Annotated in this window: 53 protein-coding genes (1 of these 53 cut by a window edge); 15 read left to right on the plus strand and 38 right to left on the minus strand. The window is 64.3% G+C overall.

The window, feature by feature from the left end; genetic code table 11:
- Window positions 1–137 precede the first annotated feature (137 nt).
- The 9 genes from ACSVIE_RS13130 to argC form a co-directional block, all read right to left on the minus strand.
- The gene (locus ACSVIE_RS13130; protein ID WP_442424134.1) at window positions 138–881 is read right to left on the minus strand and encodes a maleylpyruvate isomerase family mycothiol-dependent enzyme; all 744 of its coding nucleotides are present in this window, start codon (window positions 879–881) and stop codon (window positions 138–140) included.
- A gap of 80 nt (window positions 882–961) precedes the next feature.
- Window positions 962–2,377, minus strand: coding sequence for an argininosuccinate lyase (argH, locus tag ACSVIE_RS13135; protein ID WP_442424135.1), 1,416 nt, complete (start codon window positions 2,375–2,377; stop codon window positions 962–964).
- Window positions 2,377–3,582 (minus strand): argininosuccinate synthase, encoded by a 1,206-nt coding sequence (locus tag ACSVIE_RS13140; protein ID WP_144663087.1) that lies wholly within the window; start codon window positions 3,580–3,582, stop codon window positions 2,377–2,379. The genes argH and ACSVIE_RS13140 overlap by 1 nt, the downstream gene beginning before the upstream one ends.
- A gap of 51 nt (window positions 3,583–3,633) precedes the next feature.
- Window positions 3,634–4,173 (minus strand): arginine repressor, encoded by a 540-nt coding sequence (locus ACSVIE_RS13145; protein WP_442424136.1) that lies wholly within the window; start codon window positions 4,171–4,173, stop codon window positions 3,634–3,636.
- Window positions 4,173–5,180, minus strand: a complete 1,008-nt coding sequence (gene argF / locus ACSVIE_RS13150; RefSeq protein ID WP_442424137.1) for an ornithine carbamoyltransferase — start codon at window positions 5,178–5,180, stop codon at window positions 4,173–4,175. Before argF ends, ACSVIE_RS13145 begins: the two co-directional genes overlap by 1 nt.
- Window positions 5,177–6,445, minus strand: a complete 1,269-nt coding sequence (locus tag ACSVIE_RS13155) for an acetylornithine transaminase (RefSeq protein WP_442424138.1) — start codon at window positions 6,443–6,445, stop codon at window positions 5,177–5,179. The genes argF and ACSVIE_RS13155 overlap by 4 nt, the downstream gene beginning before the upstream one ends.
- Window positions 6,442–7,383, minus strand: coding sequence for an acetylglutamate kinase (gene argB / locus ACSVIE_RS13160; protein ID WP_426006910.1), 942 nt, complete (start codon window positions 7,381–7,383; stop codon window positions 6,442–6,444). The genes ACSVIE_RS13155 and argB overlap by 4 nt, the downstream gene beginning before the upstream one ends.
- 9 nt (window positions 7,384–7,392) lie before the next feature.
- Complete coding sequence (argJ, locus tag ACSVIE_RS13165; protein ID WP_442424139.1) at window positions 7,393–8,559, minus strand: bifunctional glutamate N-acetyltransferase/amino-acid acetyltransferase ArgJ; 1,167 nt, start codon at window positions 8,557–8,559, stop codon at window positions 7,393–7,395.
- A complete protein-coding gene (gene argC, locus ACSVIE_RS13170) occupies window positions 8,556–9,587 on the minus strand; it encodes an N-acetyl-gamma-glutamyl-phosphate reductase (RefSeq protein ID WP_426006908.1) in 1,032 nt (343 codons plus the stop codon). The genes argJ and argC overlap by 4 nt, the downstream gene beginning before the upstream one ends.
- Window positions 9,588–9,751: 164 nt before the next feature.
- Here argC and ACSVIE_RS13175 point away from each other — a divergent pair, with 164 nt between their 5' ends.
- The 4 genes from ACSVIE_RS13175 to ACSVIE_RS13190 all read left to right on the plus strand — a co-directional run bounded on the left by ACSVIE_RS13175 (window position 9,752) and on the right by ACSVIE_RS13190 (window position 17,384).
- Window positions 9,752–10,840 (plus strand): fatty acid desaturase family protein, encoded by a 1,089-nt coding sequence (locus ACSVIE_RS13175; RefSeq protein WP_442424140.1) that lies wholly within the window; start codon window positions 9,752–9,754, stop codon window positions 10,838–10,840.
- Between the two features lie 85 nt (window positions 10,841–10,925).
- On the plus strand, window positions 10,926–11,891 hold the full coding sequence (locus tag ACSVIE_RS13180; RefSeq protein WP_442424141.1) for a quinone oxidoreductase family protein: 966 nt from the start codon (window positions 10,926–10,928) through the stop codon (window positions 11,889–11,891).
- Window positions 11,892–12,022: 131 nt separating this feature from the next.
- Window positions 12,023–15,988: a Pls/PosA family non-ribosomal peptide synthetase gene (locus ACSVIE_RS13185; RefSeq protein ID WP_442424142.1), complete on the plus strand. Its 3,966-nt coding sequence runs from the start codon at window positions 12,023–12,025 to the stop codon at window positions 15,986–15,988.
- Between the two features lie 64 nt (window positions 15,989–16,052).
- A complete protein-coding gene (locus ACSVIE_RS13190; protein ID WP_442424143.1) occupies window positions 16,053–17,384 on the plus strand; it encodes a M1 family metallopeptidase in 1,332 nt (443 codons plus the stop codon).
- Here ACSVIE_RS13190 and ACSVIE_RS13195 read toward each other — a convergent pair.
- On the minus strand, window positions 17,323–18,054 hold the full coding sequence (locus tag ACSVIE_RS13195) for a 4'-phosphopantetheinyl transferase family protein (RefSeq protein WP_442424144.1): 732 nt from the start codon (window positions 18,052–18,054) through the stop codon (window positions 17,323–17,325). The genes ACSVIE_RS13190 and ACSVIE_RS13195 overlap by 62 nt on opposite strands.
- Before the next feature lie 214 nt (window positions 18,055–18,268).
- Here ACSVIE_RS13195 and ACSVIE_RS13200 point away from each other — a divergent pair, with 214 nt between their 5' ends.
- The 3 genes from ACSVIE_RS13200 (at window position 18,269) to ACSVIE_RS13210 (ending at window position 23,032) form a co-directional block, all read left to right on the plus strand.
- Window positions 18,269–20,293 carry a CDP-glycerol glycerophosphotransferase family protein gene (locus tag ACSVIE_RS13200; RefSeq protein WP_442424145.1) on the plus strand — a complete coding sequence of 675 codons (2,025 nt, stop codon included), beginning with the start codon at window positions 18,269–18,271 and terminating at the stop codon, window positions 20,291–20,293.
- A gap of 143 nt (window positions 20,294–20,436) precedes the next feature.
- Window positions 20,437–22,188: a hypothetical protein gene (locus ACSVIE_RS13205; protein WP_442424146.1), complete on the plus strand. Its 1,752-nt coding sequence runs from the start codon at window positions 20,437–20,439 to the stop codon at window positions 22,186–22,188.
- The gene (locus ACSVIE_RS13210) at window positions 22,178–23,032 is read left to right on the plus strand and encodes an acyltransferase (protein ID WP_426006898.1); all 855 of its coding nucleotides are present in this window, start codon (window positions 22,178–22,180) and stop codon (window positions 23,030–23,032) included. Before ACSVIE_RS13205 ends, ACSVIE_RS13210 begins: the two co-directional genes overlap by 11 nt.
- 65 nt (window positions 23,033–23,097) lie before the next feature.
- Here ACSVIE_RS13210 and pheT read toward each other — a convergent pair whose 3' ends face one another.
- A complete protein-coding gene (gene pheT, locus ACSVIE_RS13215) occupies window positions 23,098–25,641 on the minus strand; it encodes a phenylalanine--tRNA ligase subunit beta (RefSeq protein ID WP_442424147.1) in 2,544 nt (847 codons plus the stop codon).
- A gap of 2 nt (window positions 25,642–25,643) precedes the next feature.
- Entirely contained in the window at window positions 25,644–26,705 is a 1,062-nt protein-coding gene (gene pheS, locus ACSVIE_RS13220) for a phenylalanine--tRNA ligase subunit alpha (protein WP_426006895.1), read from the minus strand.
- Between the two features lie 185 nt (window positions 26,706–26,890).
- On the opposite strand from pheS, the gene ACSVIE_RS13225 reads away from it, so the two are divergent.
- Window positions 26,891–27,334, plus strand: a complete 444-nt coding sequence (locus tag ACSVIE_RS13225) for a hypothetical protein (protein ID WP_426006894.1) — start codon at window positions 26,891–26,893, stop codon at window positions 27,332–27,334.
- Window positions 27,331–27,963 carry an SIMPL domain-containing protein gene (locus tag ACSVIE_RS13230; RefSeq protein ID WP_426006892.1) on the plus strand — a complete coding sequence of 211 codons (633 nt, stop codon included), beginning with the start codon at window positions 27,331–27,333 and terminating at the stop codon, window positions 27,961–27,963. Before ACSVIE_RS13225 ends, ACSVIE_RS13230 begins: the two co-directional genes overlap by 4 nt.
- A gap of 30 nt (window positions 27,964–27,993) precedes the next feature.
- Here the strand turns inward: ACSVIE_RS13230 and pcp are convergent, their stop codons facing one another.
- Entirely contained in the window at window positions 27,994–28,632 is a 639-nt protein-coding gene (gene pcp / locus ACSVIE_RS13235) for a pyroglutamyl-peptidase I (RefSeq protein ID WP_426006891.1), read from the minus strand.
- Window positions 28,633–28,710: 78 nt separating this feature from the next.
- Between pcp and ACSVIE_RS13240 the strand changes: the two genes are divergently transcribed.
- Window positions 28,711–29,814 (plus strand): Rv2578c family radical SAM protein, encoded by a 1,104-nt coding sequence (locus tag ACSVIE_RS13240; RefSeq protein WP_426007513.1) that lies wholly within the window; start codon window positions 28,711–28,713, stop codon window positions 29,812–29,814.
- Here ACSVIE_RS13240 and ACSVIE_RS13245 read toward each other — a convergent pair.
- On the minus strand, window positions 29,785–30,258 hold the full coding sequence (locus tag ACSVIE_RS13245; RefSeq protein WP_426006889.1) for a (deoxy)nucleoside triphosphate pyrophosphohydrolase: 474 nt from the start codon (window positions 30,256–30,258) through the stop codon (window positions 29,785–29,787). The genes ACSVIE_RS13240 and ACSVIE_RS13245 overlap by 30 nt on opposite strands.
- Window positions 30,259–30,387: 129 nt before the next feature.
- Between ACSVIE_RS13245 and ACSVIE_RS13250 the strand changes: the two genes are divergently transcribed.
- A complete protein-coding gene (locus ACSVIE_RS13250) occupies window positions 30,388–31,596 on the plus strand; it encodes an MFS transporter (RefSeq protein WP_442424148.1) in 1,209 nt (402 codons plus the stop codon).
- A 122-nt stretch (window positions 31,597–31,718) separates the two neighbouring features.
- On the opposite strand, the gene ACSVIE_RS13255 is transcribed toward ACSVIE_RS13250, so the two are convergent.
- From ACSVIE_RS13255 to infC, 5 genes are all read right to left on the minus strand, one after another.
- Window positions 31,719–32,636 (minus strand): cation diffusion facilitator family transporter, encoded by a 918-nt coding sequence (locus ACSVIE_RS13255; RefSeq protein WP_426006885.1) that lies wholly within the window; start codon window positions 32,634–32,636, stop codon window positions 31,719–31,721.
- A gap of 100 nt (window positions 32,637–32,736) precedes the next feature.
- Window positions 32,737–33,648, minus strand: a complete 912-nt coding sequence (locus ACSVIE_RS13260; protein WP_426006883.1) for a TrmH family RNA methyltransferase — start codon at window positions 33,646–33,648, stop codon at window positions 32,737–32,739.
- 26 nt (window positions 33,649–33,674) lie between these two features.
- Complete coding sequence (gene rplT, locus ACSVIE_RS13265) at window positions 33,675–34,355, minus strand: 50S ribosomal protein L20, sunset domain variant (protein ID WP_426006881.1); 681 nt, start codon at window positions 34,353–34,355, stop codon at window positions 33,675–33,677.
- A 119-nt stretch (window positions 34,356–34,474) separates the two neighbouring features.
- Window positions 34,475–34,669 (minus strand): 50S ribosomal protein L35, encoded by a 195-nt coding sequence (rpmI, locus tag ACSVIE_RS13270; protein ID WP_347110628.1) that lies wholly within the window; start codon window positions 34,667–34,669, stop codon window positions 34,475–34,477.
- A gap of 117 nt (window positions 34,670–34,786) precedes the next feature.
- Window positions 34,787–35,827: a translation initiation factor IF-3 gene (gene infC / locus ACSVIE_RS13275; RefSeq protein WP_442424149.1), complete on the minus strand. Its 1,041-nt coding sequence runs from the start codon at window positions 35,825–35,827 to the stop codon at window positions 34,787–34,789.
- A 385-nt stretch (window positions 35,828–36,212) separates the two neighbouring features.
- Here infC and ACSVIE_RS13280 point away from each other — a divergent pair, with 385 nt between their 5' ends.
- Window positions 36,213–36,605: a DUF1844 domain-containing protein gene (locus ACSVIE_RS13280; RefSeq protein ID WP_426006877.1), complete on the plus strand. Its 393-nt coding sequence runs from the start codon at window positions 36,213–36,215 to the stop codon at window positions 36,603–36,605.
- A gap of 143 nt (window positions 36,606–36,748) precedes the next feature.
- On the opposite strand, the gene ACSVIE_RS13285 is transcribed toward ACSVIE_RS13280, so the two are convergent.
- The 8 genes from ACSVIE_RS13285 to ACSVIE_RS13320 form a co-directional block, all read right to left on the minus strand.
- On the minus strand, window positions 36,749–38,053 hold the full coding sequence (locus ACSVIE_RS13285; RefSeq protein WP_442424150.1) for an MFS transporter: 1,305 nt from the start codon (window positions 38,051–38,053) through the stop codon (window positions 36,749–36,751).
- 54 nt (window positions 38,054–38,107) lie between these two features.
- Window positions 38,108–39,004: an SseB family protein gene (locus tag ACSVIE_RS13290; protein WP_442424151.1), complete on the minus strand. Its 897-nt coding sequence runs from the start codon at window positions 39,002–39,004 to the stop codon at window positions 38,108–38,110.
- Window positions 39,004–39,747, minus strand: coding sequence for a bifunctional 1-(5-phosphoribosyl)-5-((5-phosphoribosylamino)methylideneamino)imidazole-4-carboxamide isomerase/phosphoribosylanthranilate isomerase PriA (priA, locus tag ACSVIE_RS13295; protein WP_426006873.1), 744 nt, complete (start codon window positions 39,745–39,747; stop codon window positions 39,004–39,006). The genes ACSVIE_RS13290 and priA overlap by 1 nt, the downstream gene beginning before the upstream one ends.
- A 34-nt stretch (window positions 39,748–39,781) precedes the next feature.
- Entirely contained in the window at window positions 39,782–39,940 is a 159-nt protein-coding gene (locus ACSVIE_RS13300) for a hypothetical protein (RefSeq protein WP_442424152.1), read from the minus strand.
- Between the two features lies 1 nt (window position 39,941).
- Window positions 39,942–40,694: an imidazole glycerol phosphate synthase subunit HisH gene (gene hisH / locus ACSVIE_RS13305; protein WP_426006872.1), complete on the minus strand. Its 753-nt coding sequence runs from the start codon at window positions 40,692–40,694 to the stop codon at window positions 39,942–39,944.
- Complete coding sequence (hisB, locus tag ACSVIE_RS13310; protein WP_089594411.1) at window positions 40,691–41,317, minus strand: imidazoleglycerol-phosphate dehydratase HisB; 627 nt, start codon at window positions 41,315–41,317, stop codon at window positions 40,691–40,693. Before hisB ends, hisH begins: the two co-directional genes overlap by 4 nt.
- Before the next feature lie 68 nt (window positions 41,318–41,385).
- Window positions 41,386–42,483 (minus strand): histidinol-phosphate transaminase, encoded by a 1,098-nt coding sequence (locus ACSVIE_RS13315; protein ID WP_442424153.1) that lies wholly within the window; start codon window positions 42,481–42,483, stop codon window positions 41,386–41,388.
- A gap of 57 nt (window positions 42,484–42,540) precedes the next feature.
- Window positions 42,541–42,900, minus strand: a complete 360-nt coding sequence (locus tag ACSVIE_RS13320) for a LysM peptidoglycan-binding domain-containing protein (protein ID WP_426006868.1) — start codon at window positions 42,898–42,900, stop codon at window positions 42,541–42,543.
- A 348-nt stretch (window positions 42,901–43,248) separates the two neighbouring features.
- Here ACSVIE_RS13320 and lexA point away from each other — a divergent pair, with 348 nt between their 5' ends.
- Window positions 43,249–43,995, plus strand: a complete 747-nt coding sequence (lexA, locus tag ACSVIE_RS13325) for a transcriptional repressor LexA (RefSeq protein ID WP_426007512.1) — start codon at window positions 43,249–43,251, stop codon at window positions 43,993–43,995.
- 51 nt (window positions 43,996–44,046) lie between these two features.
- Here the strand turns inward: lexA and ACSVIE_RS13330 are convergent, their stop codons facing one another.
- Window positions 44,047–46,110: an ATP-dependent DNA helicase gene (locus tag ACSVIE_RS13330; RefSeq protein WP_442424154.1), complete on the minus strand. Its 2,064-nt coding sequence runs from the start codon at window positions 46,108–46,110 to the stop codon at window positions 44,047–44,049.
- Window positions 46,103–47,665, minus strand: coding sequence for a GTPase HflX (gene hflX, locus ACSVIE_RS13335; RefSeq protein WP_426006864.1), 1,563 nt, complete (start codon window positions 47,663–47,665; stop codon window positions 46,103–46,105). Before hflX ends, ACSVIE_RS13330 begins: the two co-directional genes overlap by 8 nt.
- Window positions 47,666–48,231: 566 nt before the next feature.
- Between hflX and ACSVIE_RS13340 the strand changes: the two genes are divergently transcribed.
- A complete protein-coding gene (locus ACSVIE_RS13340) occupies window positions 48,232–48,846 on the plus strand; it encodes a class I SAM-dependent methyltransferase (protein ID WP_442424155.1) in 615 nt (204 codons plus the stop codon).
- Here the strand turns inward: ACSVIE_RS13340 and dapF are convergent.
- The 6 genes from dapF to ACSVIE_RS13370 all read right to left on the minus strand — a co-directional run bounded on the left by dapF (window position 48,827) and on the right by ACSVIE_RS13370 (window position 54,413).
- Window positions 48,827–49,795, minus strand: a complete 969-nt coding sequence (gene dapF / locus ACSVIE_RS13345; RefSeq protein ID WP_442424156.1) for a diaminopimelate epimerase — start codon at window positions 49,793–49,795, stop codon at window positions 48,827–48,829. The genes ACSVIE_RS13340 and dapF overlap by 20 nt on opposite strands.
- A 37-nt stretch (window positions 49,796–49,832) precedes the next feature.
- Window positions 49,833–50,756: a tRNA (adenosine(37)-N6)-dimethylallyltransferase MiaA gene (miaA, locus tag ACSVIE_RS13350; protein ID WP_442424157.1), complete on the minus strand. Its 924-nt coding sequence runs from the start codon at window positions 50,754–50,756 to the stop codon at window positions 49,833–49,835.
- Window positions 50,757–50,775: 19 nt separating this feature from the next.
- On the minus strand, window positions 50,776–52,311 hold the full coding sequence (miaB, locus tag ACSVIE_RS13355) for a tRNA (N6-isopentenyl adenosine(37)-C2)-methylthiotransferase MiaB (RefSeq protein WP_442424158.1): 1,536 nt from the start codon (window positions 52,309–52,311) through the stop codon (window positions 50,776–50,778).
- Window positions 52,311–52,853, minus strand: a complete 543-nt coding sequence (locus ACSVIE_RS13360) for a regulatory protein RecX (RefSeq protein WP_426006854.1) — start codon at window positions 52,851–52,853, stop codon at window positions 52,311–52,313. Before ACSVIE_RS13360 ends, miaB begins: the two co-directional genes overlap by 1 nt.
- A complete protein-coding gene (gene recA / locus ACSVIE_RS13365) occupies window positions 52,843–53,883 on the minus strand; it encodes a recombinase RecA (RefSeq protein ID WP_426006852.1) in 1,041 nt (346 codons plus the stop codon). The genes ACSVIE_RS13360 and recA overlap by 11 nt, the downstream gene beginning before the upstream one ends.
- Window positions 53,884–54,188: 305 nt before the next feature.
- A complete protein-coding gene (locus ACSVIE_RS13370) occupies window positions 54,189–54,413 on the minus strand; it encodes a DUF3046 domain-containing protein (protein ID WP_426006850.1) in 225 nt (74 codons plus the stop codon).
- Between the two features lie 42 nt (window positions 54,414–54,455).
- Here ACSVIE_RS13370 and ACSVIE_RS13375 point away from each other — a divergent pair, with 42 nt between their 5' ends.
- Window positions 54,456–55,001, plus strand: a complete 546-nt coding sequence (locus tag ACSVIE_RS13375) for a MarR family winged helix-turn-helix transcriptional regulator (RefSeq protein ID WP_426006849.1) — start codon at window positions 54,456–54,458, stop codon at window positions 54,999–55,001.
- A gap of 131 nt (window positions 55,002–55,132) precedes the next feature.
- Here the strand turns inward: ACSVIE_RS13375 and ACSVIE_RS13380 are convergent, their stop codons facing one another.
- From ACSVIE_RS13380 to pgsA, 3 genes are all read right to left on the minus strand, one after another.
- A complete protein-coding gene (locus ACSVIE_RS13380) occupies window positions 55,133–55,567 on the minus strand; it encodes a helix-turn-helix domain-containing protein (RefSeq protein ID WP_223936578.1) in 435 nt (144 codons plus the stop codon).
- A gap of 139 nt (window positions 55,568–55,706) precedes the next feature.
- Window positions 55,707–56,222, minus strand: a complete 516-nt coding sequence (locus ACSVIE_RS13385; protein WP_426006848.1) for a CinA family protein — start codon at window positions 56,220–56,222, stop codon at window positions 55,707–55,709.
- Window positions 56,219–56,764: the 3' portion of a CDP-diacylglycerol--glycerol-3-phosphate 3-phosphatidyltransferase gene (gene pgsA / locus ACSVIE_RS13390; protein ID WP_426006846.1), read on the minus strand. The gene runs 57 nt beyond the window's last position; only the last 546 of its 603 coding nucleotides appear in the window; the start codon falls outside the window, past its right edge; the stop codon is at window positions 56,219–56,221. Before pgsA ends, ACSVIE_RS13385 begins: the two co-directional genes overlap by 4 nt.

The following is a 56,764-nucleotide window of genomic DNA, read 5'->3' on the forward strand; positions in this document are numbered from 1 at the left end:
GAGAGAGCGTCCGCGGGAAAAGGCCTATCGGTGAGAGAGCGTCCGCGGGAAAAGGCCTATCGGTGAGAGAGCGTCCGCGGGAAAAGGCCTATCGGTGAGAGAGCGTCCGGCAGAAAGGGTGTATCGGTGAGAGAGCGTCAGTGGGTTGGCTGGGCGGGGACGCCGGCCGGCCAGGGCAGGAGTTCAGGCAGGTCCACGCCGTCCGCCGCTGCCGTAGCGCGGAGCGAACCGAGGCTCGGCTCACGGCCTGCGAGCCAGGCAGCAATGTCCGTCAGCATGCCAGTGATGGCAATGGACGTGCCGCCGGAGCCCAAGGTCAGCGGAGGGAGTCCGGTGGGTTGGAGGACGAACCTGTACTCCCCCGGCACACGTGCCTCCAGGAAGCCGAAGAGGTGCTCGCAAAACGGACGGCTCCAGGTCTCCGGTCCAAAGCCCAATCCGAGGTCCGCGGCATGGATGGTGAGTTCCCGCCACAACGCCAGGCCGCCGTCGAGCACGGTTCCGTCCCGGTAGCTGATCCGCGCCTGCCAGTCGCCAGGCTCCAACGCGTCGAAGGCTGCAACAGCCGATTCCACAGCCGTGGTGACAGAGGCAGTATGTTCAGCAAGGCTGTGGCCCGCCGCGAGGTTGATGGCCTTCGTGCGGCCTTCCATGCCGCCGTCGTACAGTTCGATCTGTTCGCCGCGCCGCGCATACTCCAACTGCCGCGCCATGGCATTGGCGATGCCCGTGAGGTGCGCCAGCACATGGCCGCGGGACCAGCCTGGAAGTTCGGAGGGCCCGGTGACGGAGGAATCGTCCATTTTGGCCAAAAGGCGGGTGACGGTGCCGGCGGCTTTGTGAAGCTCTGCGGGCAGCGTCTCAGCTGTGATCGGGGTCATAGCGCCATGCTAACGCAGACATTAAAAAGCTGGGCGGGATGGCACCCGGTGGCACCTTCCCGCCCAGTTTTCGGACCATGCTATGCCGCGTACGTGCGCGCAGCCTCCAGTTCCGCTTCAAGCGCCTGGAGTTGGCGTTCGACGGCGGCCGGTGCCGTTCCGCCCTGCGAGTTGCGGCTGTTGAGCGAACCTTCCGTGCTGAGGACACTGCGGACTTCGGGAGTCAGGTGCTCCGAAATCGTTGCATACTCTTCGTCCGTCAGGTCCCACAACTCCACGCCGCGGCTCTCGGCCTGCTTGACGGCAGCACCGGAGAGCTCGTGGGCCTCCCGGAACGGCACGCCTTGGCGGACAAGCCACTCGGCGATGTCCGTGGCGAGCGCGAATCCCTGCGGAGCCAGCGACTCCAAGCGCTCCCGGTTGAACGTGAGCGTAGCGATCATGCCGGACACCGCCGGGAGCAGCAGCTCCAGGGTGTCGGCGGCGTCGAACACCGGTTCCTTGTCCTCCTGCAGGTCGCGGTTGTACGCGAGCGGCAGCCCCTTGAGCGTTGCCAGCAGGCCGGTCAGGTTGCCGATCAGGCGGCCTGCCTTGCCGCGGGCCAACTCGGCAACATCCGGGTTCTTCTTCTGCGGCATGATCGAGGAGCCCGTGGAGTACGAGTCGTGCAGCGTGACGAAGGAGAACTCCTTGGTCGCCCAGAAAATGACTTCCTCGGAGATCCGGGACAAGTCAACGCCGATCATGGAGCACACCCAGGCGAACTCAGCGAAGACATCGCGGGAGGCGGTGCCATCGATCGAGTTGTGCACGGCTGAGTAGAAACCGAGGTCGGCAGCTACCGCCTCAGGATCCAGTCCCAGCGAGGAACCCGCCAGGGCGCCCGAGCCGTACGGCGAAACTCCGGCACGCTTGTCCCAGTCCTGGAGCCGCTGCACATCGCGCAGCAGTGCCCAGGCGTGGGCCAGCAGGTGGTGGCTCAACAGAACCGGCTGGGCGTGCTGCAGGTGCGTGCGGCCTGGCATGGCCACGCCCTGGTGGGCCTTGGCCTGCTCCACCAGCGCATCGATGGTCGCGAGGACACCCTGGGCGATGATCCGGGCGTGGTCGCGCAGGAACATCCGTCCAAGCGTTGCCACTTGGTCGTTGCGCGAACGCCCGGCGCGGAGCTTGCCGCCGAGTTGAGCACCTGCCCGCTCGATCAGGCCACGTTCCAGCGAACCGTGCACGTCCTCATCACTCTCGGCAGGCTGGTAGGCGCCGCTCGCGACGTCCTCGTCCAGTTGCGTGAGCGCTGCCAACATGCCCTCAAGCTCGGCGTCATCCAGCAGGCCGGCCTTGGCCAGCACGCGGGCGTGCGCCTTGGAGCCGGCGATGTCGTAGCGGGCCAGCCGCCAATCGAAATGCGTGGACTTGCTCAGTGCGGCCAGCGCGTCCGCCGGGCCGCCGGCGAACCGGCCACCCCAGAGCGCACCTTCATTTGTTGCCGACGTCATTACTCGCCTGCAACCCGCAGGTCGCGGCCCGAGGCGACCTTGGAAGACATACCCCAGAGCTCGATGAAGCCGCGGGCCATGGACTGGTCGAAGGTGTCGCCGGTGTCGTAGGTGGCGAGGTCGAAGTCGTACAGCGAGGTGTCGGAACGGCGGCCGTTAACGATGGCCTGGCCACCGTGGAGGACCATGCGGATGTCGCCGGAGACGTACTTCTGGGTGTCCTCGATGAAGGCGTCCAGGGAACGCTTCAGCGGGGAGAACCACTGTCCGTCGTAGACAAGCTCGGCCCAGCGCTGGCCGACCGTTGCCTTGAAGCGGGCCTGCTCTCGCTCGATCGTGACATCTTCGAGGTGCTTGTGCGCGGTGATCAGGGCCATGGCACCGGGAGCTTCGTAGATCTCGCGGGACTTGATGCCCACCAGGCGGTCCTCGACGACGTCGATGCGGCCCACGCCCTGGGCGCCGGCACGGCGGTTCAGTTCCTGGATGGCCTGCAGCGGGGTGACCTTCACGCCGTCGATCGCTACCGGGATACCGGCCTGGAAGGAGATGGTGACTTCATCCGGTGCCGGCGGGAATTCCGGGGTGGCGGTGTAGTCGTAGATGTCCTTGGTGGGTGCGTTCCAGATGTCCTCGAGGTAGCCGGTCTCGACGGCGCGTCCCCAGACGTTCTGGTCGATCGAGTACGGGTTCTTCTTGGTGGTCTCGATCGGCAGTCCCTTTTCCTCGGCGAAGGCGATCGCTTTGTCGCGGGTCAGGGCGAGGTCGCGGACAGGTGCGATGCACTTCAGGTCCGGGCCGAGGGTCTGGATGCCCACTTCGAAGCGGACCTGGTCGTTGCCCTTGCCCGTGCACCCGTGTGCGACAGTAGTGGCGCCGAATTCGCGGGCGGCCTTGACCAGGTGCTTGACGATGACGGGACGGGAGATGGCCGAGACCAGCGGGTAGTGTCCCTGGTAGAGGGCATTCGCCTTGAGGGTGGGCATCGCGTATTCGTTGGCGAACTCGTCGCGGGCATCGGCAACGTAGGCTTCGACGGCGCCACAGCCGAGGGCGCGCTGGCGGATGGTTTCCAGGGACTCGCCGCCCTGTCCGACGTCGACGGCCACAGCGATGACCTCGGCGCCGGTGGCTTCACCGATCCAGCCGATGGCTACGGACGTATCAAGGCCACCGGAGTAGGCCAGAACAATGCGCTCAGTCACGAGAGTGCTCCTTTGGTTGTTGCGTGTTGCGTATCTAATGCTTGAAGAAAATCAGTTGGCTGCGGGGCCGGCTTCCTCGGCCAATTGCAGGAAGCGGGCCGCGAGTTCCGCGCCGCCGCCGGGATCCCGGGAAACCAACATCACGGTGTCATCGCCTGCGATCGTACCCAATACCGACGGCATCACGGAGTGATCGATCGCAAGCGCCAGGAAGTTTGCAGCCCCCGGCGGTGTCCGGAGCACCACAATGTTGCCCGAGGCCTCCGCCGTCACCAGCAGTTCCCCGCACAGCCTGGTGAGCCGGGCATCGAGAATTTCCTGGGTCACACCGCTCTTGGCGTTGCGGTCTCCCCCTTCGCCGGGAACCGCGTAGACGAGCGCGCCGTCCTTGCCACGGACCCTGACGGCCCCAAGTTCCACGAGGTCACGCGACAGCGTGGCCTGGGTGACCTGGACGCCGTCTTCCGCCAGCAGGGCTGCAAGCTCTGCCTGGGAACGGACGGACTCCCCCGTCAGGATCGCGGTGATGCGCGCCTGACGGGCCGTCTTGGTGGCCGGGCTTACACCCGGAACCGAAGGGTTGGTGGACACTAGAACGTGCTCTCGCCGGTTCCCTCGACGGGTGCAAGGCCGTCGACGAAAGCCAGGCCGGACCTGTGCATGAGCCAGGCCATCAGTGCTTTCTGGGCGTGGAGGCGGTTCTCGGCCTCGTCCCAGACGATGGACTGCGGACCGTCGATGACGCCCGCCGAGATCTCGTAGCCGCGGTAGGCCGGGAGGCAGTGGAGCACGACGGCGTCCGGCGCTGCCTGTGCCATGGCGGCCTCATCCACGGAGTACTCGCGGAACAGCTGAAGGCGGGCTTCTTTCTCCGCTTCCTGGCCCATGGACACCCACGTGTCGGTGGCCACGACGTCGGCACCCTTGAGGGCTTCGGCGGCATCGCTGGTGATGAGCACGGAACCACCGGTTTCGGCAGCCCGTTCTTCCGCTGCGGCCACAATGTCAGCGGCCGGAAGGTAGCCCTCCGGACCGGAAATCCGGACGTGCATTCCCGCCGTGACGCCGGCCAACAGGTAGGAGTTCGCCATGTTGTTGGCGGCATCGCCCAGGTAGGCCATGGTCAGTCCGGCGAGTTCGCCCTTGTGCTCCTTGACGGTCAGGAGGTCGGCCAGGAGCTGGCACGGGTGGTAGTCGTCGCACAGCGCGTTGATGACGGGCACCTTGGAGTTCTCCGCCATTGCCACCAGGCCCGAGTGGGCGCCGGTGCGCCACACGATGGTGGACACCATGCGCTCCAGGACCTTTGCGGTGTCCTCCACGGACTCCTTGTGGCCGATCTGGGCTTCACCGGGGTTGATGATGAGCGCGTTGCCGCCCATGTCGGCGATCCCCGTAGCAAATGACACGCGGGTCCGGGTGGAGGTCTTGTCGAAGATGACGGCGACCGTCTGACGCCCTGCGCCCTCCGCGGCGAACGGCTGGACGCTGTACGGGGCAGCCTTCATGCGTACTGCCAGTTCCAGGACCTCAGCCTGCTCGGCCGGAGTGAGGTCTGTGTCTTTCAGGAAGTGCCGGGTGCTGGTGGAAGTTGTCACTGTGCGTCCTTAGCGGTGGTGGCGGTGGCCGTAGCGATCAGGTCAGGCAGGGCTGCCAGGAAACGGTCAGCCTGTTCGGTGGTCAGGATGAGCGGCGGCGCCAGGCGGATGGTCCGGGGACCGGGACTGTTGATGATGAAGCCTGCCTCAAGGCCGGCGGTCACCATGGCGGGGGCGATCTCCGCGTCGACATCGAAGCCGATCAGCAGACCTTCACCGCGGACCTCGGTAACACCCTCGACGGCGGCGATCCCCCGGCGAAGGTACTCGCCAACCGAAGTGACATTCTGTAGCACGCCCTGAGTTTCGATGGCATGAAGCGTGGCCAGCGCGGCGGCCGTGGCCACCGGGTTTCCACCGAATGTGGTGCCGTGTTGCCCGGCGGTGAGCAGGGCCGACGTCGTACTTCCGAACGTCAGCAGGGCGCCGATCGGGAAGCCGCCGCCGAGACCCTTGGCGAGGGTGACGGCGTCGGGAACGATTCCGGCGTCTTCGCTTGCCAGCCACTTGCCGGTCCGGCCAATGCCTGTTTGGACTTCGTCGAGGATCAGCAGTGCGCCGGCGGCTGTGGTGGCCTCGCGTGCAGCCTTCAGGTATTCGGCGCTGAGGGGCCGGACGCCCGCTTCACCCTGGATCGGTTCCAGGAACACGGCCGCGGTGGAATCGTCGACGGCGGCACGCAGGGCCTCGATGTCGCCGAACGGGATGTGGACCACGCCACCGGGCAGAGGCTCGAACGGTGCGCGGTACGCCTCCTTGGCTGTCAACGCCAACGCTCCCATGGTCCGGCCGTGGAAAGCACCCTCAAGGGCGATGATCTTGGTCCGCGTGCCGTCGGCGTTATTCCGGCGGGCCAGCTTGAAGGCGGCCTCGTTGGCTTCGGTGCCGGAGTTGGCAAAGAAGACCTTCGAACCTGCCGGGGCGTTGCTGATGGCCAACAGTTTCTCTGCGAGCGCGATCTGCGTTGGGCTCGTGAAGAAATTGGATACGTGCCCCAGCGTGGCCAGTTGGCTGGAAATGACCGAGGTAACGAACGGGTGGGCATGGCCCAGTGCGTTCACTGCGATGCCGCCGAGGAGGTCCAGGTACTCCTTGCCGTCAGCGTCCCACACCAGGCAGCCTGCGCCGCGGACCAGCACGCGCTGCGGGGTGCCAAAGACACCCATGAGGGACGAGGAGTAGCGGGCCAGCCAGTCGGCGCCGGAGCTCTGGGCTACCAGCGCGGTGGCGGCAGACTCGGCTGTATGGCTCAGTTCGGTGCTCATGCGTTCACGTCCTCGTCCGGTACTACCTGGGTGCCGATGCCCGCCGTCGTAAAGGTTTCCAACAGCATGGAGTGCGGCAGGCGGCCGTCCACGATGTGGGCGCGTTCCACGCCTTCGTCGATGGCCTTCAGGCAGGCAGCCATCTTGGGGATCATGCCGGATTCCAGGCGGGGCAGCATGTCACGGAGCTCCGATGCCGTCAGGGAGGAAATCAGCGATGACTTGTCGGGCCAGTTGGCGTAAAGGCCCTCCACGTCGGTGAGGATGACGAGCTTGGAGGCCCCCAAGGCTGACGCAACCGCAGCCGCGGCGGTGTCCGCATTGACGTTGAGGACCTGGCCGGTGGTTTGGAAGCCGTTGCCCTCCTCAGTGATTTCGGGGGCTACCGTGGAAATCACGGGGATGCGGCCGGCGTCGAGGATGTCCTTGATCCCGGCGGGATCAACGCCAACCACTTCGCCAACCAGGCCAAGGTCCACTTCCTCGCCGTCCACCACAGTGCCGGTGCGAACCGCACGGAGAAGCCCACCGTCTTCGCCTGACATGCCCACGGCATACGGACCGTGGGAGTTGATCAAGCCAACCAGCTCGCGGCCAACCTGCCCGGTGAGGACCATCCGGACGACGTCCATGGCTTCGGGTGTGGTGACGCGCAGGCCGCCCTTGAACTCGGATTCGATGCCGAGCCGTCCCAGCATGGAGTTGATCTGCGGTCCTCCGCCGTGGACCACCACGGGGTGGATGCCAACGTGGTGGAGGAACACGATGTCCTCGGCGAAGGCTCGGCGAAGGTCGTCATTCACCATCGCGTTGCCGCCGTACTTGATCACCATGGTGGTTCCGGCAAAGCGCTGGATCCAGGGCAGCGCCTCGATCAAGGTCCCGGCTTTGTCCTGGGCGTCGCTCATGGACGTGTTCTCGCGGGTATGCGCAGTCATCGTCATCCCTTAGCTCGAGTACGCGCTGTTCTCATGCACGTAGTCGTGCGTGAGGTCGTTGGTCCAGATGGTGGCCTCTGCGTCGCCGGCCTGGAGGTCGATTTCCACGAGGACTTCGCGCGGTTCCAGGTCTACAAGGTTGCGGTCGTCGCCGATGCTGCCATTGCGGCAGATCTGGACGCCGTTCATGGATACGTTCAGCTGGTCTGCCTCAAAGATGGCGTCGGTAGTGCCGACTGCAGAGAGCACCCGGCCCCAGTTGGGGTCCTTGCCGAAGATGGCTGCCTTGAAGAGGTTGGAGCGGGCCACGGAGCGCCCGACGATCTCCGCGTCGCGTTCACTCGCCGCGTTGAAGGTCCGGATGGCGATGTCATGGCTGGCACCCTCTGCGTCGCCGATCAGCTTGCGGGCCAGTTCGGCACAGACGGAAGTCACGGCCTCGCTCAACTGCGCCGCGGAAGGCAGCGCTTCGGACGCGCCCGAGGCGAGCAGCACCACGGTGTCGTTGGTGGACATGCAGCCGTCGGAGTCGGCGCGGTCGAAGGTGACGCGCGTGGCGTCGCGAAGGACGACGTCGAGCTCGTTGGCCGGCACCTCGGCGTCGGTGGTGAGGACCACCAGCATGGTTGCCAGACCGGGAGCCAGCATGCCGGCACCCTTGGCGATACCGCCGACCGTGAATGTCTTGCCTTCGGCGTCTTTTCCGGTGAACACGGCTTCCTTGGAGACGCTGTCGGTGGTCATGATCGCAGTGGCTGCGGCGCTGCCGCCGTCCTCACTGAGCTCCTTGGCGGCCGCCTCGACGCCCGGGAGGATCTTGTCCATGGGCAACTGCTCGCCGATCAGGCCGGTAGAGCAAACCACGACGTCGGAAGCTGAGACTCCCAGCGCTTCTGCCACTTTCTCGGCCGTGGCATGGGTGTTCTGGAAACCCTGCGGACCGGTGCAGGCGTTGGCGCCACCGGAGTTCAGCACGACGGCATCAACGCGGCCATCGGTGACCACCTGGCGGGACCAGTGCACAGGGGCTGCGGCCACCCGGTTGGACGTGAAGACCGCGGCAGCGGCCTTCAGCGGACCGTCATTGACGACGAGGGCGAGGTCAGGGTTGCCGGAAGCCTTGATCCCGGCCTTGATGCCGGCGGCCCTGAATCCCTTGGGGGCGGTAATGGTCACGGTGCAACTCCCTGCAGGTTCAGGCCGGCGGTTTCATCCAGGCCGAGGGCAATGTTCATGGACTGCACGGCACCGCCGGCAGTTCCCTTGGTGAGGTTGTCGATGGCGCACGTAACGATGACGCGACCTGTGTGGCCGTCGAAGGCCAACTGCATCACTGCGTGGTTGGACCCCTGGACCGACTTGGTGGAGGGCCACTGGCCCTCCGGCAGCAGGTGCACGAACGGTTCGTCGTCGTAGGCGTCGGCCCAGGCCTGGCGGAGCTCGGAGGCGGTGACGCCGTGCCCAACCTTGGCAGTGGCCGTCGTAAGGATTCCGCGGCTCATGGGCGCGAGGGTCGGAGTGAAAGACACCGTCACCGGTTCCCCCGCGGCGTTGGACAAACCCTGCTCGATTTCGGGCGTGTGGCGATGCCCGCCACCCACGCCGTACGGGCTCATGGACCCCATGACTTCGGAACCGATCAGGTTGACCTTGGCTGCCTTGCCTGCGCCCGAGGTTCCGGATGCGGAAACAATGACGACGTCGTCGGTCAGCAAAAGGTTGTTGGCGAACCCGGGCGTCAAGGCCAGCAGGGCCGACGTCGGGTAGCAGCCGGGTACGGCGATGCGCTTGGCGCCTTTCAAGGCGTCGCGCTGGCCCGGGAGCTCGGGCAGGCCATAGGGCCAGGTGCCCGCATGGGCGGAGCCGTAGAACTTTTCCCACGCCGCGGCGTCTTGCAGGCGGTGGTCTGCGCCGGCGTCGATGACTACTGTTCCTTCCGGCAACTGCGCGGCGATGTCGGCAGAGGCTCCATGCGGCAAGGCAAGGAAAACGACGTCGTGACCGGACAGGTTCTCAACGGTGGTGTCTTCCAGAATCCGGCTGGCCAAACCATGGAGATGCGGCTGCAACTCCCCTAGTCTGGAACCGGCGTTGCTGTGCGCGGTGATCGCGCCGATGGTGACGTTGGGATGGTTCGCCAGCAGGCGCAGCACTTCTCCCCCGGCGTAGCCGCTGGCACCGGAGACGGCAACAGAAATAGTCATGCCTCCACCATACAGCAAAACTATTCATGGTTGCTGATATTTATGCATGTAGTCATTCGGGCCTACCGCGCCCGTGGGGCGTATGCTGGATACAGGGTGATCCAGACCGTGCAGTCCGAACGTCGGCTGCAACGTTGCCCGTGAGCGATACGGGGCACACCTTCATGGCACCCACATCCATTTCCGATCGCCCCAGGGCGCGCATCATCCAACCCAATCCGGTAGTCCACAGTTACTCAGAACTTCTGAAGAGCGTGAAAGCGGCCGGGCTCCTTGAGCGGCGGACCGGGTTCTATATCTGGCTTTTTGTCGCCCTCATGCTCCTCATGGCCGGCACGTGGCTCGGCTTCGCGCTGATCGGCGACTCCTGGTACCAACTCCTGATCGCTGCTGCGCTGGGGATCTTCTGCACCCAGTTGAGCTTCCTGGCGCACGAGGCGGGCCATAAGCAAATCTTCGCCTCACGCCGCGCCAACGACTGGTCCGCGCGGCTGCTCGCCACAGGCGTTGCCGGCATCAGCTACTCCTGGTGGGAACAGAAGCATGGCGCCCACCATAACCACCCCAATGTCATTTCCAAAGACCCGGACATCCGGAACAACGCCCTGGTCTTCTATCAAGAGGCTGCGGCGGAGCGTAAAGGACGCCTGGCGTTCCTCACCCGCAAGCAGGGCTGGTTCTTCTTCCCCCTCCTTACGCTCCTGGGTCTCAGCCTGCAGTTCGATTCACTGCGCTTCATCTTCGGCAAGCACAAGGTTCGCCACCGCTGGGTGGAAACCCCCATCCTCGTCACCCGCCTCGCCGCATTGCCGGTCCTCGCCTTCACGTTCCTGCCCATCGGCATGGCTTTTGCTTTCCTCGGCGTGCAGATCATGGTCTACGGGTTCTACATGGGCGCCTCCTTCGCCCCCAACCACAAGGGCATGCCCGTTCTGCCGTCAGACAGCCGCGCGGACTTCCTCAGCCGCCAGGTCCTGACATCCCGCAACATCTCCGGCGGACGGTTCATGGACTTCCTGTTGGGCGGCCTCAACCGCCAGGTGGAACACCACCTCTTCCCTGACATGGCCCGGCCGCAGCTTCACCGTGCTGCCGGAATCGTCCGCGCTTTCTGTGGCAAGCACTCGATTCCCTACACCGAGACCACTTTGCCGCAGTCGTACGGAATCGTGGTCAGGTACCTCAATGAGGTGGGCCTCGCCGCCGGGCGCGGCTTCGATTGTCCGGTCGCTGCGACGCACGGACGGCGCTGAGGGTTTCACACTGACGGCTGCCTCCTCCCTAGGATGGAATCTGGAACCGGGCATTGGAAGGACCGTCCCGGAGTGAGGAGCCACCATGACGCACGCCATCGTTGCCCGGCAGCCCGGAGGACCGGAAGTCCTCGAATACGCCTCCGTTGAGCCGCCGAAACCCGGCCCGGGACAATTGCTGGTCAAAGTCGCAGCCGCCGGTGTCAACTTCATCGAGACCTACCAGCGCAGCGGCATCTACAAGGTGGAGTATCCCTTCACTCCGGGAGCAGAAGCCGCGGGAACGGTGGAGGCCCTTGGTGAGGGTGTGGAAGAGTTCGCCGCGGGCGACCGGGTTGCTACCGCCGAGGCCGCCGCGACCTATGCCGACTACATCCTGGTGGACGCCCCCAAGGCACTCCCCGTTCCGGACGGCGTGGACGACCACACCGCCGCAGCCCTGCCCCTGCAGGGAATCACGGCCCACTACCTCATGAACTCCTCATTCCGCGTGGAACCAGGACACTCGGTCCTCCTGCATGCCGGTGCCGGTGGCGTGGGATTGCTGCTGACACAGTTGCTCAAAGCCAGGGGCGCGCGGGTCTTCACCACGGTTTCCTCGGATGAAAAGGCCGGCCTTTCCAAGGAGGCCGGGGCGGATGAAGTCCTCCGTTACGACCGCTTTGCGGACAAAGTCCGCGAACTCACCGACGGAGAAGGTGTCAATGTGGTCTACGACGGCGTGGGCAGGGATACGTTCGACGACTCCCTGAAGAGCCTGAGGATCCGCGGGGCCATGGTCCTGTTCGGGGCAGCCTCGGGCCCCGTTCCGCCCTTCGACCCACAGCGGCTGAATGCCGGCGGCTCCCTGACACTGACCCGGCCCACCATGGGGCACTTCGTGCAGAACACCCATGAGCGGCGTTGGCGTTCCACCGAAATCTTCGAGGCAGCAGCCAACGGCACGCTGTCCGTACGGGTCGGTGCCACGTACCCGCTGGCCGAGGCCGCTCAAGCCCACCGCGATCTCGAGGGCCGCCGCACCACGGGCAAAGTCCTGTTGGTTCCCTGACCGGCCAGGAGCCGAACAATTCGGTCCGGCAGAACACGCGGCAACGCGCCGGTGAACTCAGAAACAACGCAGTATGAAGCGCGGGAAACGTCCGACACCTTTTGTTTACCTTTCGCGGTAAAGCTGTAGTCGTGAGAGTCGAAGAACCTGCCGGGCACGGGTCCGCCCCTGCCCTGGCCACGCACCGGCCCCAGCTTCCCGGTTTGGCCGCAGCCCCGCCCGCGCGCACCCTGGTGGACATCCTTGAGGCAACCGCTGCGTCCTTCCCCGAGGCTTCGGCCCTGGACGATGGCCATGCATCACTGAGTTATGAGCAATTGCTGGCAGCAGTCCGCTCCTTCGCGGGAAAGCTCAACGCCGCAGGGTTGGGCCGGGGCGACAAGGTGGGGGTCCGGATACCCTCCGGCACCAATGAACTCTATATCGCGATCCTTGGAATCCTGATGGCGGGGGCGGCGTACGTGCCGGTCGACGCCGATGACCCGGACGAACGGGCGCGGTTGGTGTTCGGCGAAGCCAAGGCAGGTGCAGTAGCGGGCCCCGGACTGTCCCTGCAGATGGCCGGCGTTCCGCAGGGAGGTTCACGTCCGCCCATCACCGCAGCTGCAAAGCCGGGGCTGGATGACGACTCCTGGATCATCTTCACATCAGGTTCCACCGGTACACCCAAGGGCGTGGCCGTGACACACCGCTCGTCCGCGGCTTTCGTCGACGCGGAAGCACGAATCTTCCTACAATCAGAACCCATCGGCCCCCAGGACAGGGTGCTGGCCGGACTTTCCGTCGCCTTCGACGCATCCTGCGAGGAAATGTGGCTGGCATGGCGTCACGGCGCCTGCCTGGTGCCTGCTCCGCGGGCCTTGGTCCGCACGGGAACGGACTTGGGACCATGGCTGATCAACCACGGCATCACAGTAGTGTCCACGGTGCCTACCCTGGCGGCCCTGTGGCCTGCTGAAGCCCTGGAAAACGTCCGGCTGTTGATTTTCGGCGGGGAGGCGTGCCCTCCCGAACTTGCCGAGCGGCTGGCCGTCGATGGCCGCGAGGTGTGGAACACGTACGGCCCCACGGAGGCAACCGTGGTGGCCTGCGCCGCGCCCTTGGGCGGCTCCGGCCCCGTCAGGATCGGTCTGCCCCTGGACGGCTGGGACCTCGCAGTAGTGGATTCAGCCGGGATGCCCGTGCCAGAAGGCGGGATCGGCGAACTTATCATCGGTGGCGTGGGCCTCGCCCGCTACCTGGACCCGGCCAAAGACGCCGAAAAGTACGCCCCGATGCCCACCCTGGGGTGGAATCGCGCGTACCGTTCCGGCGACCTTGTCCGTTATGAAGCGGAGGGCCTGGTTTTTTTGGGCCGCGCTGATGAACAAGTGAAGCTTGGCGGACGACGCATTGAACTCGGCGAGGTGGATGCCGCCTTGCAGTCGCTGCCGGGCATTGCCGGTGCTGCGGCAGCCGTCCAAACGACGGCGGCGGGAAACCAGATCCTGGTCGGTTACCTCGCGCCCTCCGATGGAACGGCGGTGGACCTGGGCGCAGCCCGCGAACTCCTTGCCGACAGCCTTCCGGCCGCACTGATTCCGCTCCTGACGGTGGTGGACAACCTGCCCACCAAGACCAGCGGAAAAGTTGACCGGAACGCCTTGCCATGGCCACTGGCGGATGCGGCTCCCGACGCCGGGAGCAAGCCCCTGGACCTGCCGGAGGACGCCCGCTGGGTAGTGGAACAGTGGGAGGCGGTCCTTGGGAGCGCCGTGGGATCCCTCGACGCCGACTTCTTTGCCTACGGCGGCGGCTCCCTGGCAGCTGCCCAACTGGTCTCCGCACTGCGTGTCCGGTACCCCACCATCACGGTGGCCGATATCTACGCCACCCCGCGTGTGGGTGCTCTTATCGATGCTGCCCGGCAGTCAGTCCCGGAGGGACAGGTGCCTGGACCCGCAGCCGAACGCTCCGTCCGGCCCACCGCCCGCAAGTCCCAGGTCTTCCAGGTCCTCATGGGCGCACCCCTGCACATTCTGGTGGGCATGCGGTGGCTGACCTACCTCATGGCGGCCAACAGGCTGTTGGCCGACTTCGCAGGATTTATCCTGGCGCCGGCCGTGTCCTGGTGGTGGATCGCGGCGTCCTGGCTGGTGTTCGTCAGCCCGTGGGGCCGGATGGCCATCTCCGTGGCGGCCGCGCGCCTCCTGCTCGGCAAGGTCCGGCCCGGGACGTACCCGCGCTCGGGCAAAACGCATCTGCGCCTCTGGCTGGCGGAGCAGATCCAGGACCTTTCGGGCGCCATTGGCCTGGCCAGCGCTCCCTTCGTCCCCTATTACGCCAGGGCACTCGGTGCCAAGGTGGGCAAAGACGTCCACCTGCACTCCCTGCCGCCGGTTACCGGCTTGCTGTCACTGGGCAGCGGGGCCAACATCGAGCCCGAGGTCGACCTGAGCGGCTGGTGGGTGGATGGCGATTCGGTGCATATCGGCCAGATCCATGTCGGCGCAGGCGCCGTGGTCGGTTCGCGCAGCACCCTCATGCCCGGAGCCACCATTGGCGCCGGAGCCCACGTGGAGGCAGGCTCGGCCGTGCTGGGCAAGGTCAAGGCCGGCCACCTCGTGGCTGGTTCTCCCGCCGGGCGCCGGGGCAAAGCCAAGCAGGAATGGCCGGAGTCTTCCGCGCGCAGCCCGTTCGTGGACAGGTTGTGGTTGTCGGCCTTTGCAGGCGCCTCGGCGTTGCTCGCCCTGATCCCGTACGTCTCAGCCGGCGTTGCCGCCGCTGTGGTGCTCGCTTTCATTCGCGGGCGTGCTTCCCTGGGCGATGCGTTGCCCCAGCTTGCCGCGGCACTGCCGTTGGCCGCACTCGTGTGGTTCTTTTCCAACCTCGTCCTCATCCTTGTTTTTGCCCGGCTCCTGGGCCTGGGGCTCAAGGAAGGGTATTACCGTGTCCGTAGCCGGACCGGCTGGCAGGTCTGGGCCACAGAGCGGTTGCTGGACATGGCCCGCGACCTCCTGTTCCCCATCTACGCCAGCCTTTTCACTCCGGTCTGGCTCCGGCTCCTGGGAGCCAAGGTGGGCAAGAACGTCGAGGCCTCCACGGTGCTGCTGGTCCCACGCATGACCACGATCGGCGACGGAGCTTTCCTGGCCGACGACACCATGGTGGCATCCTACGAACTGGGCGGTGGCTGGATGAAGATCGCGCCCGCCAAGATCGGCAAACGGTCCTTCCTGGGAAATTCCGGCATGACGGCCGCCGGCCGAAACGTGCCCAAGAACTCCCTGGTGGCCGTGCTGTCGGCCACGCCTGCCAAGGCCAAGTCCGGGACGTCCTGGCTGGGCAGCCCACCGGTCAGGTTGCGGCGTACCGCCGTCGACGCTGACCAGTCACGCACCTTCCAGCCGCCATTAAGGCTCAAAGCCGCCAGGGCCCTCTGGGAATTGTGCCGTTTGGTGCCGGTGATCCTCACTGTCGCCATCGCCGCCGGTGTGATGCTTGCCCTCGACTGGCTGGCCCGCGGTTGGGGTTACTGGATGGCCGCCATCCTGGGTGGTGTGGTGCTGCTGGCAGCCGGGGCTGTGGCGGCGCTCAGTTCCGTCGTGGCCAAATGGGTCCTGGTGGGAACAATCCGCGCCGGCGAACATCCGCTGTGGAGCTCATTCATCTGGCGCAATGAGGTAGTGGACACCTTCGTTGAAATGGTCAGCGCGCCGTGGTTTGCCCGGTCGGCCGCGGGAACCCCTGCCCTGGTGTGGTGGCTGCGCGCACTCGGTGCCAAGATAGGCCGCGGAACGTGGTGCGAGAGCTACTGGCTTCCGGAAGCGGACCTGGTGAGCCTCGGCGAAAATTCCACGGTCAACCGGGGCTGCGTGGTCCAGACGCACCTGTTCCACGACCGCGTCATGAGCATCGACTCAGTGACCCTCGGTGCCGGTGCCACCATGGGCCCGCACGGGGTCATCCTGCCCGCAGCGAGCATCGGCGATGGCGGAACCGTAGGCCCGGCGTCGTTGGTGATGCGCGGGGAGACCGTTCCCGCCGGAACGTATTGGATGGGAAATCCCGTGAGCCCGTGGGTGGGTCCTTCGGCTCCGGCCGGCCGGCTGAAGTAGATTGAACGGACCGGAACCCGGCACCGGTCATACGAGCCAGACAGGATTGAGGTCCCCGAATTCCATGACCGCACCCAGTACGACGCCAAGCACAGCCGACCAATACGCCCTGGGTCACGGCAGCACAGGGTACCGCGTGGACCGGTACGAACTGGACCTGGACGTCAGGTTGGCAAGCAACAGGCTGACGGGCCGGGCACTGCTTCACTGCACCGCGCTGGAACCCGGCAATACCCTGCTGGTGGATCTCGTGGGACTGCGGGCTTCCAAGGTGTCGCTTGACGGCCGGAAGGTCCAAAAGTTCTCCCACAGGGCAGAACACCTCGTGGTGACCGCCGGCGCGCCGCTGAAACCGGGACAGACCTTCCTGCTGGACATCAAGTACGACGGCATCCCCCGGCCACGCAAAGGGCTTTGGGGCGAAGTCGGCTGGGAGGAACTCAACGACGGCGTGCTGGTTGCGGGCCAGCCCAATGGTGCCGCATCCTGGTTCCCCTGCAACGACCATCCACGGAGCAAGTCCACGTTCCTCATTTCTGTCACCACGGACGAAAACTACCGGCCCGTCTGCAACGGACAGCTCATCTCCAGGACCCGCAAGTCCAGCCGGGAAACCTGGGTCTACGAACACAACGTTCCCATGGCCACATACCTCGCCACCCTCCAGATCGGCCGCTATGTGATGGTCCCCCTCAACCCGGACGACACCCACCACCGCGTGCCCCAGTTCGCCGCGGTCACGGCCGCCAGGTCGGAAGAAGCACGCCACGGTCTTCGACGCCAGCCTGACATGATGCGGACCTTCGAGGATTGCTTTGGGCCGTATCCGTTCACGGAGTACACGTCAGTTGTCACGGAGGACGAACTCGACATCCCCCTGGAAGCCCAAACCCTGTCCATCTTCGGACGCAACCACATGCGCGACACGTGGGAGGCACAGCGCCTGATTGCCCACGAGCTGTCCCATCAATGGTTTGGAAACTCCCTGACCGCGGGCACGTGGAAGGACATCTGGCTGCACGAAGGTTTCGCCTGCTACGCCGAGTGGCTCTGGTCCGAAGAGTCCGGAACCATGCCCGTGGCAGAGCGCGCCGCGGCGGCATGGAAGAGGCTGCAAATGTCCGCGCAGGACCTCCTGGTAGGTGACCCGGGACCGGAACTCATGTTCGACGACCGGGTCTACAAGCGCGGTGCCCTTGCCGTGCACGCCCTGCGGGTCGCTGCAGGGGACGAAGCCTTTTTCGGGTTCCTTCAGTACTGGACTGCCACCAACCGCCATGGCTCAGTTTCCACGGAGGCGTTCGTCACAGCGGCCGGTTCCTTCATCCCGGGAATCAACCCGGAAGCCCTCCTGCAGCCATGGCTCTACGAGGCAGCGCTTCCGCCCCTTCCCTGACACCTTCCGGGGCATGGCTGAGGGCCAGCGCTGCAACGAGCCCTTCCATCCCTGCAGGAAGCACCAGATCACTCAGGCCGTTCCGGTCCAGCACGTCGAGTCCGGCCGGGTCCCGGCGGAGCCCTTCACCGGTCATCTTCAGCCAGGCTTCCTTCCGTGCCCAGAGCCGTGCCCGGCCGGTATTGCGTTCGGCTGCGGGCAACCGGATCACAGCGTCCCGTTCCCGGGGCGTCAGGGCGACGTCGTCAAAGCCCTTGTAAGCGGCAGCAGAGACGCTCTCTAGGTCCACTCCCAGCAGGGTTCCGCAGGGCGGACGTACGACGGCGGCCAGCAGCACCCAGCCCGACGCCCGGGAGGCGCTAAGCACCAAAGGCGCCGGACCGCCGTCGAGCATGAACCCTGGGCGGCCGTGATCCTGCCCGGGTCCGCACTGCGGGCAATCGTATGCCGGCGTGAGCCGGGTCGGGTCCACCTCGAGGAGCGACGCGGCGTAGCGCTGCGCGGCGATCCGCCCGGCAATGAACTCTTCACGGTCCTTGGATCCGGCGAACCTGAGGGCACGGCGCCGGGCCGGGGCCCCCAGCCGCTGGAGGTTGTCGCCGGGAACGGACACGTCGCCCAGCCTCTGCAGTTCCAGGACCGGGCTCCCCTTCGTCACCTCGCTGCCCACGCGACCTCCACATTTTCCAGATGGTTCCCACACCAAGGCTATCGGGATCATCCGCGGGGGCTGGTGGCCCATGATGCTTCGCGGAGTGAAGATTCTGCCGAAAATCGCGTCACGATTCCGGATGTCAACCCACTCAGCTTCATATGACCAATAACAAGGGTGACGTTCCGCAGGTTGTGGAACCGCCGCCCAGGTACTTTCGCTGAGGACTCACATGCCAGTTACGGAACCCCTGCTCACCATCGTTTTGGAGGCTGAGGAGGGCCTCGATCGCGAATCGGTTCTCTACAGGCGCATCGTTGCCGCAAGGCTCAGGTATGAGAACCTGTTCGTACTTCACCACGTCCGGGAGCCGCTGACCACAGGCAGCGTGGCACGTATCTGCGAATCCATCGAGACCAGGTACGTCGTGTTCCTGAAGGCCTCACACCAGGTCTCGGCGTCGTACGTCACCACCATGGTCGAGTATCTCCGTACACGTTCGGTGTATCTTGCTGAGCCCGTGATCTACACCGGAGCCCTGCCAAACAATGTTGAGACAACGAAGATCGACGACGCCTACCAGTACGCCCGCGACACAGACATCTTCGGTATCGCTTTCAACGTCCGCCGCCTCCAGGACGCCTTGGAGGCCGTTGGCGATGTCGACAGGTCGGCACTTTATCTGGCCTACCGGCTGTACTGGTCCATCGCGGAGGTCAAACCTCAAAAAACCGGCTTCTCGGTCGCTTCGGATACCAAGGCAGCGATTGGCCTGCAGGTGGCTCCGGAAACCAGCCGCCTGGTTCCGTTGATTCCTCTTGCTTCCAAGCAAATGCGCCTTCATCTGACCCGCTACCTTGCGCTCTACCTTCGGGGCATGCGCGCCCAAAAAGCCGGGAACGTCAGTTTGGCGCACCTCCGGGACCTCATCCACACGTACCGGCTGGCAGAGCAGCTCACCTGGGTTGAGCCCCTGCAACCCGTCGAAGCCTTATGGATTCAGTGGCTGGTGACGCCGGAGGTCACCTCCTTCCTCTACAAGCAGCTCAGCGAGTGCGACGCCTACCTGGATTTCGCGGAAGGCCGCACCCCACCGGGACCCCGGATCCCCCTGTACAGTTTGCAGTTCGGAGGCGACACCGTAACCATCCACAAGTCCTATAGGCCCAGGGAATCCCGCCCGGGCTATTCCCAGGCAGATAGCTACGACTTCTACAGCCGGCCCATTACGCCGTCGTCCACCATCATCTTCTTCGACCGACCGCTACAGGCCGACGACAACGCCGAGCACCTTTACGAATACTTCACCACGAAGCACCCGGAATTCACCGAAGCCTGCTTTGCGTTGAATCCGAAATCACCGGATTGGGAACGGCTGAGCGGAAAAGGCTTCAAGCTCATCCCGATTTTCACAGCGGAGTTCTATGAGAAGTTCCTGATCTCCGACCTCGTCGTCTCATCGCAAATCTACAACATCAGGTACAAGGGCAAGTCCTTTGCCAATTCACGGTTCATGTATTTGCAGCACGGCATTCAACTCAATGACATGACGGACTGGGTCCTTTCCAAATACTTTGATGTCTTTGTGACCACGGGCCAACTCGAGGCCGACTACATGCGCGGGCTAGCTCCGACCGAAACCCTCAATTCGGGTCTTCCCCGGTTCGAAGCCCTGGCCCGGGAAGGAACGGCGCCCCAACATTTGCTCTTCATGCCGACCTGGCGTTTCAACCTCCACCAGGCATCCACTGAACTTTTCGCCCGCTCCGGGTACTTCCGTGCCATCGATGCTGTCCTGACAGATCCAGCGCTGCTCGAATTCCTTGAGGACACGGGCCGGACCCTGCAGGTGAAACTCCACCCCAACGTGGAAAAGAGGTCCAGCCAGTTCAGCTTCTCGAAGAACGTCATCAGGTCCGGCTTGAGCTACCGGGAAGCGATTGCCTCGGCGGAGATGGTCTTCACTGATTACAGTTCGGCCGTGCTGGATGCAGCCTTCATGGGCACACCCATTGCCTACTATCACTGGGACGCCCCGGAATTTTTCCGCGACCAGCCCTACGAGGGCCGCGTCGATTACCTGCAGGACGGCCTGGGGCCCGTAGTGACGGAGCACGACCAATTGATCACGCATATCGTGCAGGAGCAATACCTTCGCCCGGACAAGCACTTTGAAAAACGCCGTGAGCGCTTTTTCCAGGGAGTCGATCCCACAAGAATCAATGCGAAGATCGTAGAGAGGATGCTGAGTCTCTGATGAAGGAAATTCGACGCATTAAGCGGACCATCCGCGGATTAGTGGTGAAGGCGGCATATTCACCCTCCGGCACGCACATTGCCCGGAAAGTCCTGGCCTCATCAAAAAACGCACCTGTGCGGCGATTGATGGAGGCAAAGAATATGGAAGGCAGCATCCGACGACTTGCCTCGGAAAGCCTTCCACCGGGGACGTACTTCGCCAGGCTGACACTCCCTCAGTGGCAAGAGCACCAGGGCAAGGCCTTCCGGCTGCTCCAGGACCGGGAGGTTGTCTACGGAAACCTCATTGAACCCCCGGCCCGTGGCTTTCCGCTGGAGTATCGGAACATCATTGTCACGTCAAAGGATCCAGCCCGGTTTTCCCTTGACATCGATACCCCGTACCACCTGGCGATCGGGCGGGGAGCCTTCACCACTCCCCAGCAGCTGAAGTACGACCACCAATACGGAGTGGAACAGCACGGGGACATCTACTACTCGTTGCGTGGAAACAAGGTCAATCCGAAGAAAATACTGATCACCTTCCCCGGTTTCGGTCCTTCCACATCACGGATCTCCTACGCAGTCAGCTATCTCAAGGACCTTACGGCGCACGACCTCAAGGACACCCTTATGGTGTGTTTCCAGGACCGCTACTTGCCGGCCGGGTCCTACATGATGACGGACAATGCCGGCCGCCCGCTTTTCGACCGCATCAACCGCGCCATCGAGGAACTGCGGACGCGCTTCGACATCGACCCTGCGGAGATGCTGTTCTTCGGCGCTTCAAAGGGCGGCAGTATCGCCATCCAGTATGCGCAACACTTTCCGGCGGCCCGCCTGCTGATCGCGGTCCCACAAATGAACCTGCCGTATTACTTCAACAAGCCGTTTTTCCGTAACAACCTTTTCCTCAGCGACCCCCTTCGCCGCATGGTCCAGCCTGAAGAGAACCTGCGTCAGTACTTCAGGGAGGGCCGGACCATCGACTACTTCTATACCAACTCCGACGAACTGAGCAATCACTCACTCATCGAACTCGTCAAGGATGTCCCGCACCTCACCAAGTACCGGATTGACGGAGGGCACTCGGAGGTTGCCCGTGCAGCCCTCCCTGCGATGCTCGGCCTCATCCGCGAGTTCCTTCATGGTCCACAACACCGCTCCTTCTCGTGTGAAAACGTGCGGGTCCTTCCCCAGGAGCATGGGGTCCAACTGCAGGCCCGCCTGGACCAGACCGGATCGACAATCGGTACGGCGAACTGGTTCATCGAGGGATGGCTGGGAAAGACACGCTTCCGGCAATTGATGACTGACCACTCCTACAATTTCGTGAAGTACACGAACCACAACCAGCGGCTTTTCCCAGCCTATGATCCCCTCGATGCACTCTCTGCGGTCGTAGCAATTGAACCCACACGAACCACCTGGACGGGTCGCCTTCCGCAGGGTGTCGTGGCTGCAGGGCACGATGACCGCTTGGATCCCTCCTCGACGCCATTGGACCTCGAAGCGAAGCAGACCAGGTCGTATGCGCTCCTGGACGGTGATAAACTCAGCCGCTCCTCGTATCGGAGCACCAAGGCGAACGCGGATGGTGACACCATGGAGCTCCATTTTGTCGCTGACATCGACTCCGACGTCTCCATGATCCCAATCGATCGGGGAACACACAGGGCATCACACATTGCTGTGGTGGAGCTCTTGGATGGGTGGGATTTGGCGGAGCTCCTGGCTTTGAGGTTCGTCATCGCCTCGGGTGCACAGCGGTTGCTCATGGTGCTCCACGACGTTGAGCCCCTCACCGAGGCCGCAGAAGCCCTCCAGCGCGTCGACTGGCCGCATAGCACCGTCATGGCGACCACTGCGGACGACGCGTCGGCCATCGGGGAAATGGCAGCACATGTCTACTAGGGGCGAGGCACCCACCCAAACCACCAGCCAAGGCAGCCAAGTGATCCGCTCCTATGCGGATGTCCCTGGAATCCGACACAACACGGTGCACCTCAACCCGGCGGCCGGATCAGAGTTCCAGGCATCGCTGGTGGAGTTTGTGGGCACGGGAAATACCCTGTATGTCGAAGACGGCGTCAAACTGCGCAATTCCAGGCTGAGATTCCTGGGCAATGACTCCGTCATCCACCTTCGCCGTTCTCCGCGGCACCTGCGAGTGGTGGCGACCGTCTTCGAGGATTCGGTGCTTTACCTCGGCCCGGGAGCCTCGTTCACGTCCGAGGCACGCTTCCTGCCAACCGAACGTAAACACGTCATCATTGGCAGCGATGCCATGTTTTCATCCCGTGTCGTCTTCCGGACTGCCGACCCACACCTCATCTATTCCGTCCACGATCGTCAACGGCTGAATCCCAGCGAATCCATTTGGGTGGGAGACCACGTATGGCTCGGCGAGGATGTGCTGCTGCTCAAAGGTGCCCGGGTCGGGTCGGGCAGCATCCTGGCGGCGCGGGCGCTGGTCACCAAAAGCATGCCATCGAACTCGACCTTGGCCGGCGTCCCCGCCAAAGTCGTAGGCTCCGGCATCTTTTGGACGAGGCCTTCGGTTCACGGGTTCAGCCAGGCGCAAACGGATCGAAGTTCCGTTTTTCCGGACGACCGGTTTGTCTACAGCCACGATCCGGAGGTCCTGGACCCGGACGTCCTCCTGAGCCAATTGGACTCAGCGGCATCAGGAGCCGAACGCTCGGAATGGTGCCATCGGCTCGACAGCATGACTGCCAAAAACCGCTTCTTCATCTAAAGGGGGAAAGAAAATATCCCCGGAACCAGGAGGTTCCGGGGATATTTTCCACACACAGCGTTTGATCAGCGCTGGACGGCTCCGAACCTTTCGGCAGCGACAGCCACAGCCGCCGCCCGGGCTTCGGAGGCTTCGTCCGCCGTCAGGGTGCGGTCCCCTGCCCGGAACCGGAGTCCGAACGCGAGCGACTTCCTGCCCTCTTCAATCCCTGCACCCTGGTAGACATCGAACAAGGCCACGTCTTCCAGCAGTTCCCCCGCACCTTCCCGGAGGGCTGCCAGGACATCGTCTGCCGGCACCTCCTGCGGAACCACCAGGGCGACATCCTGGGTTGCCACGGGGAACCCGGAGATGTGCTTGGCCACAATCACGTCTGCGGCAGCCTGGAAGAGGACGTCGACGTCGACCTCTACGGCAACGGACCGGGCCGGCATGTCCTGCGCGGCCAGCAGCTTCGGGTGCAGTTCACCGGCGTATCCCACCAGTTCCCCACTGCGCAGCGCGAGCTTGGCGGCGCGCCCGGGGTGGAAGGCCTGGTGGCTTCCCTGGCTCACCACGAGCTCCACGCCGAGGACATCGCCAATCAGCCGTGCAATGTCCAGGCCATCTGCCCAATCCCAGGCGCGGGGTGTGTGCGTCGCGGCAGCGGGAGAATCATGGCCCGTCAGGACCGCGGCGATGTGCAGCGGCTGGTGCGGAACGCCGTCGAACAGTCCCTCAAGAACATCATCGGCGGGTTTGACGCCCAACGGCGGGATGGAATCGGTGCCCAGCTTTTCACCGGGCAGGAACACCGACCCGGCTTCATACAGCGCCAGGTCGCGGAAGCCCCGCGAATGGTTACGGCGGGCCACCTCAATCAAGCCCGGGAGGATGGAGGTCCGGAGGTAGCCGTGTTCCTCGCTGATCGGGTTGGCGAGCTTCAGCGCCGGACGCCCGGCGCCTTCCACGGCCACACCAAAGGTGTCGTTGGCTGCCTTGGTAACGAAGGGGTAGGACAGTACCTCGGTCAACCCGGCATCGGCAAGGGCCTGGACGACGCGCCGCTTTTGCTGCTGGGTGCGGCTGAGGCCACGCCCCGGAGGCGCCACCGGCAGGGTGGCAGGGATGTTGTCGTAGCCCACCAGGCGGGCGATTTCCTCGGAGAGGTCCTCCTTGATTTCGAGGTCGTTGCGCCAGCTCGGTGCCGTGACGATGTAGCCGGCTCCGGACTTCTCTACGACAGCACCGAGGTCCACCAGGGACGTGGTGATCTGTTCTTCGGTGAAGTCGATGCCAATGCGCTTCGAGGCGAAGTCGGCCGGCAACTCGATGGTGACGGCATCGGGCGCGGTACCGACGTCGGTCCCGGTCTCGTCGGCGGTGCCGCCGGCCAGTTCGACCAGCAGGTCGACGACGCGCTGCGCGGCAATGTTCGCCACATGCCAGTCGACGCCACGCTCAAAGCGCTTGGACGCCTCGGACGGCAGCTTGTGGCGGCGGCGCGAGCGGGCAATCGACACCTCGTCGAAGTGGGCAGCCTCCACCAGGATGTTGGTGGTGGAGTCCGACACTTCGGTGTGGGCGCCGCCCATGACGCCGGCAATGCCAATGGCACCGGAGTCGTCGGTGATCAACAGGTCCTCGACGTCGAGAGTGCGCTCTTTGTCGTCCAGGGTAGTGATCTTCTCCCCCGCCACGGCGCGGCGCACCACGATGTCGCCGGAGAGCTTATCGAGGTCGTAGCAGTGGTTGGGCTGGCCGAGCTCCAGCATGACGTAGTTGGAGATATCCACCGGAAGCGAGATGCTCCGGATGCCCGCAAGGCGCAGGCGGGAGGACATCCAGGGCGGCGTGGGGCGCGACGGATCAACGTCACGGACCGTGCGCGCTACGAAGCGGTCACATCCGGGCTTGCCGTAGATGGGAGCGTCGTCGTTGAGCTTGACGCCGTAACCACCCTGCAGGCTGGCCGGTGCAGTGACCTTGGACGCGGGATCAGTGAAGGTGGTGCCGGTGGCATGCGCGTATTCCCGGGCCACACCACGGATGGAGAACGCGTAGCCGCGGTCCGGAGTGACGTTGATTTCCGCGGCCTGGTCGTAGAGGCCCAGCAGTTCCATGGCGTCCGTGCCGATCTCCGGGTCGAGGCCGATGCTGGACAGCACCAGGATGCCGTCGTGGTCCTCGCCAATGCCGAGCTCACGCACGGAAGCGATCATGCCGGCGGAAAGGTGTCCGTAAGTCTTGCGTGCGGAGATGTGGAAGTCTCCGGGCAGCACGGCGCCGGGCAGTGTCACCACTACCTTGTCGCCTTCCACGAAGTTGTGGGCACCGCAAATGATGCCCTGCACACCGGAAGGATCGATGCCCTTGCCGGTCAGCGTCTGTTCCTGTCCTTCCGGAACCACCCGGACCTGGCACCAGTTGATGGTCTTGCCGTTGGTCTGCGGTTCCTTGACCAGGCTCAGCACCTGGCCAACCACGATCGGACCCTGCAGGGTATCGGTGGGCCGGTGGACGGCTTCTTCTTCAAAGCCGACCTTGACCAGGTCCGCCATGACGTCTTCGGCCGTGGCATCGGCCGGTACCTGCGCGAACTCACGCAGCCAGGAAAGTGGGATACGCACTGTTAGATCTCCATCCCGAAGTGCTCGCTGAAACGTACATCGCCCTCGATCATGTCGCGCATGTCGCCGACCTCGTTGCGGAACATGAGCGTGCGCTCGATGCCCATGCCGAAGGCAAAACCTGAATAGACGTCCGGATCGATGCCGGCCGCCCGCAGGACGTTGGGGTTGACCATGCCGCAGCCACCCCATTCGATCCAGCGCGGGCCGCCCTTGGCTCCCGGGTGCCAGATGTCCAGTTCGGCGGACGGCTCCGTGAACGGGAAGTAGTTGGGACGCAGCCGGATCGAAGCTTCCTCGCCGAACATCTGGCGCGCAAAATGTTCCAGCGTGCCACGCAGGTCGGCCATGCTCAGGTTCTTGTCGATGGCGAGGCCCTCGAACTGGTGGAACACAGGCGTGTGGGTGGCATCGAGTTCGTCCGTGCGGAACACCTTGCCCGGGCACAGCACGTAGATGGGCACCTCGCGCTCCAGCATCGAACGGACCTGCACTGGAGAAGTGTGGGTCCGCATCAGCAGGTGGGCCTCGGGGGGTTCGACAAAGAACGTGTCCTGCATTTCGCGGGCCGGGTGGTCCGGTTTGAAGTTCAGGGCATCGAAGTTGAACCATTCGGACTCGACTTCGGGTCCCTCGGCGATCTCCCAGCCCATGCCGACGAAGATGTCCGATACGCGGTCCTGAAGGGTGGACAGCGGGTGGCGGGCACCGGCCCGTCGGCGCCGGGGGGCGGCAGTCACATCGACCGTTTCCTCCACGAGGATGCGGGCGTCGTTCTCCGCCTCAAGAACAGCGGTCCGCGCTGCGAGCGCCTTGTTGACCCGGCCCCGGGAGGAACCCATGAGCTTTCCCGCTGCAGCCTTGTGCTCCTTGGCGAGGCCACCGATTTCACGGTTGGCAAGGCTGAGCGGAGACTTCTCGCCGGTGTGGGCGAGGCGTACGGCCTTGAGTTCATCGAGGGTGGACGCAGCTGCAATGGCAGCGAGCGCGTGCTCTACGGCAGCGGTGATGGCAGCTTCATCCAACGGATTCGGGATGGCAGCGCCTGGCAAAGTGTCAGTCATCTACTGTTCTTAGCTACGAGTCGGGAGCGGCCCTGGCAACGGGCCTTCGATACGAATGGCAGTGTTCGCGCCGAAGCTCACCCCGGACTGCGGACACTCCCTTCAGTCTAATTGAACGTGGTGGGCCGGTTTTAACCCGTTCGGGCGGTAGCGTCGAAGACTGGCGTGGGGTCTAGCATGGCCTCATGACTCCCGGACAGCGCCTGCGCCAGGTCGCCAACGTCCTGAACCTGAGCACGCCCTTGGGCCTCCTGGTTGCGGCCGCGTCCCGGTCGCGCGTGGCCCCCGGCCCCCGCGGGCTGCTGATCGCTTCCGGTTACAGGTGGAGGCTCCCCCACGCCGGTGCATTCACCGTAGGCAACGTCATTCTCTACCGGGCACCCGCAGGCGAGGCAGGACGCAGCGCGCTCCTCCTGGGTCACGAGGAGCGGCACAGCACCCAATATGCCTACTGCCTGGGTCTGCCGTTCCTGCTCGCCTATGGTGTGGCGGCGGCTTGGTCCCTGGCCAGCGCCGGCGATCCGGCGTCGAAGAACTTCTTTGAGCGCCAGGCGGGCCTGGCGGCGGGAGGCTATGTCAGGACAGACATCACCAGGACTGCAGGCACAAAGAACGGGGTTGAGTCATGAAACGCACCATTACCGTCACGGGTACGGCCAGCGCCACAGCGGTTCCGGACCTGGTCACCTTGACCTTGGGGGTGGAGACCCGCAGGGATTCGGCGGCAGCTGCCTATGACGACGCCGGGAGGGCGGCTGCCGCGGTCGGCGACAGCCTGCGCGCGGCCGGCATCCGGGACGCCGACCTCCGTACCAGCGGCCTGAATCTGCGGGCGGACCTCGTGTGGGTGGAAGGGCAAGGCCAAAAGGTCACCGCGTACGTCGCGTCCACCACCCTGCAGGTGGGAATCCGGTCCCACGCCGAGGCCCCGGCCGCCATTGCCGCGGCTGTTGCAGCCGGCGGAAACGATATCCGGATCAACGGGGTTGAACAGGGCTTTGCGGATGCCGCCGAAGTGGAGGCCCGGGCCCGGGAGGCGGCGTGGAAGGACGCTCGACGGCGCGCGGAACAGTACGCGGCTCTGGCCTCCGCAACCTTGGGCCGAGTGGTTGCCATCTCCCAGCAGCCCTCTCATGCTGCGCCCGTCCCCATGGGGGGAATGGTGCGGGCGTACGCGGCAGAGGCATTGCCCCTGGAGGCCGGAGAAACGTCGGTGACTGCGGGCGTGGTGGTGGAGTGGGAACTCCTGGACGGGTAATCGGCGGACGCAGGTCCGGAAGGGCCGTCTTCAGTGGAGGGCGCCGCCGGCGAGGCGCGCATCCACGGGTGTTGCCAGTGTGGTCTTCGCGATAACCGCCAACCCGCGGGCCATCTGGTCCAGTTCCATGGACGGCCCTTGGGTTCCGGCCTGCCCGGGGAGCCACGGGACGTGGACGAAGCCGCCACGCGCCTGTCGGCCCGAGGTGGCCAGGTCGTGCATCAGTCCGTAGAAAACATGGTTGCAAACGTAGGTACCGGCCGATTGTGAAATGTCGGCTTTGATTCCTTCAATCTGAAGATCGCGAAGGGCGGCCTTGATGGGCAGTGTGGTGAAGTAGGCCGCAGGGCCGCCCTCCACGACCGCTTGGTCCACGGGCCGCCTCCCCTTGTTGTCAGGGATGCGCGCGTCATCACAGTTGATCGCCACCCGCTCCAGGGAGATCCGGGCCCGGCCCCCGGCAAGTCCGGCGCTGATGACCAGTTCCGGATCCAGCCGGCCCATGGCTTCGGCCAAGGCCTCCCGTGACTCATTGAAGACGCAGGGCAGCTGGACCGCTTCAACCTCGTGCCCTTCCCCGGCGAGGATGCCCCTCGCTCCCAGCACAGCCTGCCATGACGGATTGAGGGTGTCGCCTCCAAAGGGCTCAAAACCCGTCAGCAGAATCATGAAGCCACCTTAGCAATGGCCGGTCGCAAGCCGCGCCAATCCTTGACTTAACTTAGAACATATATTCGAATGGACTTCATGAGATGGGACGCGCAAGCACTTTCACCAACGCGTGAACCGGATTCCGGGACTGACCGCAATCCTGCTCCTGGCCCTGCCCCGGCCATGGACGCACTGATCCCGCTGGCCGGGCTTGTGCGTTCCATCTCTACACCCGAATTCTCCGGAGTCACCTTCCATGAGGTCACCGCCAAGTCAGTGCTCAACAAGGTGCCACCGGGTTCGAACATGCCTTTCGAATGGACCGTGAATCCCTACCGGGGCTGCAGCCACGCGTGCGTCTACTGTTTTGCCCGGAAGACCCACACCTATCTTGAGTTCGACGCCGGACGGGACTTCGACTCGCAGGTGGTAGTGAAGATCAACGCGGCAGAGGTCCTCCAGAAGGAACTGTCAAAGCCCTCATGGGGCAGGCACCAGGTGGCCTTGGGAACCAACACGGATCCCTACCAACGGGCCGAAGGCCGCTACGCCCTCATGCCGGGCATCATCCGTGCACTGGCAGAGTCAGGGACGCCCTTCTCCATTCTCACCAAGGGCACGTTGCTGACCCGGGATATCCCGTTGCTCAAGCACGCCGCCACGATGGTCCCCGTAGACCTTGGCATCTCCCTGGCCATGACCAACCAGGACCTGGCCGATGCCATCGAACCTGGAACGCCCTCCCCCAAAGCACGGCTGAAGCTCATATCCCGCTTGCGGGACGCAGGTCTGGGCTGCGGTGTCATGGCCATGCCCATCCTCCCTTGGCTGACTGATTCGGATGAAGCCCTGGATGCCCTCTTCGGCGAATTGGCCAAGGCAGGTGCCACCGGCGTCACGGCCGGGGCGCTGTATCTCAAGCCCGGAACCCGCGAGTGGTACATGGACTGGCTCGCTTCGCACCACCCGGAACTCGTGGGCCGCTACCGGAGGCTTTACGGCAAGGGTTCCTACGCGTCCACCGAATACAGGACCTGGCTTGCCGGACGCATCAACTACTTCAAGGGCAAGCATGGTTTTTCAGGTTCTCATGGCTTCAGCCACCGGAACGCGCGCTCTTCGGGGGCGGGTCCGGATGTATCGGCGGATGACCCCCGCGGCACCAGTCCGTCACTGTCCGGGCAGCAACCCCTGTTCTGAGCCGCCAAGAGGCACAGCGGCCCCGGCGTGATCCAGGAGCGCGCGCACTATCGGAAAGTCGGCGGGAATCCAGTCAAGTTCCAAGGCACCGCCGGCCTGGTCCAGCGGCATCCACCGCAGTTCGTCGTGGTCTTCCAAGGGCCGTGGCTCGCCCTCAAGCACCTCGGCGAACCATACCCGCATCACAGCACGCTCATTCAGCGGCCATCCGCGGGGCTCCCCGGACGGCAATTCGACCCCCAACCGGACCTCTACGCCAAGCTCTTCGCTCAGTTCGCGGTGCAAGGCCGCTTCGGGCTGTTCGCCATCCTCAATTTTCCCGCCCGGGAATTCCCACATCCCCGCCAGGTGCGGTGGCGAAGTGCGCCGGGCGGCCAGCAGCATGCGGGGGTTCTCCAGGGAATCGACGATTGCGGCGCCCACGACGTTGATCAATCCAGTCACGGAAACAGTCTAGGTGCGGTGGAGCATGGGCCTCGTCACAAGAGACCCTTCCGGCAGCGTCATCACGACTAAGCTTGTTATCGGATTTCTCCGACTCTCCCAGCCGCCAGGCAACCCAGAAGCAGGCTTATGACTACCACCGTGTCCCCGACCGCCCCAACCGTCCGAAAGAAGCCGCACCTCGGCCTCGCCATCCTGTCCCTGGCCATGGGCGGCTTTGCGATCGGCACCACCGAGTTCGCCATGATGGGCCTGCTCAAGGAAGTGGAGCAGGGCCTGCAGATCAGCACGCCGGAGGCCGGCAACCTGATCTCCGCCTATGCGCTGGGAGTGGTCATCGGAGCACCGGTGTTCGCCGCATTTGGGGCCAAGCTGCCCAGAAAACACCTCGCCCTCGGCCTGATGCTGTTCCTGGCCATCGCCAACCTCACGTCGTTCATCGCGCCTGACTATGGCTTGATGCTGCTCTCACGGTTCGCCTCTGGCCTGCCCCACGGCGCTTTCTTTGGTGTGGCCGCGGTCATCGCCGCAGGGCTGGTGGCCCCCACCAAGCGAGGCTGGGCCATCTCCATGGTCATGGCCGGGCTCACGGTATCCAACGTCATCGGCGTGCCCTTGGCTACGTGGGTGGGCCAAACCTTCGGCTGGCGGCTGCTGTTCGTCATCGTGGGCGCCATCGGGCTGGCAACTGTAGCCATGGTATGGAAATTCGTGCCGTTCGAAGCCGCCCACCCGGAGGCCAGTATCCGCCGGGAGCTTGGCGCACTCAAGCGGCTCCAGGTGTGGTTGGCACTCCTGATCGGCATCATCGGCTTTGGCGGTTTCTTCGCCGTCTACACCTACATTGCCCACACCATGACCGGCGTGGCGGGTATCCCCGAAAGCCTCATCCCGGCCGTGGTGGCGCTGTACGGCCTGGGCATGGTGGTGGGCAACATCATCGGTGGACGCCTCGCGGACCGTTCGGTGATGGGCAGCATCTACTGGATCATGCCAGGCATCGCACTTGCCCTGGTCGTTTACGCGGTGGCCGCCCACTGGGCGTGGTCAGCGTTCGCCATGGCCTTCGTCGTAGGTGGCATCGGATCCATGCTGACTCCGGCGTTGCAGACCCGCCTCCTGGATGCGGCACCCGGGGCAGCGTCGCTGGCCTCATCCCTCAACCACTCGGCCTTGAACATCGCCAACGCCCTGGGTGCCTTCCTCGGCGGCACAGTCATCGCCTGGGGCTGGGGGTACGTGGCCCCCGCCCTGGTGGGCGCCGTCCTGGCCGTCCTCGGCCTGGGGGTCGCCGTGGTCAGTGGCCTGCTGGAACGCAGGAGACCGCTCGCGTCCTGAAGGCAGCCCGGTCCAGTCGCAGCCCAAGGCTACGAAAGCCTGGCCCCCTGCAAAGACAAAAGCCATGGGCTCCGCACCTGCGGAGCCCATGGCTTTTCCGGTTTCTTCCTGAACGGACCTGACTACGCCTTCACGCGTTCCAGGTCCGGTTCCAGATAGATGACCCGCGCAATCGGAACCGCCGCACGGATGCGCTGCTCGGCGTCGTCAATTACCTTGGCGATCGACTGGCCGGTATCAGCGGCACCCATGGTGATCTTGGCAGCAACCAGCAACTCATCCGGTCCCAGGTGCAGGGTCTTGAGGTGGATGATGCGTGTTCCGTCAGCCTCAAGGGCTCCCGTGATCCGGGCGACGTCGTCCTTGGTGGCGGACTCCCCCAGCAGCAGCGACTTGGTTTCCAGCGCTAGGACCACGGCGATCGCCACCAGCAGGAGGCCGATCATGGCGGTACCCAGGGCATCCCACACGCCATCGCCGGTAATCAGCGTCAGGCCGACACCGAACAAGGCGAATATGAGGCCCAGGAGTGCACCGAGATCCTCCAGCAGGATGACCGGCAGCTCCGGCTGCTTGGCGTTGCGGACGAACGACACCCAGCCCTGCTTCCCACGGACGTGGTTGGATTCGATGATGGCCGTCCGGAACGAGAACGACTCCGCGATGATGGCACCCACCAGGACAGCCAACGGAACCCACCAGAAGTCACCCTCGATGCCGTGCGGGTGCTGGAACTTCTCCCATGCCTCGTACAACGCAAAAAGGCCACCGACGCTGAAGAGCACAATGGACACGATAAAAGCGTAGATATACCGTTCGCGGCCGTAGCCGAAGGGATGCTCGGCGCTTGCAGCACGCTTGGCGCGCTTGCCGCCCACCAGGAGAAGCACCTGGTTGCCTGAGTCGGCCACCGAGTGGATGGCCTCGGCGAGCATGGACGATGACATCGTCAGGATGAACGCGATGAATTTGAGTACGGCGATGGTCAGGTTCGCGGCAAGGGCCGCCACGATTGCTTTGGTACCGCCACTAGCAGCCACGAAAGCTTCACCTCTTCGGTTTCGGGAAAGTATTGTCTGTGCCAAGAAGAGTCGTCATCGTCTGATCTTGCAAGCAATACCGTACCCGTGTCCGGGGATTTTAAGCATTCACGACCCGGGCGCCCTGCTGCGACCGGGCACTGGCGTAAAGGCATACGGTGGCCGCGGTACCCAGATTGAGGCTTTCGGCCGCCCCGTATACAGGCACAGCAACCCGATGGTCGGCCAACGCCAATTCGGCGTCGGACAGCCCCTGGGCCTCATTCCCGAAGAGCCAGGCCGTGGGATCTTCAAGGGCGTACTCTGAGGGTGCACTGCCCACGCCCATCCGGCGGGCGGCGTTCTGATCCTGCAACTGGTCAAGGTTCACGGATCCGTACCCGTCGGCTGCAAGGACACCAATCCCGCGCTCCTTGCACCGGGCCACCAGGTCTGCCACCTCCACACCGAGCACTACGGGCAGGTGGAACAACGAACCCGCAGTGGAACGGACCGCCTTCGGGTTGTAAATATCCACGCTGGAACCGGTGAGGATGACGGCGTCCGCCCCGGCCGCATCCGCCGCGCGCAGGACCGTCCCCGCATTACCCGGGTCACGGACCTGGCACATCACGGCAAGAAGTTGCGGGCCGGCGTCGAGGACGTCTGCAAGCCCGACGTCAACGAAGGAGCAGACCGCCACGATGCCTTGCGGGTTCACGGTATCCGCCATGGCGGACAAGACGTCGTCTGTAGCCAGGCGCAGCCGGGTACCCCGGGCGAGGTCGTCCAGTTCCGGGAGCCGGTCGAGGCACGCCTGGCTCGCGTACACTTCATGCACGACGGCGGATCCTCCCGCCGCTGTCCGTTCACGGTGAAGGACCAACGCCTCACGTACCGCCTGCGGACCTTCGGCCAGGAAGCGACCACGCTTTAAACGCGCCGGACGCCCGGCAAGCTTTGCGACATCCTTCACCCGATCTGCTCGGGGGTTGGTCATCGGAAAGTCTTGCGGGCGTCCGGTGTTGTTCATATAAAGAACTTTAGCCGCAGGTGCGACTAGTTCTTGATCTGCTGGCGGGCTTCGCCACCTGCGGGCTCGTAGCCTGCAGCCTTGGCAGCCTCAACGGTGGAGAACCAGTACTCAGCAGCGGTGTTCTCGTACCAGGTGGAACCCGGAACGTGGTACTTCTTGGACTCGGCGTTGCCCTTGATGGCAAAGCCCTCCGGAGCACCCTCGCCGTCAACGGCTGCAACAGCGCCATCGATGGCCGGCTTCTCGGAAACAACTGCCTTGACAGCGGTAGCCGTGGCGGCAGCCGGAGCAACCTTGGCAGCCTTGGGAGCTGCAGCGTCGGCCTTGGCCGCCGGAGCGGAGGTGTCGGACGGCAGGGCAGCCTTGGCAACGTTCACCAGGGCAGCGAATGCGTTGGCGTCCGAGACAGCCAGCTCAGCAAGCATGCGGCGGTCAACCTCAACCTCAGCAGCCTTCAGGCCCTGGATCAGGCGGTTGTAGGTGAGGCCGTTGGCGCGGGATGCGGCGTTGATGCGCTGGATCCAGAGGCGGCGGAAGTCGCCCTTGCGCTTGCGGCGGTCGCCGTAGCTGTAAACAAACGAGTGCAGCAGCTGCTCTTTTGCCTTGCGGTAAAGGCGCGAACGCTGACCGCGGTAACCCTTGGCGCGTTCGAGGACAACCCGGCGCTTCTTGTGGGCGTTGACCGCCCGCTTCACACGTGCCACGTGCGTACTCCTTCAGAAATCTTTATCCCAAGCTGCTACTGCCGGGAAACCCGGCGGCCTGAGAAGGCTTTTGGTGTAGTCGGTGTCCGCCGGACGGCGGAAACCAAAGTGCTTGGAACTTAGACGCCCAGCATCTTCTTGATGACCTTGGCATCGCCCTTGAAGACGATCTTGTCGCCGGCGAGGCGGCGGGTCAGGGTGGTGGGCTTGTGCTCCAGGTAGTGGCGGCGGTTGGCCTGCTGGCGCTTCAGCTTGCCGGTGCCGGTCAGCTTGAAGCGCTTCTTAGCACCGCTGTGGGTCTTCATCTTCGGCATGGGAACCGATCTCCTTACGTATCCGCGGACTGTGTCCGCAGTTCTTTCGTGCAGCCGGCCTGCTGGGGCCGGCGTGCTGGTTGCTTGCCGTGGAGGCAGGGCCTCCACGGCGTCGAACTAGTTGGTCTTGCGTGAAGCAGGCTTCGGCGTGGCCTTGGGCGCTGCCGGCCGTGCACCCGGCTTGGGTGCTGCAGGCTTTGCCACTGGCTTCGGAGCCGAAGGGACAGCCGGCTTCGGTGCGGCAGGAACTGCGGGCTTGGGAGCCTGCGCTGCCGGAGCTGCCTCCGCGGCTGCCGGCGCCACAGCTTCAGCCTTGGGTTCCTCGCCCACGGCCTTGGTTTCCTCAACCGGAGCCGGTGCGGCCTCGGCCCGGGTTTCCTCAACCGGAGCCGGTGCGGCTGCGGCCACAGGAGCCTCTGCCTCAGGAGCTTGGGCTTCAGGAGCCTGGGCTTCCTGGGCCGGCGCTTCAACGGCGACGGATGCCTGGGCGTCCTCGGCCACGGGGGCAGCGGTGTCCTGGTCAGGCTCCCCGGCGGAACCCACCAGCCCTGCCGGAAGAAGGTCTCCAAGGGTCTGCGTCATCGGTCCCTGGTCGCCCGAGGTGTCCACCCGCGCGGCGGCCTTGGCCTCGTTCTGTGCCTTGGCTTCGGCGCGCTGTGCTGCGCGGCGGGCCTCAGCCTTGGCTTCGGCCTTGTTCTTGAGCGGACCGATCACCATGACCATGTTGCGGCCATCGATACGCGGGCTCGACTCGACAACGCCAACCTCGGCAACATCTTCGGCAAAGCGCTGCAACAGGCGGATGCCCATTTCGGGGCGCTGCTGCTCACGGCCACGGAACTGGATCATGGCCTTGACCTTGTCACCGGCGCCGAGGAAGCGCAGTGCGTGCCCCCGCTTGGTTTCGTAGTCGTGCTTGTCGATCTTCAGGCGGAAACGGATTTCCTTGAGAACCGTGTTGGTCTGGTTCTTCCGGGCTTCCCGGGCCTTGACCGCTGCCTCGTACTTGTACTTGCCAAAGTCCATCAACTTGCACACAGGGGGCTTGGCCTGCGGGGCAACTTCAACGAGATCGAGATCGGATTCGGCAGCAAGACGCAGGGCGTCTTCGATGCGGACAATTCCTACCTGTTCGCCGGCAGGGCCGACCAGCCGCACCTCGGGGACGCGGATACGCTCATTGATTCTTGGCTCGCTAATGTTAAAGCTCCTGTGGTTGTGGTGAGTTCACCGGCAAATAGAGAAGGCCTCCAATTGCAGGTGCAATCGAAGGCCTCAAAGATCGGTTCGGCGGGCCCTGAAACCAGGACCTGCCCACACCCGCACGGCAACCGCCCTGCTTGTGTCCGACCAAGTACCCGGCAACCTCTTGTCCCGGTTGGGATCTGTCCCCGGAGGGAGCGGCTGACGCGGGTGGGAGAGAACTCCGCTTGCAAACTGAAAATCAATTCTACAGAAATAACCCGCCCAGTGCACATTGCACGCGGCGGGACCATCCATGCTGAATAACGACTTCCAGCCGGTCTGTGTCAAGCTTACCAGTATGAGCACTGAAGACAGCAATTCCCGCAACTCCTACAGCGATGACGCTCCCGCCGGTTCCGGAGTTTCCCAGCAGATCCGCGACATCGCAGAAGTCCCCGCCGTAGAGGTCATCACCACCGGCGCCGTGCACCTCATGAGCGCTGCGGCAGTGAAGGTGGGACTTGCCGACGACCCCAACGCGGACGATCTGAAGGATCTCGACGAAGCCCGCAAGCTCATCACCGCCCTGGCTGGACTGGTCACGGCTGCTGCTCCGGAAATCGGCTCGCAGCACGCCGGTCCCTTGCGCGACGGGCTGCGGTCCCTCCAGTTGGCCTTCCGCGAAGCTTCCCTGATTCCGGACGCTCCCGGGAAGGGCCCGGGCGAAAAGTTCACCGGGCCGGTCAACTGACCTCCCCCACGAGCCTGCAATAGCCAAACGGCGGGCCGAACCCACAAGGTTCGGCCCGCCGTCGTGGTTTATCGCCACGTTGTGGCCACCATCCGGCTGAAGCTCCAACGGTGCGGCCATACCGCCGCCCGGGGATGCCGCGATCAGACCCGGGCGGACCGACGCCGCAGCGACATCAGGACCAGTCCCGCACAGCAGAGCACAACCCCGGCCGAGCCCACGGCAGCGAAACCGCCCCAAGGACCCACGGAGTCGATGAAGACACCGGCCAGGGGCGAACCCAAGGCCACTCCGGCAGTCAGTGCGGAACCATACCAGCCCATGGCCTCGCCACGGCGTTCCTCATCCACGAGGTCCGCGACCTTCTCCGATGACGCCGACAGGACCGGAGCGCACAATAAACCGGGCAGGATGGACAGCAGTGCGAGCGACCAGGTGTCCTGGGCAAAACCCATGGGAATGGTCAGGGCGGCCATGCCGAGGAGGAGCAGCATGGGCGAAACCTGCCGCTTCATGCCGCCATAGATCAAACCGCCCACCACCGATGCCGCGCACCAGAAGAAGAACACAATGCCGATCTGGTTCTCGTGGCCGCCGCGTTCAAGCAGTCCCACAATGCTCACATCCGAGCCGCTCAGCACCATGCCCGCACCGGCAGCCACGGCGAACAGCGCAGCTACGGAGACCGTGAACCACGTGAAGTTCCGTGCGACCCTGTGGCGCAGGGCCGCCGTCCGCGAGGCCGCGGGAGCCATCTCCGACGCCGCCTCCTGCACGTGGCCAGGCGCCGAGGCCACCATCGCGGCTTCAGCTGCGGCGAGGTCGTCCGCGGCACGTTCCGCGGACTCCTCCGGCGTGCAGGCGTCCTCGCTCCTGGTCGGCGGGTTGAACCACATCAGGAACAAGCCGGCCACCGACACGGAGATTCCCACAGCGGTCAGGCCGAGCGCCGAAAAGCCGCTGGTGGCCACCACCGCGCCAATCGCCGGGCCAATCATGAAGACGAGTTCGGTGGCGATGGAATCGAGTGCGTACGCGGACCGGCGCTGCTCGCCATCCACCATGACGCCAAGCGACTGCCGGACGACGCTGAAAATGGGCAAGGTGAACAGCCCGCCCACAAAGACCAGGGGCAGCAGCCAGGAATATGACACATGCGGAACGATGGACCAGATGACCGTCTCCGACACGACGGAAGGTATCAACGCCTTCCTGAGGCCCACCGTATCGACCCGCCGGCCACGCCACGGGGCACCAACGGCAATGCCGATGGTCATGACCGCGGCGGCGGCGCCGGCGGCGGCGTAGCCTTCTCCCAGCGTCATGACGATATGCAGCGTCAGCAGGACACCGGCCGCCGAGTGCGGAATCCGCGCCACCATGCCCACGAGCAGCAAACGCCTCACCGGACGGATGGCCAGCATCTCTTTGTAGAGAGCGAAGTTCACAGCTTCTTTCCTCTTGTTCCCCCGGGGCAGCCCCGGGATGAACGGGTGCTGCCGTTAGTGCAGCCCGGGCTCCTGCGCCGCACGCTGCAGTTTTACTTCGATGGAGTCCACGCCCTCAGCGAAGGCCTCCATGTTTGCCCAGGCCTCGTTGAGGCCGGACACGAGCTGCTGGACGGCACCGGCGTCCAGCCCGTCTTCGAGGTAGAGCACCACCTGGAGTTCCGGACCCGCACCACCGCCGGACACCACCTGTCCATCCGCGGTCCGTGCAGCCACGCCGGCGCCCGGACGCGTTTCCACGCGTCGCACTGCCGGGAAGGCCGTGGCTGCCGAAGCGAGAGCAGACTCCAGTTGATCATCAAGGTATGACGGCGTCCAGTCCCGCTGCTTGGCAAGGGCCCACATCGCCGGGCGCCTTACAACAAACGTGAAGTCCGAGCCCGGATCCAGCACCAGAAGCTGGGCCCCCTCCGAAACCGCTGACAGTGCGGCGCGGGCTGCATAAACAGCCACGGGACGCGCCTCAGCATGCCAGGCCTCCAGGGCGGCAGCGGAGGTAAACACCGGCATCGCCGTGCGGCCATCGGGCGCCTTCAGTGTGACCAATGCCATATCAGCCTGCTTGTCTGCATGCAGCCCGTCGACGCCTTCGGCTTCCTGGGCAAGCTGGGCTACCACCGGAACAAAGACCCTGGCTGTGGCCAGCGAAGCAACTACCCCCGCTTCACCGCCGGTACCGTCCAGCAGGGCGCCAACTGCGGCGAGGTAAGCCGGATCGGCTGTGCCGTCGTCGTCCTCGAAATTGTGGATCCTGGCGTCCTCGCCCTGCAGGCTGCGACCGGCCCACGGCTGGCCTGCAGAGTCCGTGGCTCCCCCGGCGCCTGCCAAGGCAGCGGCGATGTGTCCAGGCAGCTCCCGCCGGCCCTGGCCTTGGTGCTCTTCGTGCGGCATCAGCGTCGGCCGGCTACATCCAGGGCTTCCGGCAGCGTGAACGCACCGGCGTAAAGGGCTTTGCCCACAATCGCGCCCTCGACACCCAGGGGCACCAGTTCACGCAGGACCCGCAGGTCCTCCAGGCTGGAAATTCCACCGGACGCCACCACGGGCTTGCCGGTCCGTTCCACCATCCGGCGCAACAGGTCCACGTTGGGGCCCTGCAGCGTACCGTCCTTGGTCACATCCGTCACCACATAGCGTGCACATCCGGCGTCCTCCAGGCGCGCCAGCACCTCCCAGAGGTCGCCGCCCTCCTTGGTCCAGCCGCGGCCCGCAAGGGTGGTTCCCCGGACATCCAGCCCGACGGCGATCTTGTCACCAAAGCGCTCAATGGCGCGCCGGGTCCACTCCGGGTTCTCCAGCGCCGCAGTACCGAGGTTGACGCGCTCAACGCCCAGCTCCAGGGCGCGTTCCAACGACTCGTCATCACGAAGGCCGCCGGACAACTCCACCTTGACGTTGAGCCGGGACACGACCTCGCTGATCAGCCCGGCGTTGTTTCCACGGCCGAACGCAGCATCGAGATCCACCATATGGACCCACTCGGCACCGGCGTTCTGCCAGTTAAGCGCTGCGTCAAGCGGCGTGCCGTAGCTGGTTTCCGATCCGGCCTCGCCCTGGAGGAGCCGGACTGCCTGGCCATCGACGATATCGACGGCGGGCAGGAGTTCCAAGACGTTTTGCTGCGACGTGGTCATGTGTGTCCTAGGAGTCGTTGGGACGCCGGGCCGGTTACTTGCCTGGCAGGGTGAGGAGATAGGCAGCCAGCAGCGACATGGCCGCCAGCACATAGAAGGAGAGGGATACCCACAACGGCTTCTTCTGCTGGTGGAAGGAAATTCCGCCGCCCACCAAAAGGCCTGCAAGACCCATCAACACAATGGACCACATGTCAGGCAGCGCCGCCCGCGGGAACCGTGGCGGCATCGGAGCCGGGCCTGCGCAGACTATCGACCCAGTTCCGCAGCAGGCGCGCCCCGGCATCGCCGGATTTTTCCGGGTGGAACTGCGTTGCGCAGAGCGGGCCGTTTTCCACCGCAGCGATAAAACGTGCACCGTGCTCGGACCACGTCACCTGGGGCGGAGTCATCCGCGGCTGGACGACGTCGAAGTTCCAGTCCTGGACGCCGTAGGAGTGGACGAAGTAGAAGCGTTCATTCTCCACGCCGGCAAAGAGCTTGGAGCCTTCCGGGACATCCACGGTGTTCCACCCCATGTGCGGCACCACGGGCGCGGGCAACAACTCGACCTTGCCAGGCCACTCTGCCATGCCTTCCGATTCGGTGCCGTGTTCCACACCGGCTTCGAAGAGCACCTGCAGGCCCACGCAGATCGCCAGGACAGGACGTCCACCGGCCACCCTGCGGCCGATCATCCGGATCCCGTCTACTGCCTTGAGCTCCCGCATGACCGTCTCAAAGGCGCCCACGCCGGGAACCAGGAGTCCGTCCGCGTTCAACACATCTTCAGGCTTGGCGCTGAGGATGACCTCGGCGCCTGCCCGTTCCAGGGCGCGTACGGCTGACCTGACATTGCCGGAACCGTAGTCCAGCACCGTCACGGTCGGCTTGCCTTCCGGCGACGCCGGCCTCACGGCGGCGGAAGCGTCCGTTACCGCCCCGTCCTTCAGGATCTGGCCGCTCACAATGCCCCCTTGGTGGATGGAATGCCTTCGACGCGCGGATCGGACTCGACAGCCGCCCGGAGCGCCCTGGCGAAGGCCTTGAACTGTGCCTCCACGATGTGGTGCGGGTCCCGGCCGGCAAGGACGTTCATGTGCAGGCAGATGCCGGCGTGCAGGGTAATGGCTTCAAAAACGTGCCGGGTCAGGGAACCCGTGAAGTGTCCACCGATCAAGTGGTACTCCTGGCCTGCGGGCTCACCTCCGTGAACCAGGTAGGGACGGCCGGACACATCCACCACTGCGTGGGCCAAGGCCTCGTCCAAGGGCACAGTCGCCTCACCGAACCTGCGAATGCCGGCCTTGTTGCCCAGCGCAGTGCGAAGCACTTCACCGAACGTGATGGCGACGTCCTCCACCGTGTGGTGCGCGTCGATATGGGTGTCCCCTGTTGCCTTGACGGTCATGTCGATCAGCGAATGCTTGCACAGAGCCGTGAGCATGTGGTCATAGAAGGGAACCGAGGTGCTGATGTCCGAGACACCCGAGCCATCCAGGTTGATTTCGACCAGGACGGAGGACTCACTGGTGGTGCGCTCCATGCGTGCAGTGCGGGCAGCGGACGGCGTAGCGCCGGTTTCGCTCATTGGGATGTCCTTCTACAACAAGTTTCGGGTGGGTTCTGGTAACAAGTTTAGTTGGCCGGCGGGCCGGCTCAGGCCAGCAGTGCTTCCAGCGCTTCCAGGAAGGCTGTGGTTTCCTTCTCGGTTCCCGCCGTGACGCGCAGGTGCCCCGGGATGCCGACATCACGAATGAGCACACCGGCATCCAGCAAGCCCTGCCAGATGGCAAGCGGGTTTTCCAGGCCGCCGAAGAAGACATAGTTGGAGTCCGACGCGGCCGGCTTCAAGCCCAGGCGAAGCAGTTCCGTGACAATCCGGTCGCGCTGGACTTTGATGTCCTCCACATCAGCCATGAGGGCTTCCCGGTGGTGCAGAGCGGCCAAGGCCGTGGCCTGGGTGACAGCCGAAAGGTGGTACGGCAGGCGTACCAGTCGAATGGCATCCGTTACCTCGGGAGCGGCTGCCATGTAGCCGATGCGGGCACCGGCCAGGGCGAAAGCCTTGCTCATGGTCCTGGAGACAATGAGGCGCTCCCGGCCAGGCAGGAGCGTCAGTGCACTGGGCGTGTTGTCGTGGGCGAACTCGTGATAGGCCTCGTCCACGATCACGATTGCCTGGCTGGCCTCACCGGCCTCGTATACCGCCTCCACGACATCCAGGCCAAGGCCGGTGCCCGTGGGATTGTTCGGGGAACACAGGAACACGATGTTGGCTTCGGTCTCGAGCACCTGGCGGGCCGCAGAAGCGGCATCCAGCCCATAGTTCTCTCCCCGGATACCGCTGATGTACTCGGTGTCCGTGCCGCTGGCCAGGAGGGGGTACATGGAATAGGTGGGCGGGAAGCTCAGTGCTTTGCGTCCCGGGCCGCCGAAAGCCTGCAGGATCTGCTGAAGGACCTCATTGGATCCGTTGGCCGCCCAGATGTTGTCAGCAGACAGGCCGTGCCCGAGGTACTCCGCCAAGGCTACCCGAAGCTCGGTGAACTCACGGTCCGGGTATCGGTTGAGGCTGGTCGCAGCCGCGGCGACGGCCTCGGTGATGGCTGCCTGCACGTCGGCCGGGACGCCATGGGTGTTCTCGTTGACGTTGAGCAGGACGGGGACGTCAAGCTGCGGTGCGCCGTAGGGGCTCAGTCCACGCAGGTTGGTCCGGAGGGGAAGGCGGTCAAGTCGCTCAAGCTGGTCACTCACCACCACAGTTTAAGGGGCCGCGGCGACCCGCCGGTAACTGTGACAGCTGGAAGCACCTCAGCCGGCGGGAACGAAGAGCTGCTGGCCCGGCTGGATGCGTCCGCCCGGGAGGTCGTTGAGCTGGATGATCTCGGCGATGACATCCCGCGGATCGCGGTCCGGGGCGGCGGCCCCGGCAATACCCCAGAGCGATTGGCCGGGCTGGACTGTCACGGAGACAGCCACGGGCGGCTGGAGCTGGGATGGGGAATCCGATGCCTTGGCCGGAGAGGTAATGAAACCGGCCAGGCTCAGGAGGGCTGCTGCCAACAGCATGGCCGGGATTCCGAAGAAGACAATCCTGCCGCGCCGGGTCAGCCGGATACGGGCCGGAACGGGGGTACTGCGGAAATCACTGAACGCGGTGACTGCGGACATGAGCTGAGCCCTTCTAAGCGATTGCCTGGGCCGGAAACCGGACAGGCTGCCAATTCTTGTGTCCCCCCGGCCCGAACCGATGTTCGAACGCAGCGTCCGGACATTCCATGCGAGCCAAGGATTTATAGAACACATATTCGAACCTTGCTATGACATTTTTAGCACTTATCAACGAACGATGTCGAGACTCGCTAGAACAAATGTTTGATAAACGCATGCGCCTGACCTACGTTTGACTGAAGGAACAAGCACTGTTCCAGTGGAACAGGAGGGTCTGACATTTTTCGGACCCCCATCCCCGGACACCTCCTTGTGGAGGCCGGGCGGAGCGGAAGGGCAATGGCGTACATGGCATCCAAGGCCAACGGCGGCGGGGCACCCCTGCGGAGCCAACAGCCCCAGAAAAGTCCCAAAAGCCTGACCGTCCGTCAGAAGAAGATCCTGGAAACCATCCAGCGGTCAGTCAATGACAACGGGTACCCGCCCAGCATGCGTGAGATCGGCGACACTGTCGGCCTGGCAAGCCTGTCCAGCGTCACGCACCAACTGTCCCAGCTGGAGAAACTCGGGTACCTTCGCCGGGACCCCAAGCGTCCAAGGGCAATGGAAGTCCTGATGCCCCTGACGCTTGACAGTGGCGCCGCGATTCCGGGCGTGGAAGCACCCGCAACCCTCCGCACCACCGGCGGGCTGGCCGTCACGGAACTCGCCAGCGCGAGCGACACCGCCATGGTTCCGTTGGTGGGCCGGATTGCTGCCGGCGGTCCGATCCTCGCTGACCAGACCGTAGAGGACGTCCTCGCACTTCCCCGGCAGCTGGTAGGCCACGGCGAGCTGTTCATGCTCAAGGTCGCCGGCGACTCCATGATCGATGCCGCGATCTGCGACGGCGACTGGGTAGTGGTGCGGCGCCAGAACGACGCCGTCAACGGAGACATCGTGGCGGCGCTGCTGGACGACGAAGCTACCGTGAAGACCTTCAGGCAACGCGACGGCCACACATGGCTGCTGCCGCAAAACACCCAGTACGAACCCATCCTTGGTGACCAGGCCACCATCATGGGCAAGGTCGTTTCAGTTCTCCGCTCGCTCTAGCTTCGGCGCTGCGCCCGCTGTGGCTTCAAGGCTGTTCCCGCTCCTGGAGCGTCAGCCCGTGGAGGCACTAAGCCTGCGCAGAACGCCCTGGACCACCTTGCTGTCCGTCGTCGCCCAGAACGGCGGGAGGGCAGCACGCAGGAACGCCCCATAGCGTTCCGTGGAAAGCCGCGGGTCCAGGACCGCGACGACCCCCTTGTCCCCTGTGGAACGGATCAGCCGACCGGCGCCCTGCGCCAAACGAACCGCGGCATGCGTGGCCGAGACGGCCATGAAGCCATTGCCGCCGGACTGTGCCACAGCCCGCGACCTTGCCGTCATCAGAGGATCGTCCGGACGGGGGAAAGGTATCCGGTCAATGACCACGAGCCGGCACGAGCCGCCGGGCACGTCTACCCCTTGCCACAGGGACATGGTCCCAAAAAGGCAGGTATCCGGTTCGTCGGCGAACTGCTTCACCAGCGCGGCCATTGTGGATTCACCCTGGCAGAGAATGGTGTCATCGAGTCGCAGGCGCATGGCGTCAGCTGCTTCCTCTGCCGCCCGCCGTGAAGAGAACAGGCACAGTGCTCCGCCGCCGGATGCCCGGATCAGGTCTTCCAGCTCATCGAGCGCTTCCGGGGAGGTTCCGCGCCCGGGCTTGGGCAGGTGCTGCGCGACGTAGAGCACACCCTGCTTTGGATAGTCGAAAGGCGATCCGACATCCAGGCCTGTCCAGCTTGGCGCCCCGTCGCCCACAAGTCCCAGTCCCCCGGCAGCCGGCTCAAATGCGGATCCGATGGCCAAGGTGGCGGAGGTAAGCACCACGGTGTGGCCTGCGAAAAGCCCTTCCCTGAGCCTTCCTGCCACACTGAGGGGAGCGATGTTGATCAGGGCGGGGGCGGTTTCATCCGGTTGGGAGTAACCCTGCTGCGGATCGAATGTACTGTTCCTGGAGAACCAGACGACTTCGCGGTTTTCCTTCGCAGCGAGCAGCCGCTCTGACAGTTCCAGGATGAGAAGAAGCCGTGACCGCGCGAGCTGCCTGCCGCCGTCGACCGCGTTCTGGCCCGACGAATCCGGCTTGAAGTCCGAGAGCGCGGCACGCGCAGCATCACGCAACTGGTCGATGCAGTCCAGTTGTTCATCGTTCAGGCCGTTCGGCAGCAAGCCGTTGGGAACTCCTGCAATTGCCAGGTCCAGCCTATCGGCCGCGGCGTTGAGGGCATCCACGGTAATCGCCGTGTGCTTCCGGGCACTGGATGCTGCGGCGTGCACCATGGCCACCGACAATTGGCCCGACACAGCACCGGTCACGCGGTCCTGGAGCTCATGGGCTTCATCCACCACCACGACGTCGTACTCGGGAAGGACAGCAAGCCCTTCAAAAGCGCTGACAGCAAGCATCGCATGGTTGGTTACCACGACGTCGGCTTCTGCAGCCCTGGCCCTGGCCTGTTCGCTGAAGCATTCTTCTGCCAGGGGGCATTTCTGCGCTCCCAGGCACTCCATGGACGTGACGGACACCTGCCTCCAGGCCCGGTCCGTGACGCCCGGCATCAATTCGTCCCTGTCACCGGTGGACGTGGTCTCCGCCCACTCCCTCAGGCGCACCACTTCCTTGCCCAACTGCGACGACGGCCCACCCACAGACGCCGCGAAGTGCGGGACACTGGTGTCCTCGCCCAGCGAAAAGAGCTGGCCTTCGGACGGTTCCTCGCTGGGAAAACCACCCTCGAGTTTCTGGAGGCAGACGTAGTTGGCCCTGCCCTTGACCAGCGCCACGTTCACGGGACGGTCCAGGGCAGGGCCAATGGTCTCCAGGAGCCGGGGAAGATCCCGGCCAACAATCTGTGTCTGCAGGGCCAGGGTGGCGGTGGACACGAGCGTGGGTTTGTTGCTGTCCATGGAATGCGCGATCAACGGAATCAGGTACGCCAGTGACTTACCCGTACCCGTCCCCGCCTGCACCAACAGATGTTCCCCGGACTCGATGGCACGGGTCACGTGCTTGGCCATTTCATGTTGCCCGGTACGGCTTTGGCCGCCCATCCCGGCAACAGCCTTTTCCAGCAACCCGAGGGTGAACTTCTCCCCCGGCGACTCGACGACGTCCGCCGCCACCTTTTCAACCATTGGTGACGAATGACTCCAGTTCAGCGGCCAGCCCTTCACGGACCATGGCCACCACGCGCGTGCCGTCTTCCTGGTGCTCAAGGCTCAGGATTTCCGCGTCCGAAGAGTGGAGCTTGCTGATCAGCTCGCCGCGGTTGTAGGGAATGAGCACGTCCAGCCGGACACCGGGCCGCGGGATGGCCTGGCTGATCGTTTCCAGCAGTTCCGCGATGCCCTGCCCTGTGCGGGTGGACACCACGGCATGACGGGGCTCTTTCTGCTTCAGACGCTCCACGACGAAGGGATCGGCGACATCCACCTTGTTAAGGACAATGATCTCCGGCACCTTGCGGGCGTCGACTTCCGTGAACACCGCCCGGACAGCAGCGATCTGCCCTTCCGGGTCCGGATGGGAAGCGTCCACCACATGGAGGATCAGGTCAGCATCGGCAACTTCCTCCAGCGTGGAGCGGAATGCCTCCACCAACTGGGTAGGCAGCGACCGGACGAAGCCCACAGTATCGGCCAGCGTGTAGCCGATTCCGTCGGGCGTCTGCGCCCTGCGGACCGTGGGGTCAAGGGTAGCGAACAGGGCGTTCTCCACCAGGACTCCCGCGTCAGTCAGCCGGTTCAGCAGGGACGACTTACCGGCATTGGTGTAGCCGGCAATCGCAACGGACGGAATGGCATGACGACGGCGGTTGGCCCGCTTGGTCTCGCGCGCAGGCTTCATCGCGGCGATCTCCCGACGCAACTTGGCCATCCGCGTACGGATGCGGCGGCGGTCGAGTTCGATCTTGGTTTCACCCGGACCACGTGAACCCATGCCGGCGCCGGCGCCGCCCACCTGGCCACCGGCCTGCCTGGACATCGACTCACCCCAGCCGCGAAGCCGCGGAAGCAGGTATTCCAGCTGTGCCAGTTCCACTTGGGCCTTGCCCTCGCGGCTCTTGGCATGCTGGGCGAAGATATCAAGGATCAGGGTGGTTCGGTCCACGACCTTGACTTTGACGATGTCCTCAAGGCCACGGCGCTGGGACGGGGACAACTCAGTGTCCACCACCACGGTGTCAGCGCCGGTGGCGGCAACAATGTCCTTGAGCTCCTGCGCCTTGCCGGAACCAAGGAACGTACCGGGATCCGGCTTCATGCGCCGCTGGACAAGCCCGTCCAGGACCTCGGACCCGGCCGTCTCCGCCAGGGCCGCGAGCTCACGGAGCGAGTTCTCCGCATCGGCCAGCGTTCCTTCGGTCCAGAGACCGGCGAGCACCACCCGTTCCAGGCGGAGTTGGCGGTATTCGACTTCGGTGACGTCTTCGAGTTCCGTGGAAAGGCCGGCAACACGGCGCAGTGCGCGACGTTCGGCCAGGTCTTCCTGCTCTCCGTCGTAGACGCTGTGCTCTTCATCAAGGGTGGAGATGGCCTGGGCCTTGCCGAACACGCCTTTGTCCTGGTTGTCCCCGGATGCCTGCGCGGGGACATCCTTGGAAAGAATCCGGTCGATGACGGCCTGGATCTGTTCAGGACTCATGTCCTGGGCGTCGGAATCGGATCCGGAATGGTTCTGGGTGGTCATGGTCTCCTTAGACTGTTCGGCTATTCCAGAATAATGCTGATTGCGTGCGCGTGGGGCAGTATTCGCGCTGGGCTGACGGGATTGGGCCAAAAGGGCCTCCTGTGATCTGAACAGGCAGCCGGGTTTCCCCGTGCGTGCTGTAACAAGCGGGTGCTTTTCATCAAGCGGGAGTCCGCTGCGGAGGACCATCCCGGCGCCGGGAAAATGCCAACTCATGGCAGCCTGCCGACGCGGTGACCGATTCCTGAATGGAGCGGTATCCGGGCGATGGCAAGTGCGGAAGAGGTGATCTTTTACTGAGCCCGCGGCACCGTATCCTTGATGGTAAGCGGTGGGCGGATGAGCCGGATGGATCCTGCCTGGCGGAATTGCCGGTGGCTGATGCTGTTCAACGCAGATGCGGTTGAAGCCAGATCAGCGACGGCGTGCGTCGCGGGCGGTGCCGGTGAGACGGCCGGTTACTCAAAGATCAAGAACATGCATTCAACACTATCATCCGGTGTCAAATTGGCCTTCTGTGCTTGCAGTTTCCCAAGCGGCCCCACGGGCAACTACGCTGGCAAATTATGGAGTCTGCACACTATTTCAGCGCCCAACCGGCCGGTCCCTTTGTCCGGAAGCCGCTCACGGTGGAACTGGCCGGAGCGACCCGCCACGTGCACACTTCATCCGGGATCTTCAGCCCCGACGGGATCGACAAAGGAACTGCAATACTGCTCGCAGAGGTTCCCCCGCCCTCCCCGCAGGGCAACCTGCTGGACATTGGGTGCGGGTGGGGCCCGATTGCCCTCACCATGGGGCTGATGGCGCCCTCTGCGCAGGTCCATGCCGTGGACGTCAACGAGAGATGCATCGTTCTGACCAACGAGAATGCGCAGTCGCTGGGCCTGCCGAATGTCAAGGCAAGCCTGCCGCATGAGGTGGATCCTGCCGTCGAGTTCGACACTATCTGGTCCAATCCGCCCATCCGCATCGGGAAAGCCGAACTCCACACCTTGCTGCTCACCTGGCTCCCCCGCCTGGCGCCAGGCGGCAGTGCATGGCTGGTGGTTCAGAAGAACCTTGGCTCAGACTCGCTGCAACGGTGGTTGGCCACGGAACTGGACAACACCTTCAGCGTCAGCCGGGAAAGCACGTCCAAGTCGTTCAGGATCCTCCGGGTCAGGAAAGCGTCCCGGTAGCAACGATCACAGCGGGGCCACTCAGTTCGACGTGTTCCCTGCCGTCTTCACCCGGGAAGAACTTGACTCCCACCACTCCCCCCGGAACGTTCACGTTCCAGGCGTTGGGTGCGGTGCTGCCCGCCCAATGCCGGATGGCGACGGCCGCAGCGCATGCACCTGTTCCACAGGACTGCGTCTCGCCCACGCCACGTTCGTGGACCCGCATGGTGATGGTTCCCACGCCATCGTGGACCAGGGGTTCTGCGGGGACAACGAACTCCACATTGGTCCCGTTGACGGGCTTGGGATCCACCACCGGCGCCTTGTACAGCTGGGTGGAGGTCAACTCGGCCATTTCCGCCAGCGCCACCACCGTGTGCGGATTACCCATGCTCACCGACAGCCCTGGCCTGGCAACCTCAAGTCCCTCGGCGCTGACCAAGGCATCCATGGCTTTGCTGGTGGCTTCGGCAGGGAAGATGAACTCCCAAGGGCCCATGTCCACGGCATAACCATGGTCGGTCCGTACAATCTTCTTGATGCCTCCGCGGGTTCCTATGGTGAGGACCTGGCCGGATGCCAGTTCCACCAGGCCCTCCTCAATCAGGAAATGAACGAAGACCCGGACGCCGTTGCCGCACATCTCCGACAGTGACCCGTCCCCGTTGCGGTAGTCCATGAACCACTCGGCGGCAGGATCCTGTGCCAAGAGTTCCCTGCCCTCCGGCAGGAACCTGGACGGAACGGCACGGATGAGCCCGTCGCCACCAATTCCCCGGTGCCTGTCGCACAACTGAGCGACTTGTTCCGGGGTGATCGTGTGGTTGTCAGCGGGATCTGCGATCAGGACGAAATCGTTGCCGGTTCCATGCCCCTTGGAGAATCGCAGGCCGGAGAGCTTGGCTGCGGGCTGGGAAGCAGTTGCAACCGTGGGCTGCTGGGCGGAAACTGCGGCAGATTGATCCATGAACCTAGGCTACCTGCACGGTGTGTACGGCCAGAAATCAGCCGTTCCCTGCCACTGCTGCAGCCTGGACGGCGAGGTCCGGCAGGTTCCAGTCCAACCAGGTGATCCGCGGATCCGCACGGAACCACGTCAGCTGCCGTTTGGCGAACTGCCTCGTAGCCACGATCGTTTCCTCTGCTGCCTGGTCAACGCCGGATGTGCCGTCCAGGACTTTCAGGAACTGCGAATACCCCAACGCGCGCGACGCCGTCTTGCCCTTGCGGAGTCCCGCCCGGTCCAGTCGCTCGACTTCTGCCTGCAATCCGGCATCCACCATGCGATGCACGCGGGTGGCCAACCGGCTGCGAAGCTCGTCCCGTTCCACGGACAGCCCAATCTGGACCGCCGGCTGGAAGTACTCCCGCTGGGGCATGAACGAACTGAACGGCCGGCCGGTGAGTTCGTGGACTTCCAACGCGCGGATGACACGCCGGGCGTCGGTGAGACGTGCAGCAGACACCGGGTCAACGCCCGCCAGCCGGGCCTGGAGGAACGCAAGGCCGTGGATGGTGAGCTGGTCCTCCAATTGCTTCCTCAGCACCGGGTTCGTTCCCGGAAATTCCAGCACGTCAAGGGCAGCGCGGATGTAGAGCCCTGAGCCGCCCACCAAAATCGCCCGTTTTCCCCTGGAATGGATGTCCCGGATGGCCGCGCGGCACTGATCCTGAAAGGCAGCCACGCTGGCTTCCTCCGTGACATCCATGATGTCCAGAAGGTGGTGCGGCACGCCTTCCCGCTCGGCCTCGGTGATCTTGGCCGTGCCGATGTCCATGCCGCGGTAGAACTGAAGCGCATCACCGTTGATGACCTCCCCGCCAAGAGCACGTGCAAGCTGGACTCCGAGGTCGGACTTGCCTGAACCCGTAGGCCCAACAATGGCGATCACGGGCGGATGGAGCGGCCGTGGGGTCGGTGGAGCCATGGAGTGTCCCCGCCGCCGCTCAGGCGCGGCGGGCAGGCAGCGACGGCATCCCGAGGGATACGCCCGTCTTCCCGGCACCGGCACCTGGGGCGGGCACCCCACACGTCTCCGCCTGGGCACGGTCCCACGCGTCTCCGGCGCGGGACCTCCGCAGGTGATACTCCGCCGGGCCTGCAGGGTCGGCAATGAGGTGGAAAGCTGCGGCTTCAGTGATGGTCACCGTCACGAAATCACCCGGACGGGGTGTCTCGGCTCCTTCCGGCACCGAAAAATGCACCAGGCGCTGGTCCTTGGACCGGCCCGACAGCCTGTGGGTCTCCCCAGCTTTCCGGCCGGACTGGGCAGTCACCAGAATCTCCACCTCCTGGCCGAGCTGCCTGGCGTTCTCCTCAGCAGCGATGCGGTCCTGAAGGGCCGTCAAGCGTTCGAAACGCTCCTGCACCACGGCCTTGGGCAGCTGGTCCGGAAGGTCGGCTGCCGGGGTTCCGGGACGCTTTGAGTACTGGAAGGTAAACGCCGAGGAGAACCGTGATTTCCCGACGACGTCCAGGGTCGCCTGGAAGTCTTCTTCGGTCTCTCCCGGGAACCCGACGATGATGTCGGTGGTAATGGCAGCGTTGGGGATGCGCTCCCGCACTTTGTCCAGGATGCCGAGGAACCGGCTGGACCGGTACGAGCGGCGCATGTCCTTGAGGACCTTGTCCGAGCCGGACTGCAGCGGCATGTGCAGTTGCGGCATCACGTTGTGCGTTTCCGCCATGGCGTCGATGACGTCGTCCGTGAAGGCAGCAGGGTGGGGGCTGGTGAAGCGAACGCGTTCCAGGCCTTGGATGTCGCCGCAGGCGCGGAGCAGTTTGGAGAATGCCTGGCGGTCGCCGAACTCCACCCCGTAGGAGTTGACGTTCTGGCCCAGGAGCGTGACTTCCACGGCGCCGTCGTCAACGAGGGCCTGGATCTCGGCCAGGATCTCGCCCGGTCGCCTGTCCTTCTCCTTGCCGCGGAGCGAGGGGACGATGCAGAACGTGCAGGTGTTGTTGCATCCTACTGAGATCGAAACCCAACCCGAGTAGACGGAGTCTCGCTTGGTGGGGAGTGTGGAAGGAAAGACATCCAGCGACTCCAGGATTTCCAGCTGGGCCTCGTTGTTGTGCCTCGCGCGGTTAAGCAGCGCCGGGAGGGCACCAACATTGTGCGTGCCAAACACTGCATCGACCCAGGGCGCCTTGCGGACGATCGTGTCCCGGTCCTTCTGTGCCAGGCAACCGCCTACCGCAATCTGCATGCCCGGGTTGGCAGCCTTCACCTGCCTCAGCTGGCCCAGGTTGCCGTAAAGCTTATTGTCCGCGTTTTCACGGACGGCGCAGGTATTGAAGACAACGACGTCGGCCAGCTCACCTTCAGCAGGGATGTAACCGGCTTCTTCCAGCAATCCGGCCATGCGCTCGGAATCGTGGACGTTCATCTGGCAACCGAACGTCCGGACCTGATAGGTACGCGGCCCGGATGAAGGCTGAACGGGTTCTGCTGCTGAAGGGGAAGGAATGGTCAAACTCACTACTCAAGGGTACCGGCTTCCGCCAGCACCTCTCCTACGATCCTGAACGCCATGGAGGGCGCGTATCCCTTGCGGGCCAGCATGGATGCCAACCTGCGCGTTTGCTTGTCCCGTTCTGCCCGGTCAGACAGATCCAGCCCCGGCCGCAGCTTGCGCTCCACCAGGTCCCTGGCGGCCGCTTCCTCGTCCTGGTCGGACACCTGGGCCAATGCGTCTTCTGCGTCCTCCGGCTCAATGCCTTTGTCTGCAAGCTCACGACGGAGTGCCCCCTTGGCCAACTTCCTGGTCTGGGAGCGGCTTCGGACCCACATCCGGGCAAACTCTGCATCATCAATCAGCTGGACTTCTTCGAAGCGGTCAAGGACTGCTTCCGCCACGTGCTCCGGGACATGACGTTCAGCCAGCTTCCGGGACAGCTGCAGCCGGCTGCGCGGCGCCATCGTCAACTGTCTCAGGACGATGGCGCGCGCGATGGACTCCGGGTCGGGCTCAGGATCACCGGCAACGGAGGAGTCCGGGTCCGGCCCACGCCTAGCCGTCAACGGCCTTCAGCTTGGGTGAATCTTCCTCAGGCTTGACGCCGACACCGAGCTTCTCCTTGATGAGGCGCTCAAGTTCCTGGGCGAGCTCCGGGTTATCCCGCAGGAAGCGACGGGAGTTCTCCATGCCCTGGCCCAGTTGATCGCCATCATAGGTGAACCAGGAACCGGATTTCTTGATGATGCCGTGCTCCACACCCATGTCAATGATGCCGCCCTCGCGGGAGATGCCCTGCCCGTAGATGATGTCGAACTCGGCCAGCTTGAAGGGAGGGGCCATCTTGTTCTTGACGATCTTGGCCTTGGTCCGGTTGCCGACAGAGTCAGCACCTTCCTTCAGCGTTTGGATGCGCCGGACGTCGATACGCACTGACGCGTAGAACTTCAAGGCCTTGCCACCGGTAGTTGTTTCCGGTGAACCGAAGAAGACACCGATCTTCTCGCGTAGCTGGTTGATGAAGATGGCCGTGGTCTTGGTTTGGCTCAGCCGGCCGGTGATCTTTCGCAGGGCCTGGCTCATGAGTCGTGCCTGGAGACCGACGTGGGAGTCGCCCATTTCGCCTTCGATTTCGGCGCGTGGAACCAGGGCTGCCACGGAGTCGATGACGATGATATCCAGGGAGCCGGAGCCGACCAGCATGTCCATGATCTCCAGCGCCTGTTCACCCGTATCCGGCTGGGACACCAGGAGCGCGTCCGTGTCCACCCCGAGCTTGGCGGCGTAGTCCGGGTCAAGCGCGTGTTCGGCGTCGATGAAGGCTGCGATGCCTCCATTTCGCTGTGCGTTAGCCACCGCGTGCAGGGCAACCGTGGTCTTACCAGAGGATTCAGGGCCGTAGATTTCCACGACGCGGCCGCGGGGAAGTCCGCCGATGCCCAGGGCGACATCCAAGGCGATGGATCCTGTGGGGATGACCTCGATCGGTGCGCGGGTGTCATCACCCAGCCGCATGATGGAGCCTTTACCGAACTGCTTGTCGATCTGGGCCAGCGCTGCCTCGAGCGCCTTCTCACGATCCGGGGTTGCCGCCATGGTTCACACCTCTGATGCTTTCTCGCTGTGGAGTGGCCTGAACGGCCGCTTTCCTGTCACCTCAGACGCTATTACTGCGCCCTGACATTTTTAGGTGCCGGTGTTGGCTATGTGGATAACAGCGGCCGCCGGATGCCTTGGAATGCGTCGTCCAGGATCAATTTTCCTCTGTGAGGAGCATATCCCCATCCGAACAGATATTCGAACAACGTCACGGCGTGTCACGGAACCGCCGCGTCACGGAACCGCCGTGCCGGCAATCCACGATCCCTTTGCCGGAACCAATGCCGATGGGCCGGCCTTCGCTAGCTCGCGGAGGGCTTGATGTCCCTCCCGAGCCGACGCTCCGGAGGAACGTCCTGGACATCGCAAAGTGCCAGCCAAACATCCCTGGGATCGAAACCGGCGGCGAGGGCATCCACCGCGGTCCGGCCGCCAACGCCCGCCAGCACCAGGGACGATGCAAGGACACGGGAGTAGCCGGCACCGAATTCATCGTCCATCAAACGCCAAAAGTCACTTGCCCTCACGGATAGAGTCTCTCATGCCCTGCGGACTCTAGAATGGTTGCCATGAGCAATCCCCACCAGAGCACGCAGGCGCCCGGCGTGCCGGGCGACGACGTTGATGACGCCCTCCAGCAGGTGGAACACCAGCTGAGCCTGCTCTGGCGCCGCGCGCGCTCGATCTCCCACCAGCTGTCCCGGCAGGTACACCCGGACATGGAACCGGCCGCCTATGGACTGCTGACCATCATCCGCAGGGAAGGTCCCATCCGCCTGACCGACCTTGCCTCTTGTATCGGTGTTGGCAAGCCTTCCGTCAGCCGCCAGATAGCTTTCCTCGAGAGCATCGGACTGGTCTACAAGGAGGCAGACCCCCAGGACGGGAGGGCACAGTCGATCCGCCTGACGGAAAAGGGCGAGGAAAAGATGCATCAGGTCCAGGACGCACGCCGACAGGTTTTCAGGGAACGGCTGGGCGAGTGGCCGCTGGAAGACGTCCAGGCCCTGGCAGAGTACATGGGGCGCCTGAACGCCGTCTATGGTGACGGCCTGATGAAGGACGCACCCTTCAAGGACAACGAGGCTGCCAATCCCGGGGACACCGCAGCCTGACCCGGGATACACCTGGAAGACCATCTGCCCAACCCCGCCACGCCCCGGGTGGGTCAGCCCCGACACCACACACAAAAAGGTCCCTGGCCTTGCGGCCAGGGACCTTTTGCATTGGTCTGGTGCGTGGACTCCTAGCGGGCTCCGGAGAGCATGCCCTGCGGGAAGTCGTCGGTGAGGTCAAGATCACGACCGTAGCGCTGCGAGAACTCCTGCGGCACGGTGTCCGGAACAGCAACACCTTCAGCAACTGCAACGCGGTCGCTGACCTCGCGCAGCATGCTGGACAGCGGAACGTCCAAGGCGGTGCAGATTGACGAAAGAAGCTCGGAGGAAGCTTCCTTCTGGCCGCGTTCAACCTCACTCAAGTATCCGAGCGAGACACGGGCGCTGTGCGATACCTCGCGAAGCGTGCGGCCCTGACGCTGGCGGACATCGCGCAGTACATCACCGATTTCGTGGCGTAGTACGACCATTTTGCGCTCCTTCTGTTCGCTCTGTGCCTGATCAGCCAAGCCCACATCCTTCCAGCGGACCACGCCGTTTACGGATACGGGCTGCTTTACCATCTGTATCGCCTTGCTCCCTCATTAGTTCCGGTCCGCTGGCTGGCGGGACCGGGTCGGTTTCTACATCCTAGGCGCCCCGGCCTTTCCGAAGCGACACAATGACACAACTATTGGCAATGAGTTTTTGTTCCCGGTTGCTTTACGCACGGTAACCAAGGCCCTCCAACGTATCGAGCAGCCGCGCCAGTGCGCTGCTGCAGGCTTGTTCCCTGATACTTTGCCTGTCCCCCGAAAATGCGTATTCAAACGCTTCCGCTCCTTCCGGTGCAGCCACTCCGATGAAGACCGTGCCCACCTTCTTGCCGTCGTGGGGTTCGGGTCCTGCCACGCCGGTCGTGGAAATTCCTATGTCAGCCCCGCAGGCCCGCCGGGCGCCCTCCGCCATGGCTGCCGCCACTCCCCCGTCCACGGAACCAACGGCATCGAGCAGCGTGCGGGACACTCCAAGGACATCGGCCTTGACGGAGTTCTGGTAGGCCACCACTCCGCCCTGCAGCATCCCGGATGCCCCTGGCGTGCCGGCCAGGGCCGCCGCGACCATGCCGGCTGTCAGCGACTCGGCCGTGGCAACCGTCAGGTGCTTTCCCAGGGCCAAGGCGACGGCCGCCGTCGCTGTTTGGGCAGCAGGCGGTTCCGCTCCCGGGAGGCCGCTCATGCGCGGCGTCCGGCAGCCCGGAGCTTGAGCGCCTGGACCACGTACTCCACTCCGGTCCACAACGTGATCGCCAACGCCAGCATCATGACGCAGAAGGCAACGATAACCAGCCATGGAGCCATGGCTTCCAAAGGCATGATGTAAAGGAAGATGGCAACGGTCTGGACCACGGTCTTCAGCTTCCCGCCGCGGGACGCCGGCATGACGCCGTAACGGATCACGAAGAAGCGCAGGGCGGTAATGCCCCACTCACGGGCAAGGATGAGGATGGTGACCCACCACGGGAGCTCGCCCAGGAAGGACAGCAGGACGAGTGCCGAGCCAATAAGCAGCTTGTCGGCGATGGGATCGGCGATCTTCCCGAAATTGGTGATGAGGCCACGCGCCCGGGCGATGTCGCCGTCGAGCTTGTCCGTGTAGATCGCCACCGCGAAGGCAACCACTGCCGCCCAGCGCCAGAGACCGTCCTGGCCGTTGTCGGCCAGCAGGAACCATACGAAAAACGGAACAAGGACGATGCGGAGCATCGTGAGGATGTTCGG

This window comes from Paenarthrobacter sp. NCHU4564, assembly GCF_052156435.1.
In the GTDB taxonomy this organism is placed as follows: Bacteria; Actinomycetota; Actinomycetes; order Actinomycetales; family Micrococcaceae; genus Arthrobacter.

Excerpts from the sequence above, each read along its gene's own strand:
- ACSVIE_RS13130 (WP_442424134.1), bottom strand. The coding sequence starts at position 881 with ATGACCCCGATCACAGCTGAGACGCTGCCCGCAGAGCTTCACAAAGCC.
- argH (WP_442424135.1), bottom strand. The coding sequence starts at position 2,377 with ATGACGTCGGCAACAAATGAAGGTGCGCTCTGGGGTGGCCGGTTCGCC.
- ACSVIE_RS13155 (WP_442424138.1), bottom strand. The coding sequence starts at position 6,445 with ATGAGCACCGAACTGAGCCATACAGCCGAGTCTGCCGCCACCGCGCTG.
- argB (WP_426006910.1), bottom strand. The coding sequence starts at position 7,383 with ATGACTGCGCATACCCGCGAGAACACGTCCATGAGCGACGCCCAGGAC.
- argC (WP_426006908.1), bottom strand. The coding sequence starts at position 9,587 with ATGACTATTTCTGTTGCCGTCTCCGGTGCCAGCGGCTACGCCGGGGGA.
- ACSVIE_RS13175 (WP_442424140.1), top strand. The coding sequence starts at position 9,752 with ATGGCACCCACATCCATTTCCGATCGCCCCAGGGCGCGCATCATCCAA.
- ACSVIE_RS13180 (WP_442424141.1), top strand. The coding sequence starts at position 10,926 with ATGACGCACGCCATCGTTGCCCGGCAGCCCGGAGGACCGGAAGTCCTC.
- ACSVIE_RS13190 (WP_442424143.1), top strand. The coding sequence starts at position 16,053 with ATGACCGCACCCAGTACGACGCCAAGCACAGCCGACCAATACGCCCTG.
- ACSVIE_RS13200 (WP_442424145.1), top strand. The coding sequence starts at position 18,269 with ATGCCAGTTACGGAACCCCTGCTCACCATCGTTTTGGAGGCTGAGGAG.
- ACSVIE_RS13205 (WP_442424146.1), top strand. The coding sequence starts at position 20,437 with ATGGAAGGCAGCATCCGACGACTTGCCTCGGAAAGCCTTCCACCGGGG.
- ACSVIE_RS13210 (WP_426006898.1), top strand. The coding sequence starts at position 22,178 with ATGTCTACTAGGGGCGAGGCACCCACCCAAACCACCAGCCAAGGCAGC.
- pheS (WP_426006895.1), bottom strand. The coding sequence starts at position 26,705 with ATGACTGACACTTTGCCAGGCGCTGCCATCCCGAATCCGTTGGATGAA.
- ACSVIE_RS13225 (WP_426006894.1), top strand. The coding sequence starts at position 26,891 with ATGACTCCCGGACAGCGCCTGCGCCAGGTCGCCAACGTCCTGAACCTG.
- ACSVIE_RS13230 (WP_426006892.1), top strand. The coding sequence starts at position 27,331 with ATGAAACGCACCATTACCGTCACGGGTACGGCCAGCGCCACAGCGGTT.
- pcp (WP_426006891.1), bottom strand. The coding sequence starts at position 28,632 with ATGATTCTGCTGACGGGTTTTGAGCCCTTTGGAGGCGACACCCTCAAT.
- ACSVIE_RS13240 (WP_426007513.1), top strand. The coding sequence starts at position 28,711 with ATGAGATGGGACGCGCAAGCACTTTCACCAACGCGTGAACCGGATTCC.
- ACSVIE_RS13250 (WP_442424148.1), top strand. The coding sequence starts at position 30,388 with ATGACTACCACCGTGTCCCCGACCGCCCCAACCGTCCGAAAGAAGCCG.
- ACSVIE_RS13260 (WP_426006883.1), bottom strand. The coding sequence starts at position 33,648 with ATGAACAACACCGGACGCCCGCAAGACTTTCCGATGACCAACCCCCGA.
- rpmI (WP_347110628.1), bottom strand. The coding sequence starts at position 34,669 with ATGCCGAAGATGAAGACCCACAGCGGTGCTAAGAAGCGCTTCAAGCTG.
- ACSVIE_RS13280 (WP_426006877.1), top strand. The coding sequence starts at position 36,213 with ATGAGCACTGAAGACAGCAATTCCCGCAACTCCTACAGCGATGACGCT.
- ACSVIE_RS13290 (WP_442424151.1), bottom strand. The coding sequence starts at position 39,004 with ATGCCGCACGAAGAGCACCAAGGCCAGGGCCGGCGGGAGCTGCCTGGA.
- priA (WP_426006873.1), bottom strand. The coding sequence starts at position 39,747 with ATGACCACGTCGCAGCAAAACGTCTTGGAACTCCTGCCCGCCGTCGAT.
- ACSVIE_RS13300 (WP_442424152.1), bottom strand. The coding sequence starts at position 39,940 with ATGTGGTCCATTGTGTTGATGGGTCTTGCAGGCCTTTTGGTGGGCGGC.
- hisB (WP_089594411.1), bottom strand. The coding sequence starts at position 41,317 with ATGAGCGAAACCGGCGCTACGCCGTCCGCTGCCCGCACTGCACGCATG.
- ACSVIE_RS13320 (WP_426006868.1), bottom strand. The coding sequence starts at position 42,900 with ATGTCCGCAGTCACCGCGTTCAGTGATTTCCGCAGTACCCCCGTTCCG.
- lexA (WP_426007512.1), top strand. The coding sequence starts at position 43,249 with ATGGCATCCAAGGCCAACGGCGGCGGGGCACCCCTGCGGAGCCAACAG.
- ACSVIE_RS13330 (WP_442424154.1), bottom strand. The coding sequence starts at position 46,110 with ATGGTTGAAAAGGTGGCGGCGGACGTCGTCGAGTCGCCGGGGGAGAAG.
- hflX (WP_426006864.1), bottom strand. The coding sequence starts at position 47,665 with ATGACCACCCAGAACCATTCCGGATCCGATTCCGACGCCCAGGACATG.
- ACSVIE_RS13340 (WP_442424155.1), top strand. The coding sequence starts at position 48,232 with ATGGAGTCTGCACACTATTTCAGCGCCCAACCGGCCGGTCCCTTTGTC.
- dapF (WP_442424156.1), bottom strand. The coding sequence starts at position 49,795 with ATGGATCAATCTGCCGCAGTTTCCGCCCAGCAGCCCACGGTTGCAACT.
- miaA (WP_442424157.1), bottom strand. The coding sequence starts at position 50,756 with ATGGCTCCACCGACCCCACGGCCGCTCCATCCGCCCGTGATCGCCATT.
- recA (WP_426006852.1), bottom strand. The coding sequence starts at position 53,883 with ATGGCGGCAACCCCGGATCGTGAGAAGGCGCTCGAGGCAGCGCTGGCC.
- ACSVIE_RS13375 (WP_426006849.1), top strand. The coding sequence starts at position 54,456 with ATGAGCAATCCCCACCAGAGCACGCAGGCGCCCGGCGTGCCGGGCGAC.
- ACSVIE_RS13380 (WP_223936578.1), bottom strand. The coding sequence starts at position 55,567 with ATGGTAAAGCAGCCCGTATCCGTAAACGGCGTGGTCCGCTGGAAGGAT.
- ACSVIE_RS13385 (WP_426006848.1), bottom strand. The coding sequence starts at position 56,222 with ATGAGCGGCCTCCCGGGAGCGGAACCGCCTGCTGCCCAAACAGCGACG.